Below are 57,671 nucleotides of genomic sequence, written 5' to 3'. Positions count from 1 at the left end.
GATCAACCCCGAGGCGTGGATGTGGTTCCGCGAGAACATCGGGGCGGGCTCGGCCCCGATCGTCGACACGTGGTGGCAGTCCGAGACGGGAGCGGCCGTGCTCGCCCCCCTCCCCGGCGCGAGCACCCTGAAACCCGGATCGGCGACTCGAGCCCTCCCCGGTCTTGGCGTCCGCATCGTCGACGAGGCCGGCGACACGGTGCCATACGGTTCCGGCGGGTACCTCGTGGTGGATCGCCCGGGTCCGTCGCTCGCCCGCACCGTGTGGGGCGACCCGGAGCGCTACCGCGACGCCTACTGGACGCGGTTCTGGGAGCAGGGCTTCTTCTTCTCGGGAGACGGGGCGAAGTGGGACGCCGACGGCGACATCTGGGTGCTGGGCCGAGTCGACGACGTGATGAACGTCTCGGGCCACCGCCTGTCGACGATCGAGATCGAGTCGGCGCTCGTCTCCCACCCCGACGTGGCCGAGGCCGGTGTCGTGGGCGTGGCCGACCCGGTGACCGGCCACGCGATCGCCGCCTTCGTCATCCCGTCGGGGCGCGACGTCGCGGAGTCCAGCGACCCGGCGGCCTGGCGGCGGCGCTCCACCGCACTCACCGAGACCCTCCGCGCTCACGTGGCCGAGGTCATCGGGCCGGTGGCGAAGCCGCGGTGGATCCTCGCCGTTCCCGACCTCCCGAAGACGCGTTCGGGCAAGATCATGCGCCGGCTCCTCGTCGACATCGCCGACGGCCGCCCCCTCGGAGACGTCACGAGCCTGCAGGACGATTCGGTGCCCGGCACCATCGAGACGATCTTCCATACTCAGGAATAGAAGCGTCGGAGAGCGATGTTGACGATGTCGAGGACGACGGGGTCCGGTCACCATGCACCTGACGGAAAGAAGCAGACCATGAGCATCACGACCCCCGATCGCCTCGCCCACACGAGCGTCCCCATCAGCGAGGTCATCGCCGGCCGATGGAGCCCGCGATCCTTCGACCCGACCGCAGCCTTCGAGGAGACGGCGCTCGTCGCCGCTCTCGAAGCCGCGCGATGGGCTCCCTCCGCGAGCAACACGCAGCCGTGGCGCTTCATCGTCGGACGTCGCGGCACGGACACGTTCCGGCGTATCGCCGACGCGCTCGTCCCCTTCAACGCCGCGTGGGCCGCGAGCTCGCACGCCCTCGTCGTCAACATCGCCGAGACCTCGACCGCCGACGGCACGCCGCTGCCGTGGGCGATCTACGACCTCGGTCAGGCCGCGGCCACGTTCAACCTGCAGGCGCACAAGAGCGGCCTGCACACGCACCCGGTCGGCGGCTTCGACGTGGACGCGATCCGCGCCTCGTTCGGTCTCGACGAGCGGCTCGTTCCCGTCACGGTCACAGCCGTCGGCGTGCTCGGCTCGCCCGACGCCCTCGAGTCGGACATGCTCCGCGAGCGCGAGACCGCACCCCGGTCGCGCAAGGACCTCGACGAGATCGTGCTCGTCAACGACTGACGACGACTGACCCCCGACCGACGACCCACGATCGATCCCCCGGTTTCCCGCAGCTGAAACCGGGGGATCGTCTGGTCCAGGGGCGTCGGTCACGCGATACTGGAGACGCGGTTCTGCGCGAATTCCACCCGTCCGGGAATGGCGGGACGCCTCTCGCGGTTCTGCTTCGATATGCGCTCGGGCCCCTGACCCGCCGCGACGACTCATCCGCACGACAGCCCTCGCGTGACACCCCTCCGACAGGTCGGAGGACACACGGCGGTCGTCGCCTGCCGGATCACACACCACGAACGACGCGAGGCGACAGATGACAGAACAGAAGACTCTCCCCGACCGATCGGCGCCCGCGTCCGACGCTCTCTCCCCGCGAGACCGCTCCGTCATCACGCTGCTTCTCGTCTCGGCGTTCGTCGTCATCCTCAACGAGACGGTCATGGGCGTCGCCCTCCCGAACCTCATGGCGGACTTCGGCATCGAAGCGCACGTCGGACAGTGGCTCACCACCGCCTTCCTTCTCACGATGGCCGTCATCATCCCCATCACGGGGTTCCTCATCCAACGCGTGAAGACGCGGACGCTGTTCGGCGCCGCGATGACGCTCTTCAGCATCGGAACGCTCGCGGCCGCAATCGCGCCCACCTTCGAGATCCTCCTCGTCGGTCGGGTGATTCAGGCGAGCGGGACGGCCGTCATGATGCCTCTGCTCATGACCACCGTCATGACCCTCGTCTCACCCGCCAGCCGCGGACGCATGATGGGCAACATCTCCATCGTCATCTCCGTCGCGCCCGCCGTCGGACCGACCGTCTCCGGCCTCATCCTCGAGATCCTGAACTGGCGCTTCATCTTCTGGCTCGTCCTCCCCATCGCGGTCGCGTCGCTGATCCTCGGCCTCAGCCGGATGAAGAACGTCGGAGAGCACACAGACGCCCGCATCGACCCCGTGTCCGTCGTGCTGTCGGTGTTCGGCTTCGGCGGGATCGTCTACGGCCTCAGCTCACTCGGCGAGGGCGCGAGCGGTACGCCGATCGTTCCCGTGTGGGTGCCGTTCGTCGTCGGCGCCGCCGGCCTCGCTCTGTTCATCACGCGTCAGCTGCTCCTGCAGCGCACCGACCGCGCCCTGCTCGACCTGCGCACGTTCCGCTCCTCGACGTTCGCGGTCACGGTGGTGCTCATGGCCGCGATGATGATGGCCCTCTTCGGCACGATCATCCTGCTCCCCATCTACCTGCAGAACGTGCTGGGGCTCGAGCCGGTCGAGGCCGGCCTGCTCCTCCTGCCGGGCGGCCTGCTCATGGGCCTCGGCGCGCCGTTCGTCGGACGCGCCTACGACCGTCTCGGGGCACGACCGCTCCTCGTACCCGGCACCATCATCGTCGCGGCGGCCCTGTGGGGCCTCGCCATGCTGGCCACCGAGTCGACGCCCGTCTGGACGATCCTCCTGCTGCACGTCGTCCTGAGCGCGGGTCTCTCCCTCACGTTCACCCCGCTCTTTACGGCGGGACTCGGCGCGGTCGAACCGCGTCTCTATTCGCACGGCAGCGCGATCATCGGGACGACCCAGCAGCTCGCCGGTGCGGCGGGCACCACCCTGTTCGTCTCGGTCATGACGGTGGGCACGGCATCACTCCTCGCGAGCGGCGCGAGCGAGGTGGCCGCAACGGCGGGCGGCGTGCACACCGCCTTCTTCTACGGAGGCGCCATCTCCACCCTCGCGATCATCGCGGCGTTCTTCGTGCGTCCGTCGCCGGTGACGGCCGACACCCCGGCCGTCGCGCACCACTGATCCTGTCGAGAGGGTCGACTGCCTGGGCACGGTAGCGACCCTCCGACGATCGGTCCATCCCCCCACAGGCTGATGGCGCCATCGGTGGCTCTCGGTAACGTGGAGACCATGATGGACACACGACGGAACATCACGATCCTCGGCGGATCCGCTCTGGTTCTGGCTCTCGCCCTCACCGGGTGCGCCACCACCGAACCCGCCGCATCCACCCCGACGGCCAGCGAATCCGCCCCCGCGTCGGCGAGCGCGACTCCCGAGGAGAGCGCGTCAGAGACCCTCGTGCGCGACTACCTGTCGGCGATCGCCGCGGAGGACAGTGCGGCCGCCTGGGCGCTGTTGACGCCGGAGGCGCAGTCGTTCTATGGCGGCGACCCCGAGGTCTACGCATCCTGGTTCGGCCGAGACGGCGTGACCACGCCGGAGGAGGCCACGGCCTTCGCCGACGTCAACCTCACGGAGACCGAGGGTCCGGAAGGCGCCTTCACACTCGTGAGCGCCCAGACCGACGCCGCGGCCGATGCATGGATCGTCCGCGAGACCGACGTCGGGCCGCTCATCGACGACGCCGGCATCCCGACCACTGGCGGTTCCCTGTACGAGTGGCGGAACCCCGCGAGCGGGGCGGAGGACCAGGCCGAGGCCGGCGCCTTCGACGCGGCAGAACCGGCGAAGATCTTCTTCGCGAGCCCCGAGAGCTTCGACTCCGATACCCCCTCGACGATCGGCTACCCCGACACGGTGTGGGCGTACATCGACGGCACGGAGGTCCCGGCCGAGACCGGCGCCGCGTCGGACGCCGGGAAGGAGTTCACCGTCGCCACCGATACGACCGGGGCGGACACCGCGCAGGCTCTCACGGTGGTCTGGCAGGTCGGGGACGACTCGCTCGGGTGGCGCAGCAGCACCGTCCTCATCGCTTCCTGAGCCGCTCGGGCCCTGCGAAGAACGTCCTCCGTGCTCGACTCGGGCACGGAGGACGTTCTTCGCAGGGGACGTCGACTAGACGGCGTGAGGCACGAGCGGCTGCACCGTGAGGGCGTCCGTCGTCCCGTCGAGATCCACCCGCACCGTGTCGCCGTCGCGGATCGACCCGTCGAGGATCGCGATGGCGAGCTTGTCGTCGATCTGGCTCTGCATCAGACGACGCAGTGGCCTCGCTCCGTAGATCGGGTCGTAGCCGCGCTCGGCGAGCCACGCCCGCGCGTCGGGCGTCACCGCGAGCTCCAGGCGGCGTTCGGCCAGTCGCCGCTGCATCCGATCGATGTAGAGCTCGACGATCTGTCCGAGCTCTTCCTCGGAGAGCGTCTGGAACACCACGATGTCGTCGAGGCGGTTCACGAACTCCGGCTTGAACGACTGGCGGACGAGGGCCTGCACCGTGGCCTCCTTCTGCTCGTCCGGGATCGACGGGTCCACGAGCACGTGCGAGCCGAGGTTCGACGTGAGGATGAGGATCGTGTTGCGGAAGTCCACCGTGCGCCCTTGACCGTCGGTGAGCCGACCGTCGTCGAGCACCTGCAGGAGGATGTCGAACACCTCGGGGTGGGCCTTCTCCACCTCATCGAACAGCACGACGGAGTAGGGCCGGCGGCGCACAGCCTCGGTCAGCTGACCGCCCTGCTCGTACCCGACGTAGCCGGGGGGCGACCCGACGAGCCGCGACACGGAGTGCTTCTCCCCGTACTCCGACATGTCGATGCGGATCATCGCCTTCTCATCGTCGAAGAGCTGCTCCGCGAGTGCCTTCGCGAGCTCCGTCTTGCCGACGCCCGTCGGACCGAGGAAGAGGAACGACCCGGTCGGTCTGTTGGGGTCGGAGATGCCGGCCCTCGAGCGCCGCACGGCGTCGGCGACGGAACGCACGGCGCGCTTCTGACCGATGAGCCGCTTGCCGAGCTCCGCCTCGAGGTGCAGGAGCTTGTCGGTCTCACCCTGCAGGAGACGCCCGACGGGGATGCCCGTCCACGCCGCGACGACCTCGGCGATGTCCGCCTCGGTCACCTGGTCGCCCACCATGCGGTCGCCCTGCGGCTCCTGCTCTGCGCGCTCGGCCTCGACGATCGCCGCCTGCGTGGGGCGGACCTCCTCGTACTCGATGCGGGAGGCCTTCTGGTAGTCGCCGTCGCGCATGGCGCGGTCGAGCCGCATCTTCGCCTCGTCGAGCCGCGTCTTGAGGTCGCCGAGACGGTTGAGGGACGCCCGCTCCTGCTCCCAGCGCGCCTGCAGCCCGGCGAGTTCCGCCTCGCGCGCCTTCAAGTCCTCGCGCAGCTTGGCGAGCCGATCGCGCGACGCGTCGTCCTTCTCCCGCTTGAGCGCGAGCTCCTCGAGCTTCAGACGATCGACGCTGCGTCGCAGCTGGTCGATCTCGACGGGGGCCGAGTCGATCTCCATCCGGAGCCTCGACGCGGCCTCGTCGATGAGGTCGATGGCCTTATCGGGAAGCTGACGCGCGGGGATGTAGCGGTTCGAGAGCGCGGCGGCGGCCACGAGCGCGGAGTCCGCGATCGCGACCTTATGGTGCGCCTCGTAGCGCTCCTTCAGTCCGCGTAGGATGGCGATGCTGTCCTCGACGCTCGGCTCCCCCACGAAGACCTGCTGGAACCGCCGCTCCATGGCGGCGTCCTTCTCCACGTACTCGCGGTACTCGTCGAGAGTCGTGGCGCCGATGAGCCGCAGCTCACCGCGGGCGAGCATGGGCTTCAGCATGTTCGAGGCGGCGACAGACCCTTCACCGCCGCCCGCCCCCATGAGGATGTGGAGCTCGTCGACGAAGGTGATGATGCGTCCCTCCGCCTCGTTGATCTCCTTGAGCACGGACTTCAGCCGCTCCTCGAACTGGCCGCGGTACATCGCTCCGGCCACGAGGGCCGCCATGTCGAGGGCGACGATCTCCTTGCCCTTGAGCGACTCGGCGACGTCTCCGGCGACGATGCGCTGCGCGAGACCCTCGACGACCGCGGTCTTTCCCACGCCGGGCTCACCGATGAGCACGGGGTTGTTCTTCGTGCGTCGCGTGAGCACCTGGCTGACACGGCGGATCTCCGCGTCACGGCCGATGACGGGGTCGAGCGTGCCGTTGCGGGCGACCTCGGTGAGATTCACGCCGTACTGTTCGAGGGCGCTCTTCTGGTCCTCCTGGGGAGGCTGCTGACCCGGTTGCATGAGTATGGTCTCCTTCATCACAGACTTGAGTCGGTGTGACTCAAGTTTATCGCTTCACTGAGGGAAACACCATGGGCGCGGGCGGGCATTCCCGGTGTGCGGATTCCTGCCGGCTCACGCAAGATGGGCTCATGCGGAGCATCGAACTCACTCTCGACGACGCCACGGATGCGGCGGTCCGCGCGGAATGGCGTACCCTCGCCGATCATGAGCTGCCGAGCCTCGCATCGCACACCGCCGCGAGCAATGCGCCGCACGTCACCCTCGTGGCGGGCGAGCGCCTCGACCGGGCTCAGATCCCGACGGACGCGTTCGACAGGCTCCCCCTGCCGCTGCACTTCGGCGCCGTCGCGGTGTTCCCTGCGGCGCGCGACCGCTTCGTCCTGATCCGCACCGTCGTCGTCACGACCGAGCTGCTCGCGCTCCACACCCACGTCGTCGGAGCGTCCACCGACCCCGTGCCGACGAGCCTTCCCGGCGCGTGGACGCCGCACGTCACGCTCGCCCGCCGCCTCACCGCCGACCAGGTCGCGCTCGCCCTCCCCCTCCTCCCCCCACTCTCGGACGGCACGCTCACGGCGGCCCGCTTCTGGGACGGCACCACCAAGACCCTCACCCCCCTCCCCCATTAAGATCGCGATACAGCACGAAAGCACGTGCCGTGTCGCGATCTTTTTGGGGTATGGGTAGCGGGGTCAGAGGTCGTCAGAGGTCGAAGAGGCTCCGGGGGACGGCGCGCGGGGGTGCGCCGTCGAAGCGGGCGAGGCTCAGGCTCGCGACGTCGGGGTCCGCGGGGGTACCCTCCGCGAGGTCGGCCAGGATCAGCCCCATTACGGCGGAGAACTTGAAGCCAGCCCCGGAATCGCCGCACGCGATCACCACGCCGCCATCGAGACGATCGACGACGAAGCGCCCGTCGGGCGACGCCGTCCACGAGCACACCGCGGCGTCGAGGGCGTGGGGGGCGATGCCCGGCATGTCCCGGCGGACGCGTTCCACCGTCTCGCGCGTGCGCTCGACACTCGGCGTGCGGTCGTGGTCGTCCTCCGCCCAGTCGCGGATCGCGTCATCGATGCCGATCTTGTAGCCGACGCCGGGCGTCGGCATCGCGTAAATGCCGAACTCGTCGCCGGACGGTGCGTCGATGAAGCCGGGGAAGTCGTCGGTGAGATGCGGTGCAGCGGGGTCGCCCACGTGCACGACCTGTTCGAGCACCGGCAGGAGGGGCACGTCGATGTCGAGCCCCGCGAGGAGCGGTGACGAACCGGGACCGGCCGCGAGCACGACGACGTCCGCGTCGAGCATCGCGCCGTCGGACAGATGGATGCGAGGGCCGGCGCCCGTCCGCTCGACACGGGTGACCGTTCGCCCGAACTCCGTGTGACCGCCGTCCGCGGCGAAGAGGCGCGCCTGAGCGGCGAGAGAGTCCGCGGCGAGCACGGAGCCGCCGTCCGGCGCCCACACCGCGTCGCGTCCGTCGGAGCGGAGCCCGGGGAAGAAACGCCCGACGTCCTCCGCGTCCACGGAGGTGTATTCGACACCCTCCGCATCCAATGTGCCGACGAGCCGATCGAGCCCCGCGTCGTCGCGCCAGAGGAGTCCGCGGCGGATGAAGGCGGGTGTGCCCGAGCGGGCCGTAAGCCGCTCCATGGCCTCGAGCCCGCGCCGCGCGAGCCGCACCTTCACGGGGTCAGGATCGGCGAATCGCCATAACCGGGTCGGGCCGGACGAGGACGACAGCGCGTTCCCCACCCCGTAGCGGTCGACGAGCACGACTTCGTGCCCGCGAGCCTGCAACTCGGCTGCAGCGGGCAGCCCCCACGCTCCCGCACCGACGACGACGATCCTCATACGTCCATCCTGCCGCCCCGGACGCCATCCGTCGTGCGGCGCTGCTGCGAGCGGTGATACCGTGCGAATCGGACCGAACGATCCATCCGCACACGACATCTCACCCGGAGGCGACCGTGAGACCCTGGCTGCTGCTCGCCGGCGCGATCGCCGTCGAGGTCACCGCGTCGCTGTCCCTCAAGGCGGCGCTCGATGTCCCCGGCTGGTACGTCGCAGTCGTGATCGGCTACGTCGCGTCGTTCGTCCTCCTCGGCCTCGTGCTCCGCGCCGGTATGCCGCTCGGCGTCGCCTATGGCGTGTGGGGCGCGACGGGAGTCGCGGCCACAGCACTCCTCGCCGCGGTCCTCTTCGGCGAACCGCTCACCCCGATCATGCTCGGCGGCCTCGTCCTCATCATCGGCGGCGTGCTGTGCGTCGAGCTCGGCTCCCAACGGGCTGCTGCGCGCCGCGCCGGGAGCGCCACGAGCACCGGAGCGAGCGCCTGATGGACTGGGTCTTCCTGATCGGCGCAATCCTCACCGAGGTGACGGCGACGCTCGCGCTGCGCGCGGCCGTCGGCGGTCGCCGTCTGCTCTACATCGTCGTCGCGGTCGGCTACGTGGCCGCGTTCTCCCTGCTGTCACTCTCGCTCGGGGCCGGTATGCCGCTCGGCATCGCCTATGGCATCTGGGCCGCCGCGGGTGTCGCCCTCACCGCGGTCGCGAGCACGCTCATCTTCAAGGAGCCGTTCTCGGTGCTCATGGCGATCGGCATCGCCCTCATCATGGGCGGCGTCCTCCTCGTCGAAGTCGGCTCGGCCCCCTAACCAAAGGACTACTCCCGAGCGAGGGCGCCACCTACGCCTGCCGCCCTCGACATGGAACTGGCGCCCTCGCGCCCACGACACTCCGCGCCCGGCAGGCCATATCCCCTTCAGAGGCATGAGCGACACGTCGAGTGGGAGGATCGTTTGTGTGCGATTCGTCCTGACTGCCGATCATGAGACCCCAGAGCGTGCGCCGTTGGTCATCAGGCCAGGCGACATCGTTCAGGTCGGCGATCGAGATACGGAGTGGCCGACATTCGTGTTCGTCACGACCCCGCAGGGAGCAGGATGGGTCCCCTCGCGTCATCTGGACATCGACGGCTTCGTTGGCATCGTTCGCGTCGGATATCACACCACCGAACTCCCCGCGTCTTCCGGCGAGACGGTCGATGTCCTCGCAGATGATCCGGAAAGCGACTGGTCCTGGTGCCGGGACACCGACGGTCGCGAGGGATGGATACCTCACCGCGTGCTCTCGACGTGAGTCGCACTCATCCGAGTGGCCGGCGAGGGGGAATCGCTTCCTCGATCCCTGTCGAGGGCGCCAGATACGCCTCGAGGGCGCCAGGTGCAACTGGCGCCCTCGCTCGGGAGTAGCCCCTTCGGGTCAGGTGCGGCGGGTGCGCTTCTCGCGCACGCGCATGTTGACCTGGATCGGCGTTCCCTCGAAGCCGTAGATCTCTCGCAGACGGCGCTGGATGTAGCGGCGGTAGCCGGGGTCCAGGAAGCCCGTCGTGAAGAGCACGAATGTGGGCGGGCGGCTCGACGCCTGCGTGCCGAACAGGATGCGCGGCTGCTTCCCGCCGCGCAGCGGGTGCGGGTGCGACTGGGCGAGCTCGGCGAGGAACGCGTTGAACTTGCCCGTAGGCAGGCGCGTGTCCCACGACTCGAGGGCCAGTTCGAGCGCCGGCACGAGCTTCTCCATGTGACGACCGGTGCGCGCGGAGATGTTGACGCGCGGAGCCCACGACACGTGCGCGAGGTCCTGCTCGATCTCCCGCTCCAGGTAACGGCGGCGCTCGTCGTCGAGAAGATCCCACTTGTTGAACGCGAGCACGAGCGCGCGGCCCGACTCGAGCACGAGGTCGATGATGCGCACGTCCTGCTCGCTGATCGGCTCGCTGACGTCGATCATGACGACGGCGACCTCCGCCTTCTCGAGCGCTGCCGACGTGCGGAGCGACGCGTAGAAGTCGGCGCCCTGCTGCAGATGAACACGGCGGCGGATGCCGGCGGTGTCGACGAAGCGCCAGAACTTGCCGGCGATCTCCACCTGCTCGTCCACGGGGTCGCGAGTGGTACCCGAGAGCTCGTTGACGACGACGCGCTCCTCGCCCGCCGCCTTGTTGAGCAGACTCGACTTGCCGACGTTCGGGCGACCGAGGATCGCGACACGGCGGGGTCCGCCGACCTCCTCCTTCGCGACCGCCGACACCTGCGGCAGCTTCGTCATGATGAGGTCGAGGAGGTCGGCGACGCCGCGACCGTGCAGGGCCGAGACGGGGTGCGGCTCGTCCAGTCCGAGGGACCACAGCTCGGCGATGTTCGGCTCCTGCCGCACGTCGTCGACCTTGTTCGCCACGAGGAAGGTCGGCTTGCCCGAGCGACGGAGGAGCTTCACGACCTGCTCGTCGGTGCTCGTCGCACCCACGTTGCCGTCGACGACGAAGAGCACGAGGTCGCAGAGGTCGATGGCGACCTCGGCCTGAGCGGCGACGGACGCGTCGATGCCCTTCGCGTCGGGCTCCCATCCACCGGTGTCGACGAGGGTGAAGAAGCGCGAGTTCCACTCGGCGCGGTACGAGACGCGGTCACGTGTGACGCCGGGGGTGTCCTCCACGACCGCCTCGCGACGACCGAGGATGCGGTTCACGAGAGCGGACTTGCCCACGTTCGGGCGTCCGACGATCGCGACGACGGGGAGCGCCGGCAGGTACCTGATGGCGTCCGGGTCGTCCGTGACGGTCTCGAGGACGGCGAGGTCCTCGTCGTCCAGGTCGTAGTCGTCGAGGCCGCTGCGCAGGGCGGCGGTGCGCTGCGCGGCGAGGTCGTCGTCGAGGGACTCGAGCGCGGTCGCCAGACCGTCGTCGGTCGTGTCGGGCTCGTCGTAGTCGTCAGCCATGGGAGGTCCTTGTCGTTTCGCGCGCGATCACCTCGAGCACGGCATCGACGGTCTGGTCGAAGTCGAGGTGGGTGGAATCGACCGTCACGACGCCATCCGCAGCGGTGAGGAAGTCCACCACGCGGGAGTCGGCCCGGTCACGGGAGCGGAGCTGCTCCCCGACGTCAGCCGCCGATTCGCTCGTGAGCTCGGCGGAGCGTCTCGCCATTCTAACCTCTTCGTCCGCCGTGAGGAGGATCCGGGCCTCTGCATCGGGCGCGACGACGGTCGTGATGTCGCGTCCCTCCACCACGATCCCGTCGTGCGGGGCGGCGTCCATCGTGGAGCGGAAGATCGACGTGACGAAGGATCGCACCTCGGGCACGCGCGCGACGGCGCTCACGGCGGCCGAGACGCGCGGCTCCCGGATGGCGTCCGTCACGTCGGTCTCCCCGACCATGACGACGGGTTCGCTCGGGTCGATCGAGATCGAGTAGTCGAAGGCGCCGAGAGAGGAGAGCACGGTCTCGGTGTCCTCCGGCGCGATGTCCCGATCGAGGACGAACCAGGCCAGGGCGCGGTACGCCGCCCCGGTGTCGAGATAGTCGAAGCCGAGGCGACGGGCCGCCGCCTTGGACACGCTCGACTTCCCGCTGCCCGCCGGTCCGTCGATCGCCACGATGATGTCGGCCATGGTTCTACACGCTCGCAATCCGCCAGCCGCGCGCCTCGAGTTCGTCGACGGCGCGTCGCTGCACTTCGGGGAGGACACCGATCTCGGCGAGACCGATCTGCGCGCCGGGCGAATGCTCGAGCCGCAGGTCCTCCATGTTGATCCCGATCTCGCCGAGCTCCGTGAGGAGTCGTCCCAGCTGACCGGGGGTGTCGTCCACCATGACGACGATCTGGGCGAACCGGCGGTCCTGCCCGTGTTTTCCGGGGAGCCTCGCGACTCCGGCGTTGCCCGCCGCGATCACGTCGGCGATCTCGCGTCGTGAGCCCGGGGCGTCGGGGGCGCGCAGGGCGTCGGCGACGACGGAGAGGTCGGCGACGAGGCGATCGAGCACCTCGACGACGGGCTCACCGTTCGCGGAGAGGATCTGCACCCACAGCTCCGGTTGGCTCGACGCGATGCGCACCGTGTCACGCAGCCCCTGTCCGGTGAGCCGCACGGCCGAGTCCGGGGCGTCGACGAGCTGCTTCGCGAGCGTGCTCGCGACGATCTGGGGCACGTGCGAGACGAGCCCGACGCTCGCGTCGTGCTCCTCCGGCGTCATCTCGATGGGCAGCGCGCCGAGGTCGAGCGCGAGGTCCTCCACGAGCGCGAGCGCGTCGCGCGGGGTCTCGTGGTCGCGGCAGATCACCCACGGCCGGCCGAAGAAGAGGTCGCCGCGCGCCGAGATGGCCCCGCCGCGCTCGCGTCCCGCCATGGGGTGCGAGCCGATGTAGCGGACGAGGTCCACGCCGCGGCGCTGCAGTTCGTGGAAGGGTGCGAGCTTCACGCTCGCCACGTCGGTCACGACGGCGCGCGGGAAGCGCGCGAGCTCCGCCTCGATCACGTCGGCGACGACGTCCGGCGGGACGCAGACGATCACGATCGACGGGTCGTCGTCCTCGCGCTCGGCGCGGCCCGCCCCGTAGTCGATCGCGAGTCGCAGCTGGCTCGGAGAGGCGTCGGCGAGGATCGCGTCGACCCCGTTCTCCCGGGCGGCGAGCCCGATGCTCGCGCCGAGGAGACCGGCGCCGACGACGCGGATCTGGCCCGCCAGTCGCGCGGCCTTCGCTTCGTTCACTCGTTCTCCCGTGCGGAGCCGCCGTCGCGCGAGATCGTCAGGAGCTCCCCGAGCTCCACCTTAGTGAGGTCGCGATACGCGCCCGATCGGAGCGTGCCGAGGTGCAGCGGGCCGAACTGGCGGCGTACGAGATCGATGACGGGGTGGCCGACGGCCGCCATCATCCGTCGCACGATCCGGTTCTTGCCCGAGTGGAGCGTGATCTCGACGAGGGACGTTCCCTCTGCCTTGCCCGAGCCGGCCGCGAGGATGCGCACGGCGTCCGCGGCGATCGGACCGTCGTCGAGCTCGATCCCCGTCTTGAGCTTCTGCACCGTCTGCGCCGACACGGCGCCGTCGACCTTCGCGACGTACGTCTTGGCCACCCCGAACGACGGGTGCGCGAGCACGTGCGCGAGGTCGCCGTCGTTCGTGAGGACGAGGAGCCCTGACGTTTCCGCGTCGAGGCGACCGACGTTGAAGAGCCGCTCCTCGAAGTCGTCCGTGAACCGACGGAGGTCGGGACGGCCGTTCTCGTCCTTGAGCGAGCTGACGATGCCGCGCGGCTTGTTCAGCATGATGTAGCGCTTCGACGTGTCGAGCTGGACCGCCTGCCCGTTGACCGCCACGAGATCCGTCTCGGGGTCGATGCGACGACCGGGTTCGGTCACGAGCTCGCCGTTGACCGTCACACGGCCCTCGGCGATGAGCTGCTCGGACACGCGGCGCGAGGCCACGCCGGCGGCGGCCATCACCTTCTGCAGGCGGATGCCCTCGGGCTCCTCGCCCCAACTCTCAACGGACATCGACGTCGAATCCTTCCTGGCCGTCGGCGAGCAGCGGCGAGATGAGCGGCAGTTCGTCGAGCGAGTTGATCCCGAGCTGGTCGAGGAGCACATCGGTCGTGCCGTAGTTGATCGCACCGGTCTCGCTGTCGGTGAAGAGCTCGGTGATGAGGCCGCGACCCAGCAGGGTGCGCACCACCGAGTCGACGTTGACGGCTCGGATCGACGCGATCGCGCTTCGGGAGATGGGCTGCTTGTAGGCGACCACCGCGAGGGTCTCGAGCGCGGCCTGCGACAGGCGCGACGGGTTCTGCTGGTTGACGTAGTCGGAGACGAGGGTGTCGTACTCGGCGCGCACGTAGAAGCGCCAGCCGCCGCCGACCTCGCGCAGCTCGAAGCCGCGACGCACCGTGCCGTCCGACCCGTCGTAGTCCGCGACGAGGCGATCGATCGCCTCGTGCACGACCGGAACCGGCTTGCCGAGCGCGGCCGCGAGACCCACCACGCTCTGCGGTTCGTCCGCCACCATGAGGAGCGCCTCGATCGCACGCTCCACGTCGACGTCCGGCGGCGCGATCGGTCCGGCGGGGACGTCGGTCGCGTCGGACGTCGGCGTCTCGTCCGTCACGGCGTCGTCCGGCGCTGCGTCATCCGGCGTTGCGACATCCGGCACTGCGTCATCCGTCATAGTCGGCCCCCAGGTTGGCGAGATTCTCTTCCGTCCAATTCTCCGCGGTCCAGCGGACCGTCAGCTCCCCGAGCGGCTCGAGCTGCTCGAACGAGATGGACGCGTGCCGGTAGAGCTCGAGGACCGCGAGGAAGCGGGCGATCACGACGCCCTTCTGCTCGGCGCCCGCGACGAGCTGCCGGAACGTCATCGACTCCCCGTGTCTCAAGAGGGCCACGACCTGCGCCGCCTGCTCCCGGATGCTCACGAGCGGAGCGTGCAGGTGGTCGAGCCCCACGACGGGGATCTCGCGCGGAGTGAGGGCGAGGGTCGCGATCGCGGCGAAGTCCTCGAGGGTGAGGGTCCACACGAGCTCGGCCGTGCGCTGGCGGAACTTCTCCTCGAGCCGCACGGATCGCGCGTGACGCGTGCCCTCGGCGTCGAACCGCGACTGGAACCACGCCGACGACTCCTTGAACGCGCGGTACTGCAGCAACCGCGCGAAGAGCAGGTCGCGGGCCTCCAGAAGCGCCACGTCCTCGGCGTCCACGAGCTCTCCCTGCGGCAGGAGGCCGGCGATCTTGAGGTCGAGGAGGGTGGCCGCGACCACGAGGAACTCCGACGTCTGGTCGAGGTCGGCGTCGTCGCCGAGACCGCGGATGTGGGCGAGGAACTCGTCCGTCACGACGGAGAGGGCGATGTCGGTGATGTCGAGTTCGTGCTTCGAGATCAGCGAGAGCAGCAGGTCGAACGGTCCCTCGAAGTTGGACAGTTCGACGCGGAAGCCGTCCGATTCGGTGCGCTCAGGCGACCGCGCCACGAGCCACCAGTTCCCTCGCGAGCTGGCGGTACGCCTTCGCGGCCGGGTGCTCTGGAGCGAACGACGTGATCGGGGTGCCCGCGACGGACGCGTCGGGGAACTTGACCGTGCGACCGATGACCGTCTCGAGGACGTCGTCGCCGAACGCCTCGACGACCCGCTCGAGCACCTCGCGCGAGTGCAGGGTGCGCGAGTCGAACATCGTGGCGAGGATGCCGTCGAGCTCGATGGCGGGGTTGAGCCGGTCGCGCACCTTCTCGATCGTTTCGATGAGCAGCGCGACGCCGCGCAGGGCGAAGAACTCGCACTCGAGCGGGATGAGGACCCCGTGGCTCGCCGTGAGCGCGTTGACCGTGAGGAGGCCGAGTGACGGCTGGCAGTCGATGAGGACGACGTCGTAGTCACTCGTGACCTGTCGGAGGACACGCGCCAGGATCTGCTCGCGCGCGACCTCGTTCACGAGGTGCACTTCCGCGGCGGAGAGGTCGATGTTCGCCGGGATGATGTCGAGACCGGGGATCCGTGTCTCCTGGATCGCCTCGGCGGCCGGGCGCTTCGGGTTGAGGAGCAGGTCGTAGATCGTGAGGCCCTCGTGCGTGCCGATGCCGAGTCCGGCGGAGAGCGCACCCTGGGGATCGAAGTCGATGACGAGGACGCGCCTGCCGTACTCCGCCAGGGAGGCGGCGAGGCTGATGGTGGTCGTCGTCTTGCCGACGCCGCCCTTCTGGTTGCACAACGACACGATGCGCGCCGGGCCGTGACCCGAGAGGGGTGCGGGGGTGGGGAAGTCGCTCAGTGGCCGCCCGGTCGGCCCCATCTTCGGCACCGCCGCGACGTCGGGCGATGCAGAATCCGGCGAGGGGAAGAGGGCGGAGTCATCGCTCACGTCGCTTCTGCTCTTCACGTCGCTCCCTCCGCACTCGCCGCCGTCGGGGACGGCGACCCACCGGTGGACACCGGTGCTTGAGTCTCGATTGTAGCCGCCGGGCGGCGGGCAGCTCAGCGGGCGCGCGGGTGTGCGGTGGTGTAGACGTCGCGTAGGGAATCCGCCGTCACGAGGGTGTAGATCTGCGTCGTGGCCACGGAGGAGTGTCCCAGCAGCTCCTGCACCACACGCACGTCGGCTCCGCCCTGGAGGAGGTGGGTGGCGAAGGAGTGGCGGAGCGTGTGCGGCGACACCTCCTCGGTCAGTCCGGCGCGTTCGGCGGCGGCGCGGATGACGAGCCACGCGCTCTGCCGGGACATGCGTGCGCCGCGCATCCCGAGGAACAGGGCCGGCGTCGACGGGCCGACGGCGGACAGGGTCGGCCTCCCCCTCACGAGGTAGGCATCGATCGCCGCGCGAGCGTATCGCCCGAGAGGCACGATGCGCTGCTTGTCTCCCTTGCCGGTCAGACGCACGATGTCCGGCTCGACGACGTCGTCCACGTTGAGCCCCACCGCCTCGGAGACGCGCGCGCCGGTCGCGTACAGCAGCTCGAGCAGTGCGTGGTCGCGCAGGGACGCCACGTCCTCTCCCTCCGTGGCACCGAGCAGCGCCTCGATCTGGGAGATCGTGAGGGCCTTGGGGAGGCGCCGGCCGAGCTTCGGAGGCCGCACGTCGCGCGAGACGTCGCCGTCGACCTCGCGCTCCTCGAGCAGGAATCGGTGGAACCCCCGGACGGAGGACAGCGTGCGTGCGATGGACGAGGCCCCGAGGGGCTTCTCCTCGCGCGTCGCGAGTGCTCGCGAGAAACCCGTGACGTGCGCCGGGAGGATGTCCCCGGCCCCCTCGACGCCTTCCGAGGTCAGCCAGTCGACGTAGGCGGAGAGGTCGCGCCGATACGCGGCGATGGTGTTCGCCGAGAGTCCGCGTTCGATCTGCACGTGCCGCACGTACTCGTCGACGGCCCGCGCGAGCGTCATGGCGCCGGGCGGAGCTTCGGGTGACGGTCCCACGGGCTGTCCGCGGGCGCGAGTGTCGACCAGCCACGAGCGCGCGACGCGTGGGCGGCGAGCGCCCCGATCGCGAGGGACGGGTTCTGCACGCGCCGTGCGAGCACGGCGTCGACGGCCTCGTCGAGGGGCACCCATGCCACCTCGATGTCGGCCTCCTCCTCTGTGCGCTCGAAGACCCGTTCCGTGGCCGACAGCCCGCGTGCGAGGTAGACGCGGATGACCTCGTTGTTTCCGCCGGGACTCGTGGCGAACTCCGCGAGGACGTCCCAGTCGGTGGCGCGGAGGTCGGCCTCCTCCTCGAGTTCGCGCTGCACGGCGACGAGGGGGTCCTCCCCCTCCACGTCGAGGAGCCCTGCCGGGATCTCCCACTCGCGGAGGCCGACGGGGTGCCGGTACTGGCGGATGAGCAGGACGCGGTCCTCTTCGTCGAGAGCGAGGACCGCGACGGCGCCGGTGTGGTCCGTGTATTCGCGCACGATCGACGAGCCGTTGTAGTCGAACGTGTCGCGACGGATGTCCCAGACGCGCCCCTCGAAAACACGCTCGCTCTCCGCGACCTCGACGGCGAAGGGGACGTCTTCCAGCGGGGACGATGTCATGACGTTCCTCTCAGCGGCCTGCGGGCCTCAGGGCGAACAGGACGGACGACGCCGCTCAGGCGTCGACGTCCTCGTCGAAGAGCTGGCTGGCCTGGTGACGCTCGAGCGACGCGGCGACGAGGCCGGCGAAGAGCGGATGGGCGTGGTTCGGGCGCGAGCGCAGTTCGGGGTGCGCCTGCGTGCCCACGTAGAACGGGTGCACCTCGCGGTCGAGCTCCACGTACTCCACGAGCCGCCCGTCGGGAGACGTGCCGGAGAAGCGCAGGCCGGCGTCCGCGATGCGGTCGCGGTACTCGTTGTTGACCTCGTAGCGGTGGCGGTGGCGCTCCGAGATCTCGTTGGAGCCGTAGAGGTCGGCCACCACGGAGCCTTCGGCGAGCGCCGCCGGGTAGAGTCCGAGTCGCATCGTGCCGCCGAGGTCGCCGCCGGCGATGATCTCGACCTGCTCGGCCATCGTCGCGATCACGGGGAACGCCGTGTCGGGGTCGAACTCGGTCGAGCTCGCTCCCTCGAGTCCGGCCTCGGTGCGCGCGTACTCGATCACCATGCACTGGAGGCCGAGGCACAGACCGAGCGCGGGGATGCCGTTCTTGCGAGCGAACGTGAGCGCGCCGAGCTTGCCCTCGATGCCGCGGATTCCGAAACCGCCGGGCACGCAGATGCCGTCGACCTGACTGAGCACGCGCGCGGCGCCCTCCGGCGTCTCGCACTCGTCCGACGGCACCCAGACGATCTTGACCTTCGTGTCGTGGGCGAAGCCGCCGGCCTTAAGGGCCTCGGTGACCGAGAGGTACGCGTCGGGCAGGTCGATGTACTTGCCGACGAGGCCGATGGTGATCTCGTGCTTGGGCTCGTGGACGGCGCGGAGGAGCCCGGCCCAACCGGACCAGTCCACGTCCGATGCGTTCAGGCCGAGGGCGTCGATGATGTACGCGTCGAGGCCCTGGTCGTGCAGCATCGTGGGGATGTCATAGATGGAGGGGACGTCGACGGCGTTGACGACCGCGTCCTCGTCGACGTCGCACATGAGCGCGATCTTGCGCTTGTTCGACTCGGTCACGGGGCGGTCGCTGCGGAGCACGAGGGCGTCCGGCTGGATGCCGATCGAGCGGAGAGTCGCGACGGAGTGCTGCGTCGGCTTCGTCTTCTGCTCGCCTGACGCGCCCATGAACGGCACGAGGGACACGTGCACGAAGAAGACGTTCTTCCGTCCGAGCTCGTGACGCACCTGGCGGGCCGACTCGATGAAGGGCTGCGACTCGATGTCGCCGACCGTGCCGCCGATCTCGGTGATGATGACGTCGGGCTGCGGGTCCTCGGAGGCCTGCAGACGCATGCGGCGCTTGATCTCGTCGGTGATGTGGGGGATGACCTGGACGGTGTCGCCGAGGTACTCGCCACGCCGCTCCTTCGCGATGACGCTCGAGTAGATCTGCCCCGTCGTGACGTTCGCCGCCTGGCTGAGGTCGATGTCGAGGAAGCGCTCGTAGTGGCCGATGTCGAGGTCCGTCTCGGCTCCGTCGTCGGTCACGAACACCTCGCCGTGCTGGAACGGGTTCATCGTTCCCGGGTCCACGTTGAGGTACGGGTCGAGCTTCTGCATCACGACGTGCAGGCCGCGCGCGGTGAGCAGATTACCGAGGCTGGCGGCGGTGAGGCCCTTGCCGAGCGAGGAGACGACACCACCCGTGACGAAGATGTGCTTCGTCGTGCCGCTCGGGTTTCGAGCAGCCCGAGCATTCTCAGAGGAGAGAGATGAGGGGGTCTCGGAAGAGGGAAGGGGGTCCGTGCTGTAAATGTCCGCCACGGGCTTCTATCCTAACAGTCGGGAATCGTCAGCGGACAGCGCGAGGAGTTCCTTCGCGTGCGTCAGTCCGGACTCGGAGTCGGGCAGCCCCGACAGCAGGCGCGCCATCTCGGAGACGCGTTCGTCCCCGTCCAGCCGCACCACGCTCGACGACGTGACCGATCCGTCGCTCTGCTTCCGCACGCTGAGGTGGTTCGTGGCGAAGGCCGCCACCTGGGCGAGGTGGGTGACCGCGATCACCTGCGACGATTCGGCGAGTCGGGCGAGTCGCCGCCCGATCTCGATCGCGGCCGCGCCGCCCACGCCCGAGTCGACCTCGTCGAAGACGAAGGTGGGAACCGGGTCGGTGCTGGCGATGACGACCTCGATCGCGAGCATGACCCGGGAGAGCTCGCCGCCGGATGCCCCCTTCGCGAGCGAGCGCGGCTCAGCCCCGCTGTGCGGCTGGAGCAGGAACCGGACATCGTCGCGACCGCTCGCCGTGAGGTCGCCCGTCGAGTCCACGACGATCGAGAGCTGCGCGTCCGGCATGGCGAGGGCCGTGAGTTCCGCGCTCACACGCTCCCCGAGCTGGGCGGCGGCCGCCGAACGCAAGGCGCTCACCTCGTCGGCGAGTCGGGTGACGAGCTCCTCGTCCTCGCCCACCTGGCGGGTGAGCTCCTCGATCCGCTCGTCGTCCGAGTCGAGTTCGACGAGGCGGGCGCTGCCGGTGTCGAGCACCGCGATCACGTCGTCGAGCGTGGGACCGTACGCGCGCATGAGACCCGTGAGCACGGCCCGCCGCTCGTTCACGATCTCGAGCTCGCGTGCTCCGTCTGCGTCGACTTCGGCGAGGTACGTCGACAGGTCGGCCGCGACGTCGGCCGCGAGGTAGCCGATGTTGGCGAGCTGCTCGCCGATCGCCGCGAGGGTCGGGTCTGCGTCGCTCGCGTCGTCGACGAGGCGTCTGGCGCTGCCGATGAGGCCGACCACGTCGATGCCGTCGGGCTCCTCAGCCGACAGCGCCTCACGCGCGCCTGCCGCGGCGAGCCGGAGGGCCTCGAGGTTGCCGAGCCGGACGGCGCGGACAGCGAGCTCCTCGTCCTCCCCCGGCTGCGGTGCGGCCACCTCGATGGCCGCGATCGTCTCCCGGAGGGTCGCCGCCTCCGCGGCTCGGGCGTCGCGTTCGTCTCGGATCGTGTCGAGTTCCGCCCGATTGGACCGCCACCGCGTGAAAGCGTGCGTGTAGTCCGCCAGGAGGTCGGCGAGCCCCGTGCCGGCGAAACGGTCGAGGGCCTCGCGCTGTGCGGTCGCCGACTTGAGCCGGAGCTGCTCCGACTGGCCGTGCACGACAACGAGCTTCTCGCCGAGCTCCGAGAGGATCCCGACGGGGGCCGCCCGCCCACCCACCGCTGCGCGGCTGCGGCCTTCCGAGGACACACTGCGTCCGAGGGTGAGCTCCGCGCGCCCCTCGCCGAACGGGTCGACATCACCGCCGGCCTCGCGCACGCGCTCGGTGACCGGCCCGTCCTCCGGCACGACCCAGCGACCGTCGACGCTCGCCCGTTCCTGACCGGAACGTACCGTGCCGCTGTCGGCACGCCCGCCGAGCAGGAGACCGAGCGCCGTCACGACCATGGTCTTTCCCGCGCCCGTCTCACCCGTGATCGCGGTGAAACCCGCGCCGAGCGGGAGCGTCGCCTCGGCGATCACGCCGAGGTCGCGGATCTCGATCTCCTCAATCACGACCGGCCGGCCCCCTCCAGCCCTCGACGGGCAGATGGAACTTGTGCACGAGGCGGTCCGTGAATGGGCCCTGATGCAGTCGCGCGAGACGCACGGGCACGCTCGAACGCCGTACGACGACGCGCGCGCCTGGTGGGAGCTCGTGCGCTCGCCTGCCGTCGGCCCACAGCACACCGGACCCCTGGTTGCGCGCGATGATCTCGATGGCGAGCGACGACTCGGGTCCGACGACGAGCGGGCGCGCGAAGAGCGCGTGCGCGCTCAGCGGCACGAGGGTGATCGCCTCGACGGTGGGCCACACGATGGGCCCGCCTGCCGAGAAGTTGTACGCGGTCGAGCCGGTGGGCGTGGAGACGACGACGCCGTCGCACCCGAAGGCCGACAGGGGCCGTCCGTCCACCTCGATGACCACCTCGAGCATGCGCTCACGGCTCGCCTTCTCCACCGTGGCCTCGTTGAGCGCCCACGTCTCGTAGACGACCTCGTGGTCGACCTTCACCCGGACGGAGAGCGTCATGCGCTCCTCGACCTGGTAGTCGCCGTCGATCGCACGGTGGACGGCCTCCGCCAGGTCGTCGCGCTCGCTCTCCGCGAGGAAGCCCACGTGCCCGAGGTTGACGCCGAGGAGGGGGGCGGTGCAGCCGCGCACGAGTTCCGCCGCCCGCAGGATCGTGCCGTCACCGCCGAGGACGATCACGAGTTCGAGGTCTGCCGCATCGACGTCCTCGTCGAGGATGAGGGTGTTCTGAGGGAGCACGCACGCGGCGGCGATGTCGTCCCACTCCTCGCGCCGCAGCACCGGGGTGGCGCCCCCGGCCGAGAGCTCCTCGATCACGGAGACGGCGGCGTCGATCGAATCGCGACGCCCCGTGTGCGACACCACGAGGATGGCGCGTTGTGCCCCGGTCATGCCCCTCCTGCTCCCGCGACCCGTCGGATCTCGTCGGTCCATTCTGACGGATCGCGACCCGTGCGCGGACTGAGATGCACGAGGTACTCGTGATTTCCGTGGAGACCGGTGATGGGGGACGACAGGACGCCGACGGTCGCGAGACCGCTCTCGGCCGCGACCGCGAGGACACGCGCGATGCTGTCGGCGCGCGCCTCGGGGTCGACGACGATGCCCTGCTTGATGAGGGTGCGTCCCACCTCGAACTGCGGCTTCACGAGCAGCACGAAATCGGCGTCGGGAGAGACGGCCGATCGCACGGGAGGGATGATGTGGGTGAGGGAGATGAAGGACAGGTCGCCGACGACGAGTTCGGGCGCCCAGTCGACCCCGCTCGCCGAGGCCAGGAGCTCGCTCGTGAGATCGCGCGCGTTGATCCCCTCCACCACGGCGACGCGTTCGTCCGAGCGCACCGGGTCGACGAGCTGGCCGTGGCCCACGTCGAGCGCGATGACGCCTCGGGCGCCCCGTCGCAGCAGCACCTCGGAGAACCCGCCCGTCGATGCGCCCACGTCGAGCGCACGCAGTCCGCGCGGATCCACACCGAACGCGTCGAGAGCATGGACGAGCTTCGCGGCAGCCCTGCTCACATAGTCGTCCGTCTGCTCGACGACGATGTGCTCGCCGTCCGAGACGGAGAGCGACGGCTTGGTGGCAACGGCGCCGCCGACCGTGACGAGACCATCGGCGATGAGCCGTGCCGCATGACTGCGTGATCGCGCGAGCCCGCGTTCGGCCAGGGCTGCGTCGAGGCGTGAGCCCGTCATCCGATGGCGCGGTCGGCGCCGGTCCGATCGGCGCTGATCCGATCGGCACTGATCCGATCGGCACTGATCCGATCGGCACTGTCGAGGACGGCCTTTAACTCGGCGTGCAGAGCGGTGTAGGCGTCGGCGCGTGTCTCGAGAGGCTGGTCCTCAATCACCCGGAGGCGCGAGACGAGGCCATCACCGTCGCCGATCACGTCGACCTCCTCGTCGGACGGTCGTGCGGCGCTCGGCTCGATGGACACGGTCCCAGGCTACCGCCCAACCTCTTCGTAGAGGCGTGGCGGAACGTTGAATCCGAAGATCGCACGCCCACTCGCCCAGATCACGGCCGATGCGGCGCGGAGACGGTCGATCGCGGAGTCGCCCTGGCGAGCGACGACGACCTTGGTTCCGTCGATGCGCACGACGGACCGTCCGACGGTCGCCGAGGTCTTGTCGTCGCTGAACGTCGTGACCGGGTAGGGCTCGTGCAATCCCCTGAGGTCTTGGAGGATGTAGGTGGGTCGTGACCCGGGGTCGGCCGCGAGAACGTGCTTCGCCCGGTCGATCCCCGTGAGAACGAGCACGGAGTCCATGCCGGCGGCGACCGCTCCCTTGATGTCCGTGTCGAGGCGGTCCCCGATGAAGAGCGGCTTCGTCGCGGAGAAGCGAGCGGTCGCCTCCTCGAAGATCGGGACCTCGGGCTTGCCTGCGACGATCGGCAGTCGGCCGACGGCCGTATGCACGGCGGACACGAGCGTGCCGTTGCCCGGAGCGATGCCCTGGGCTTGCGGGATCGTCCAGTCGGTGTTCGTCGCGATCCACGGCAGATCGTTCGGCTCGCGGTCCGTCTGGAGGACGAAGGCCGCCTCCGCGAGATCCGTCCAGGCCACGTCGGGCGCGAAGCCCTGCACGACGGCGGCCGGGTCGTCGGCTGCACTCCGCGTCACGACGTATCCGGCCTTCTCGAGTTCGGAGACGAGGCCGTCGCCACCCACGACGAGCACGGTCGATCCGGCCGGCGCGTGGTCCTTGAGCAGTCGCATCGCGGCCTGCGGGCTCGTCACGATGTCGTTCGCCGTGGGATGCAGTCCGAGTTCGCGCAGGTGCGCCGCAACGGTCTCGTCGGTGCGGGACGCGTTGTTCGTGATGAAGCCGAGCCGGCGGGATTCCGCTGCCCGGTTCAGGCTCTCGATGGCGTGTGGGATGGCGCCGGCCCCGGCGTACACGACACCGTCGAGGTCCGCGAGGACGACGTCGACGCCGTCGAGCGGGGTGGGATCAGTCTTCGTCCGGCCGAACAACGCCATTCGCATCCTCCTGAGTGTCGGTGTCGGAATCGGTGTCGATCTCGGACGCATCGTCATCGACGGACGAGCCCTCGATCGTGACGCTCTCGGACCCGAAACCGCCTGGGACGGTGTCTTCGGAGGCCGCGGCGTCTCCGTCGGCAGAGTCACGCTCCTCGGCGTGGAGCTCGTCACCCTCGAGTTCCTCGGCATCCAGTCCCCCGGCGTCGAGCTCCTCGGTGTGGACTTCGTCGACGTCGGGTCCTTCGGCATCGAGCTCGTCGACGTCGGGCAGATCGTCACCGACGGGACCCGACTCGTCAGCGGGCGTTTCGCCCTCGTCGCCGATCTCCTCGATGATCTCGATGGTCTCGTCCTCGTCCGGTCCGTCGCCGAAGAGCTCAGCGGCGACGGTCGCGCGGCGACGCCAGACGGCGGCCTCGTCGTCGCGACCGAGTTCCCCGAGCACCTCGGCGTACGCATCGTAGAGGGCAGCGCTGTAGCTGAAGGCGCGATCGGGGTCGAGCTGCGGAATCTCGAGCTCACCCAGCGCGAGCTCGGGCGAGCCGAGGTCGAGCCGCGCACCCGACATCGCGATCGCGAGGGAGACCTGGCTCGCCGGCGTGAGCGTGGATCTGTCGACGGAGCGACCGAGCTCGAGTGCCTTCTCCGGACGCCCCACGCCGCGCTCGCTGTCCACCATGAGCGGCAGCTGCTCGTCCGAGCCGCTGATGCGTCGGAAGGTGCGCAGCTCTCGGAGGGCGAGGGCGTAGTCGCCGGTCTCGTAAGCCGTGATCGCAAGTGACTCGCGGACGACGGCGATCCGTCCGGCACGCCGAGCAGCGCTCATCGCGTGGCGGTGGGCGAGCTCGGGGTCCTCATCGATGAGACGGGATGCCATCACGAGGTGCTTCGCGACCCAGTCGGCGTTCTCCTTGGAGAGCGTCTTGAGTTCGTTGCGCGCGACCTTGTCGAGATCACGGGGTTGCACGTCCTCCGGCACCTCCGGATCATCGTGACGCGGACGGACGGAACGCAGCTCCCGCTGGAGGATCTCCTCCTCCGTCAGTTCCCGCTCGAAACGGTCATCGCGCCCGAAACCGCCCGAACGACCGCGATCCGCCGATCCCCGATCGGGACGACCGCCGCGGTCGGAGTATCCCCCGCGCTCCGGCCGTCCGCCGCGGTCCGACGCGGACCGCGCGCCCCGGTCGGGCGAATTTCCCCGGTCGGGCCGTCCTCCCCGCTCGGGGTAGCTCCCGCGGCCGGCCGATGCCCCGCGGCTCGGGCGGTCCGAGGAACCGCCCCGATCGGAGCGTGCTCCGTAGGATCCACGATCGGACGTACCATCACGACGCGGCCGATCGCCATCGCGCTCGGGCCGGGCACCGCGGTCGAACGATCCACCCCTGTCGGGGCGGCGTTCCTGCGCGCCGCCGGAACGGTCGAAACGGTCCCCGGTCGGACGATCGCCGTTGCGCTGCGGTCGCCCGTCGCGTGGGGGACGCGGAGACCACTCACGGTTCGGTCGGTCAGGACGATCGCCCGACGGGCGTGTGTCACGCCCCGAGTCGGGTCGTCCGCCACCGCCGAAACGGGGACCCCGATCACCGTCGCCGCGAGCTCCGCGCTGGGGCCCACCGCTCGACGGTCGACGGTCACCGGTCGACGGTCGCTCGCCGTCTCGGGCACCGCGCCGGTCGTCCCCTCCGTACGAGCGATTGCCGCTCGAGGGGCGCCGGTCGTCCCCACGGGGCGGACGTGAATCGCCATCCCTCGATGGACGGCGGTCGTCGCCCCGGTACGGACGTGCGTCGTTCGATCGAGGCGGCCGGCGGTCGTCGTCGCCGTACGAACGCGCACCGCCACTCGGCGGGCGACGATCTTCGCCTCGGGGAGATCTGCGGTCATCGCCGGAAGAAGGCCGGCGGTCCTCGCGACCGCCTTGGCGGGCGCGAGGACCGCCGCCATCGCGGCGCGGGCCGCGGGCGCCATCGGCGCCGCGGTCCGGCCGCCGATCGCGTCCCGTGTTGCTGTCGCGACCTGCATTGCTGTCGCGCCCGGCTCCGTCGCCGCGCGCTCCCCTGGAGCGATCGTTGCGCTCGTCGTCTGTCTCGCTCATGAAAGTCTCCAGGGTCTTCTCGTCGGACGGGACATTCGAGTCCCGCTGTTCCGGCCCGTTAACGCAAAATGGCCACCCAGCAATGGGTGGCCATTTCAACGAAGAAGTCCGGCGGTGTCCTACTCTCCCACAGGGTCCCCCCTGCAGTACCATCGGCGCAGAGAGTCTTAGCTTCCGGGTTCGGAATGTAACCGGGCGTTTCCCTCTCGCTATGGCCGCCGAAACACTATTGATGTATCAAAGTGAACGTACTAGCTGTTAGCTAGATCAGTTCTCGACCGTACATCGAGAACCACTCAGTGGACGCGGGCATCAGGCCACTCATACCAGCCTTACAACAGTATGAGTGTAGTGATTATCAAATCATCGGCTTATTAGTACCGGTCAGCTCCGAGGGTCTTTAGTCCCCTCTTCCACATCCGGCCTATCAACCCAGTAGTCTGGCTGGGAGCCTCTCGCCCGAAGGCACGGAAATCTCATCTTAAGGCCGGCTTCCCGCTTAGATGCTTTCAGCGGTTATCCATCCCGAACGTAGCTAATCAGCGGTGCTCTTGGCAGAACAACTGACACACCAGAGGTTCGTCCAACCCGGTCCTCTCGTACTAGGGTCAGATCCTTTCAAATTTCCAACGCGCGCAGCGGATAGGGACCGAACTGTCTCACGACGTTCTAAACCCAGCTCGCGTACCGCTTTAATGGGCGAACAGCCCAACCCTTGGGACCTACTCCAGCCCCAGGATGCGACGAGCCGACATCGAGGTGCCAAACCATGCCGTCGATATGGACTCTTGGGCAAGATCAGCCTGTTATCCCCGAGGTACCTTTTATCCGTTGAGCGACAGCGCTTCCACAAGCCACTGCCGGATCACTAGTCCCGACTTTCGTCCCTGCTCGACTTGTCAGTCTCACAGTCAAGCTCCCTTGTGCACTTACACTCGACACCTGATTGCCAACCAGGTTGAGGGAACCTTTGGGCGCCTCCGTTACTTTTTGGGAGGCAACCGCCCCAGTTAAACTACCCATCAGGCACTGTCCCTGAACCGGATTACGGTTCTAAGTTAGACATCCAGAGTGACCAGAGTGGTATTTCAACAACGACTCCACCGACACTAGCGTGCCAGCTTCAAAGTCTCCCACCTATCCTACACAAGCCACACCGAACACCAATACCAAACTGTAGTAAAGGTCACGGGGTCTTTCCGTCCTGCTGCGCGTAACGAGCATCTTTACTCGTAGTGCAATTTCGCCGAGTTCGCGGTTGAGACAGCTGGGAAGTCGTTACGCCATTCGTGCAGGTCGGAACTTACCCGACAAGGAATTTCGCTACCTTAGGATGGTTATAGTTACCACCGCCGTTTACTGGGGCTTAAATTCTGAGCTTCGCCGAAGCTAACCCTTCCTCTTAACCTTCCAGCACCGGGCAGGCGTCAGTCCGTATACATCGTCTTGCGACTTGGCACGGACCTGTGTTTTTAGTAAACAGTCGCTTCCCACTGGTCTCTGCGGCCCTGCAGCGCTTCCCGGAGTAAATCCGTTGACGCCTTAGGCCCCCCTTCTCCCGAAGTTACGGGGGCATTTTGCCGAGTTCCTTAACCACGATTCTCTCGATCTCCTTGGTATTCTCTACCTGACCACCTGTGTCGGTTTGGGGTACGGGCAGCTGGAACCTCGCGTCGATGCTTTTCTTGGCAGCATAGGATCATCAGATCTTGCACTTGCGTGCTCCCCTTAAGTTCTCAGCCTTATATGAGAGACGGATTTGCCTATCTCTCGGCCTACAACCTTGGCCTGGGACAACCATCGCCCAGGACTGACTACCTTCCTGCGTCACACCTGTTAATACGCTAACCGCACCAGACGGGTTCGAGCGTTAGACCGGAAGCGTCATCCCCGAAGGGAATCAGTCGTCCGGGTTAGGACTCTTAGCACTACTGGATTGGCTTGGGCGGTTCTTCGCCGGTACGGGAATATCAACCCGTTGTCCATCGACTACGCCTGTCGGCCTCGCCTTAGGTCCCGACTTACCCAGGGCGGATTAGCCTGGCCCTGGAACCCTTGGTCTTTCGGAGGACGGGTTTCTCACCCGTCTTTCGCTACTCATGCCTGCATTCTCACTCGTGTGGCGTCCACGGCTGGTTCACACCGCCGCTTCACTCGCCACACGACGCTCTCCTACCCATCAACACGGCTGGACCACGAAGGCCTACCAATAATGTCAATGCCACAACTTCGGTGGCGTGCTTGAGCCCCGTTACATTGTCGGCGCGGAATCACTTGACCAGTGAGCTATTACGCACTCTTTCAAGGGTGGCTGCTTCTAAGCCAACCTCCTGGTTGTCTGTGCAACTCCACATCCTTTCCCACTTAGCACGCGCTTTGGGACCTTAGTTGGTGGTCTGGGTTGTTTCCCTCTCGACAATGAAGCTTATCCCCCACTGTCTCACTGCTGCGCTCTCACTTACCGGCATTCGGAGTTTGGCTGACGTCAGTAAGCTTTTGGGCCCCATCGGCCATCCAGTAGCTCTACCTCCGGCAAGAAACACGCAACGCTGCACCTAAATGCATTTCGGAGAGAACCAGCTATCACGAAGTTTGATTGGCCTTTCACCCCTATCCACAGCTCATCCCCTCAGTTTTCAACCTAAGTGGGTTCGGTCCTCCACGACGTCTTACCGTCGCTTCAACCTGGCCATGGATAGATCACTTCGCTTCGGGTCTAGGACATGCGACTGAATCGCCCTATTCAGACTCGCTTTCGCTACGGCTTCCCCTCACGGGTTAACCTCGCCACATATCGCTAACTCGCAGGCTCATTCTTCAAAAGGCACGCTGTCACCCCTACAAGGAGGCTCCAACGGTTTGTAAGCAAACGGTTTCAGGTACTATTTCACTCCCCTCCCGGGGTACTTTTCACCTTTCCCTCACGGTACTTGTCCGCTATCGGTCATCTGGGAGTATTTAGGCTTATCAGGTGGTCCTGACGGATTCACACGGGATTTCTCGGGCCCCGTGATACTTGGGATACTCTCCGCACGATTGCCGCATTTCGACTACGGGGTTTGCACCCTCTATGACTGGCCTTTCAATGCCATTCGTCTATACGACGTTCTAATGCTGACCGCTTATCAGCGCGGTCTGGAAAGTCCCACAACCCCGAACGTGCAACGCCTGATAGCTATCACACACGCTCGGTTTAGCCTGTTCCGATTTCGCTCGCCACTACTTTCGGAATCACTGTTGTTTTCTCTTCCTGTGGGTACTGAGATGTTTCACTTCCCCACGTTCCCTCTACCCGCCCTATATATTCAGGCGGGAGTCACTGGGTCACCTTGCGGGCCCAGCGGGGTTTCCCCATTCGGAAATCCTCGGATCAAAGCTTGTTTATCAGCTACCCGAGGCTTATCGCAGATTACTACGTCCTTCTTCGGCTCCAGATGCCAAGGCATCCACCGTTTGCTCTTAAAGATTTGAAATCACATGAGTTTGAATCGATTTCTCTAAAGAAATTGACCAATGATCTACGACCCTCCGAAGAGGGTCTTTGATCTTTGTGACTCAGACTCGAAAGTCTGAATCTAAGATGCTCGCGTCCACTGTGTAGTTCTCAAAGTACGGGCGGTGCCCTTCATGCCGGCAAGTGATGCCAACACAAAAGGCCCAGAGGTGCAGTCTGGATCTTACGATCCATCCCGGTCCCTCAGGACCCAACAGCGTGCATATGAAGCGGTTCCGAGGTCGATCGGTTCCAACCGGCAAGCCGGCGTACTGTGATCTCGCTCTTCAGCGCTTCATCAATGTCAATGTTCCACCCATGAGCTTCCAGTCGAGGACATTCGCCTCGAAGCTGGCTCTGGACTCGACCGCCGAAGCGAGCGAGTCAGATGCTCCTTAGAAAGGAGGTGATCCAGCCGCACCTTCCGGTACGGCTACCTTGTTACGACTTAGTCCTAATTACCGATCCCACCTTAGACAGCTCCTTCCACAAGGGTTAGGCCACTGGCTTCGGGTGTTACCGACTTTCATGACTTGACGGGCGGTGTGTACAAGGCCCGGGAACGTATTCACCGCAGCGTTGCTGATCTGCGATTACTAGCGACTCCGACTTCATGAGGTCGAGTTGCAGACCTCAATCCGAACTGAGACCGGCTTTTTGGGATTCGCTCCACCTTACGGTATTGCAGCCCTTTGTACCGGCCATTGTAGCATGCGTGAAGCCCAAGACATAAGGGGCATGATGATTTGACGTCATCCCCACCTTCCTCCGAGTTGACCCCGGCAGTCTTCCATGAGTTCCCACCATTACGTGCTGGCAACATAGAACGAGGGTTGCGCTCGTTGCGGGACTTAACCCAACATCTCACGACACGAGCTGACGACAACCATGCACCACCTGTATACCGACCTTGCGGGGCGACTGTTTCCAGACGTTTCCGGTATATGTCAAGCCTTGGTAAGGTTCTTCGCGTTGCATCGAATTAATCCGCATGCTCCGCCGCTTGTGCGGGCCCCCGTCAATTCCTTTGAGTTTTAGCCTTGCGGCCGTACTCCCCAGGCGGGGAACTTAATGCGTTAGCTGCGACACGGAGACCGTGGAATGGTCCCCACATCTAGTTCCCAACGTTTACGGCGTGGACTACCAGGGTATCTAATCCTGTTCGCTCCCCACGCTTTCGCTCCTCAGCGTCAGTTACGGCCCAGAGATCTGCCTTCGCCATCGGTGTTCCTCCTGATATCTGCGCATTCCACCGCTACACCAGGAATTCCAATCTCCCCTACCGCACTCTAGTCTGCCCGTACCCACTGCAGGCGCGAGGTTGAGCCTCGCGTTTTCACAGCAGACGCGACAAACCGCCTACGAGCTCTTTACGCCCAATAATTCCGGACAACGCTTGCACCCTACGTATTACCGCGGCTGCTGGCACGTAGTTAGCCGGTGCTTTTTCTGCAGGTACCGTCACTTTCGCTTCTTCCCTGCTAAAAGAGGTTTACAACCCGAAGGCCGTCGTCCCTCACGCGGCGTTGCTGCATCAGGCTTTCGCCCATTGTGCAATATTCCCCACTGCTGCCTCCCGTAGGAGTCTGGGCCGTGTCTCAGTCCCAGTGTGGCCGGTCACCCTCTCAGGCCGGCTACCCGTCGTCGCCTTGGTGGGCCGTTACCTCACCAACTAGCTGATAGGCCGCGAGTCCATCCTTGACCAAAATTCTTTCCAACCGCAGAAGATGCCTTCGCGGTTCATATCCGGTATTAGACGTCGTTTCCAACGCTTATCCCAGAGTCAAGGGCAGGTTACTCACGTGTTACTCACCCGTTCGCCACTGATCCAGAGGAGCAAGCTCCTCTTTCACCGTTCGACTTGCATGTGTTAAGCACGCCGCCAGCGTTCGTCCTGAGCCAGGATCAAACTCTCCGTAAATGTTTATTTGCACGGACGCAAGCGTCCGGCACATTTTGTGTACCGTCCCACCGGAATGGGTAGGAGCGATACGAGTTCGAAACTGACAGAACAAATCATTACTGACTTGCTTTGTTGTTCAATATTTTTCCAAAGGAATCTCACGACCCGCCGACCGAAGTCGGCGTCTGACTTGCGTCAGTGATGTTGACTAATGTCACCACAGTCACGAGGTTTTTGGCATTTGACATTGTGCACGCTGTTGAGTTCTCAAGGATCGGGCGCTCCCGCCGAACTACCTTCCGGCAGCCGTTCGGGGCAACTTTTCTACCTTACCACTTCGTTCTGCGGTGTCAAATTCGCTTCCGTTTGTCGGAGCTGTTGAAACAGCGGAGACAAACGAGTGGGGCATTTGACATGCTCCGGAGTGGATTTCTTACCCTAGCCAAGTGAGGCGATCACTACGAGAGGATCAGCGTATTAGGCTTTGGATTTTGTGGCTGCTACTTGGGGTTCGGAGCTGAGCTAGCTAGTGATTTTGACTCACTCGCTGCTTCCCGCTTTCCGTTCCGCTCGGGGCAACAAGGAAGACATTACGTGGGTCCTGGGGGTCTGGCAAATTGCGCTTGCATCCCGGGCGTGTCGCGGCCGACTTCCGCGGAATCACGCGGATCTTGCTCCCCGTACGCCGATCCGGCATCGAGGGTCGCGCCCTCATGGACGGTTGAGGACCCGCTCGTAGATGCCGATCATCCGCCGCGTCTGAGCGCTCTGGAGGAGCCCTTCCCCCGTGATCGCGGGGATCGGCGACACCTCCCCCGCGCGAACGGCTGCCGACACCTGCGCGATGATCTCTCCGAGGGCTTCGACCGAACCGTCGCGCGGCTGCCAATACGCACCGGCCGGAAGCTCACCGGCGATGGACGGATCACTGACGATGGACCGCGTCCCTACGACGGTCGCCTCGAAGACGGTCATCCCCTGCGTCTCGAAGCCGATGGAGGTCTGCACGAGAGCGTCCGCCCCCGCCATGGCGAGGAGCGACTCCCGGTACGGGACCCGACCGGCGAAGACGACGGTGTCCTGCAGACCATGTCGCGCGACGAAGGCCTTCGCCTTCGACAGGAGGAGGCCGGCCCCGTACAGACGGAACTCGGCGTCGGCACCCGACAGCCGGACGGCCTCGAGGAATTCCATGAGTCGCTTCTCCGCGCTCATCCGCCCGATCCACAGGAAGACGGGGCGGCGGCCCCCCGGCACCTTCGCCGTCCCGCGCGCTGTCGCCGCCTCGGCGAGCACGTCACCGACGAGGTCGTCGTCGACTCCCGTCGAGACGACCTCGATGTCCGAGCCCACACCCTTCCGCTCGAGCAGTGCCGCGAAGTGTCGGCTCGGTGCCACGAGAGCCGACGCGCGAACCGCGAGCTCGTCGAGGTAGCGCCAGGCGCTCGTAGGGAGGGTCGAACGACGCGGCTTCAAGACCAGGCCCTGCGCCCACACCATCGCGCGGACGGCGAGAGCGGGGAACGGCACGACCTGTTCGATCCCGAACTCCACGTGGTTGTGGAACGTGTGCACCACCGGAAGCCCGTGCCGCTCGGCGAAGCGGTACCCGATCGCCGCCTGCCAGAAGTCGGCCTGCACGTGCACCACGTCGACGGGCGGCCGGGTGGCCATCGCCCGATCCAGCGCGGCGTCCGACCGGCGTCCCGGCAGAGAAGCCGAGTACTCGCGATCGAGGGTGATCGGAATGGACCGTGTATCGACGTCGTGGGGATCCGATCGGTGGGGAGCATGCATGCGCGGTGCGCAGACCGTGACGGTGTGACCGAACCGCTCGAGGAACCTGGTCTGCAGCCGGATCGAGACCTGGACGCCTCCGGCCGACTCGGCGTGCTGGTCGCTCACGATCAGGATGTGCATGATGCCCTCAGGCTATGGGCGGGTGCTCACGCCGGAACGGAGGACGGGCCGTTCATGCCGTTCCCCGTTTCCACATCGGGGGAGGCGGCCTCCTCGAGCGCCGCGATGAGGAGCTCCTGCACGTAGCCGAGCCAATCGAAGACGCCGCGGGCGAGGACGTCCTCGTCCGAGAGCACGTCGGGGTCTGGCTCATCGGCGAACGCGTCGGGGTCGTCGACGACGCCGAGGCGCGCGGCGATCGTCAGGCGCAGATCGGTGAGATGACGCAGCCATGACCAGCCGGCCTCCACATCGAGGACGACGTCGCCGCCGCCGAGTGCGCTCTGGACGGCGGACGCGGCCGCGACCTTGGAGACCGCGAGGTCCGCTCGTGTGTACCGGCTGAACTCCGCCGAAGCCTCGTGGTCGTCACGATAGGCGTCGGGGAAGAGACGACGGATCGCCGGATCGCCGGCGAGCGAGGGATCGTCTGCGCCACCGACAAGCTCGGCGAACTGCTGCGACAAGGACAGGAGGATGTCCGTCTCCGCCTCGTCGAACCGCGCGAGGACGTGACCGTCCGCTGTCACTGCGAAGGCGCTCACGCGTCGGCCTTCGTCATGCTCGCCCAGAGCCCGTAGCCGTGCATCGCCTCGACGTGGCGCTCCATCTCCTCGCGGTTGCCGGTGGCCACGACCGCTCGTCCGTCGTTGTGGACGAGGAGCATGAGCCGTTCGGCCTCCTCGGTCGGGAAGCCGAAGTAGCTGCGGAACACGAACGAGACGTACGACATCAGGTTGACGGGGTCGTTCCACACGATCGTGACCCACGGCGACGCGAGGGCGGACTCGACCACGATCTCGGTATCCCGATCGAGGTCGGTGTCGGAGAGCGTCGGAGTCACGCATCAAGCCTGTCATGCCGGGCCGCCTCGCGCACGCGCGCGGCGCGCACGCACCCGAGCGCACGCCTCCGGGCGATCCTTCAGGTTCGGCCACTATGTTGATCGGCGCAAGGGGAGTAATCCACTGCGACGACTTCGTCAGTACGGGCCCGCCGTCGGGTTCCCGGAGCGTCGGCCTCAGCACCATCCACGACCAGGGTCAGTCCCCGTCGGACCGCGTCATATGACACAGGTCCGCGGCGGACCGCAACCGGTCGGGACGGCGCGGAGGCGGGTGAGACCTTGGTCTCATTCGCCGACCCCCCGGAGACCCTTGTGAACGTCACACCCACCATCTGGTTGATCACCATCGCGGTGACCATCGCCTTCTTCGTGTACGAATTCTTCGCGCACGTCCGCAAGCCCCACGAACCGAGCATCGGCGAGTCCGCTCGCTGGTCGGCCTTCTACATCGGCCTCGCCCTGCTCTTCGGCGTGGGGATCGGCGTCGTCTCGGGCTGGACCTTCGGCGGCGAGTACTTCGCCGGCTACCTCACGGAGAAGGCGCTGTCGATCGACAACCTGTTCGTGTTCCTCATCGTGATGAGCGGCTTCGCCGTGCCGAAGGCGTACCAGCAGAAGGTGCTGATGATCGGCATCATCATCGCGCTCATCCTGCGCGGCATCTTCATCGCCGTCGGCGCGACCCTGATCGACAACTTCTCCTGGATCTTCTACATCTTCGGCGCGCTCCTCCTCGTGCTCGCCTACCGCCAGGCGTTCAGCGACCACGAGAGCGACCCGGCCAACGGACGGTTCGTGAAGTTCGCCCGCCGCGTCCTGCCCATCACGGACGACTACCACGGCGACAAGATCTCGGTGAAGCTCGACGGCAAGCGGTTCTTCACCCCGATGCTGCTCGTGATCCTCGCCATCGGCGTGATCGACCTCGTCTTCGCGGTCGACTCGATCCCCGCCATCTACGGTCTCACCGAGCAGGCGTACATCGTGTTCACGGCGAACGCCTTCGCCCTCATGGGGCTGCGGCAGCTGTTCTTTCTCATCGGCGGACTGCTCGAGCGCCTCGTCTACCTGGCCCAGGGCCTCGCCGTCATCCTCGCCTTCATCGGCGTGAAGCTCGTGCTCCACGCGATGCACGTGAACGAGCTCCCGTTCATCAACGGCGGCGAGCCGATGCTGTGGGCTCCGGAGATCCCGATCTGGTTCTCGCTCGCCTTCATCGGTCTGACGATCGCGGTCGCGACGGTGCTGAGCCTCCGCAAGACCCGGGGCGACAAGATCGGCCCGCCCGACGACGACGCCACGCCTCCCGCCGGCGGTTCCGCCGTGAGCTCGGGCTCCACCGAGCGGTAACTGTCACTCCGGCCCACCGGTCGGCGATGTGCGGGCTTCGGTCCCCGAGACGCGTTTCTCGGGATCGAGGCCCGCACTTCTGTGTCAGGGGCTTCGCGTTTCGAGGGTTCCGGAGGCGGAGGGCGCCTTCGGCGGGTAGACGAACGTCACGAGCACCACCGAGATCATCATGAGGAGGAACCACGCGACGAGCTTCGTGAGCGGGACGAGCTCCCATCCCGCCTCCTGATGGGGATAGATCCACGCGCCGGCAGCCGTCCCGATGTTCTCGGCGATCCAGATGAAGAGCGCGACGAGCAGGAACGACAGCAGCACGGGCATGCGGAACGTCGACCGGAACACATGGAAGTGCATGACGCTCCGTGCATAGACGAGCACGATCGCGAGCACGAGGACCCACCGCACGTCGACGACGTAGTGGTGCGTGAAGAAGTTCACGTAGATGGCCGCCGCGACGACCGCGGTGATCCAGATGCGGGGATACCGCGCGAACCGCAGGTCGAACAGGCGGTACACCCGCACCATGTACGAACCGACGGCCGCGTACATGAAGCCGCTGAAGAGCGGGACGGCGCCGATGTGCAGGACGCCCCCGTCCTCGTAGCTCCACGAGCCGACGCTCGTCTTGAAGAGCTCCATCCCCGTCCCCACGATGTGGAAGATCACGATCACCCAGAGCTCTCGCCCGGATTCCAGCCGCCCCACGAGCATGCCGACCTGGATCGCGACGGCCGCGAGGACGAGGAGGTCGTTGCGTGCGAGCGCCGCGTCGTCCGGATACCAGAGCCGCGCAGCCACGATCACGAGGAGGAGCAGCGCCCCGAAGACGCACGCCCACGCCTGCTTCGCGCCGAAGACGAGGAACTCCACGAGCCGCGCCCGCGCTCCCCGTTCGGGAGCGTCGGCGAGCATGCGGTGCGCGAGGGCCTCGATGCGCTCCTCGACCGGCGTGTACCGCGCCACCGTGCTCCCCTCGTCCGGACTCGGCGTCCCCCGCCGCTCGCTCAGGATAACCAGGCGTTCCGAGCAGGGTGTCAGGACGAGCGCGACGTGGACACCGTCACGGTGAACTTCGCGTTGCGCGCCACCTGTCGCGTCGGGCCGACGTGACGCTCGAGCGCCGCGCGGTAGCCGAGCGGTGAGTTCCAGACCGTCCAGAGCTCGCCGCCGGGCGCGAGGACGCGGCCCGCTGCGGCAAAGAGCTTCTCGGCGATCCCCGCGTGCACGGTGTTGCCGATGTGGAACGGCGGATTGAGGACGACGAGATCGACGCTCGCGTCCGGCACTCCGGACGCGGCATCGTCGCGGGCGACGTGTACGCGGTCCGCTACCCCGTTCGCCTCAGCCGTCGCCCGGGCTGACGCGACGGCGGCCGCCGATTGGTCGCTCGCGAGCACCGTGAGATCCGGACGACGCCGCGCGAGCTGGGAGGCGATGACGCCGGTACCGCAGCCCAGGTCGAGGGCGGAGTGCGCGTTCGGCCGCATCGCGTCGACGTGTTCGAGCAGGAAGCGCGTGCCCACGTCCACGCGGGCACCGGCGAACGCGGCGCCGTGGGCGAGCACGTCGATGTCGAGCGCCGCGTCGTGGCGACGACGCGGCCAGGGCGCCTGCTCCTCGCCCACTCGCGGCGACCGAGCCACCAGGACGCGCGACTTCTGCCGGGCGAGCGTCGCCGTGACGTCGTCGAAATGACGGGAGAGCACCTCGTTCATGGCGAGGGTCATGTGCTTGATCCGACCGCCGGCGAGGACCACGACGGCCGGGTCCGCGTGGAGCGACACGATTCCGGCCATCTCGTCGAGCGCGTCGAGCGACCGCGGCAGCTGCAGGAGGACGACACGCGCTCCCGCGACGAGCGACGCGTCCAGTCCGCACACGACGACCTCGTCGTCGAGCCCGGCCCGCTCCGCATTGGCGCGCAGGGCGAGCTCGCCCGAGAGGGCGTCCTGGTGCACGCGGACGCGGCGAGCGCCGTGGAGGCTGATCGAACCGAGGGTCAGCGCACCGTAGTGATCGTCGATGACGACGACCTCACCGGGTGCGACATCAGCGAGGAGCGGCGCGGCCTCGTCGAGGAGGAGACGATCCGTCGCATCGAACGCGTGGAGGTTCGGCGCCTCGACGTCGGGGAAGCGCCGCAGGGCGGCGAAATCGAAGGCCATGTCGTAAGCGTACGGGCGTCACGCTCCCCCGAAGATGCGCGGCGGCTCCTCATCGAGGGAGGCTGCGAATCCCCGGGAGCTCGTCAGCAGCCGCTCGAGGTAGCCCGTCACGGCGCGGACGTCGTGCTCCGTCCAGTCGGCAAGCAGTTCGTCCATCATGTCGTCGCCGGCGTCGAACAGATCCTTCGCGACCCCCTCCCCCGTCTCGGTGAGGATCAGGTCGTGCGCACGTCCGTCGCCGTCGTCCTTCCGTCGCGTCAGCCATCGGCGGCCTTCGAGCTTCGCGACGGCCTTGCTCACGGTGGGCGCACCGGTGCCCAGGAGCTCCGCGAGGGTCGACCCGCGGAGCGGACCGCGCGCGCCGAGCGTCCAGAGCACGCGGACCTCCATCGACGAGAGGTCGTGCTCGCGCACGCCGGGGAGTCGTCGCCCGAAGGCGGGGTCCGACCAGATCCCCTGGAGGTCGGTGAGAAGGCCGACGAGTTCCGAGCGGTAGTGCATCTCCCCGGATCCGGCCATGGTCACCACGGTACTCGGTGGATATGCTTTCCAATGGAAACTATCCGCACGTCACCGACGACGAGCGGACCACCCCGATGTTCGAAGGAGAACACCATGCCCCGCACCCATGTCGTCACCGGAGCCGCATCCGGAATCGGTCGCGCCACCCGCGAACTCCTCGTCTCGCGGGGCGACACCGTCATCGGGGTCGACCTCCGGGACTCGGACGTCAATGTCGACCTCACGACGGACGAGGGACGCGCGACCCTCGTCACCGAGGTGGAGCGGCTGAGCACCGGCCGGATCGACGGGATCCTCGCTATCGCCGGCCTGTCCGCCCCCATCCCCGCGACGGTGGGCGTGAACTACTTCGGCATGGTCGCGACCCTCGAGGGCCTTCGCCCCCTCCTCGCAGGATCGGACGCGCCGCGCGCGGTCGGCGTGGCCTCGATGGCGAGCCTGCATCCAGCCGACGCCGAGCTCGTCGACCTCCTCCTCGCCGGCGACGAGCCGCGAGCGCTCGAACGGTGTTCCGTCCTGGCGGCCGATCCGGCGACCGGTCACCAAATCTACTCCTCGAGCAAGCAGGCGTTCGCGCGGTGGATCCGGCGGACAGCACCGACGGCCGACTGGGCCGGGGCGAACATCCCCCTCAACGCGATCGCACCGGGCGTCATCGTCACGCCCATGACGGAACCTCTTCTCGCGACGGAGGAGGGGCGGGAGCAGATCAGACAGAGTGTCCCCATGCCGCTCGGCGGCTTCGCCGACGCCAACGTGCCGGCCCGACTCCTCGCGTGGCTCGTGAGCGAGGAGAATTCGCACCTGTGCGGGCAGGTGGTCTTCGTCGACGGCGGCAGCGACGTCGTCATCCGCGGCGACTCGACCTGGTGATCGTCGCGACGCGACAGGACGATGGCCCCTCCCACCGGAGGGGCCATCGTCCTGTACGGGACCACACCGTCAGCTGCGCCGCTTCCTGCGCGACAGGGCGAAGGCGGCTGCTCCGGCTGCGAGGAGGGCGAGGGCGAGAGCAGCGATCCCGGCCGCCTCGGTCCCCGTGATCGCGAGCGGATCGTCGCCGCCGTCGGCGACGCCATCCCCTGCGGATCCGTTCCCGGGAGTCCCGTCGCCGGGTGACGGGGACGCGCCGTCGTCACCACCGCCGGGCTGGGATGGCCCGGGGCTGGGCTCCGGCTCCTCGGCATCGGCCGGAACGATCGGGAAGTACCAGGCGTTCACGCCGTCACCCTCGGCCGTGCCGGCGGCGAGCGCTGTGGGCCCGTCGCTCCCGGCCTCCGCGAAGGACAGCATCAGGGCGCTGTCCTCGGAGAGACGGGCGAACGCCTCGTCGGTCAGCTCGACGCTCACGGTCGCCGCGCCGACGCCGACCGGGACGCTCGCCGATCCGAGGAGTCGCCCGCCGAGGCTCTCTCCCCACGGCGGAGCGGCTCCGTCGCTCTCGGAACACGCGTCGAATCCGTACTCGTCATCGGCGCAGCTCGACGTCCAGACCGGTGTGTACCGGGCGTCGCCGTTCCACAGGAACGCCGACACCGACCCGGCCTCGGTCGACTCGACGTCGATCGTGACGGTGCCGTCCGCGATCGACACCTCGCCCACCGTGAGCGCCTCGCTCGGCTGCACCCCCGAGATGGTCCCACCCCTCACCGCCGACTGGTAGATCGTCTGCGGTGACTCGACCCCGCGGAGGGCGGTGTCCGGGATGATCGCGTCGGGAGCCTCCGTCGCCCGATCGGCCGGGGGCACGTAGTCCTCGAGGTAGGCGTGACCCCACCGCGACGGTTCGGACTGCTGCGACCCGAAGGCCGACCAGGCGGTGCGTGTCTGACCGATGAAGTCCTGCGTGTCCGAGTCGTACGGCGTGAGGTTGAGACCCAGGTACTCCGGGTCGACGTCGTTCGCCTCGGCCGAGCCGGTCGGGGCCACGCTCGTGGGTCCGACGGCGGACGGCAGGTCCCCTAGCGGGATCTCGATCTCGACCGCGTACCCGCCATCGACGTACGCCCCGGAGGAGTCACGCTCGACCGACACGGCCACCTGCACGCCGGGTGCGTTCGGCGCTCCCTCGATCGTGTCGGCGAGAGGCCCGGTCGCGAAACCCTGGTGGTTGTCGGCGTCCCGCGACCAGCACGGACCGTCCGCACCGTTGCCGTTCGCCCCGGTCGGGTCGTCCGTGAAGGGGAAGACGCCGAGCTTGAAGGTGGGCGACGTGTCGATGGAGTCGCCGCGCGGATCGATCAGCAGCTCGACGGAGTCGGTGAGCCAGTGCCCGAAGCAGCGCTCGGGAGTCGCGGCGGCTCCTGCGACGTCGTCGGACACACGGAGGAAGGCGAAGAGGGAGTCCCCCGACCAGCCGACCTTCGCGTAGCTCCCCTCGCCGCAGTCCACACCGGCCGGCTCGCACGCCGCGCCCTCCCACACAGCGGACAGGTCCAGCTGCGCGTCGCCGTAGCCGGTGTCGACGCCGTCGACCTCAGGGGAGTCTGCGAGCTCCGGGATCGACACAGTCGGCACGAGGTAGAGGTCCATCGATTCGCTCGACTCCCCGGCGGAGGATTCGGTCACCGCGGTGATCTTCTCGATGGAGCCTCCCGCCGCCGTGGGGTCCTCATGCGTGAGGACGAAGTCGACCCGAGCCGTCTCGCCGGCGGGAAGGTCGACGAATGGCTTCGAGGCCGCGTCGACGGCGAAGCCCGCCGGGACCGAGAGGTCGACGGTGCCCGAGGCGGTACCGCTCGAGCGGTTCGTCACGTCGACCGACGTGGTCATCGACTCCCCCGCACCGATCTCCCCGGTGGGCACGGACAGTCCCGCGACGTATGCACCGGTCTCGTCGGTCCACGCGTCGTACTCGGCGGCCGTGCCCGTGCGGACGAATCGACCGTCGATGGGCGACACGAGCTGGACGCGTGTGTCGTTGTACGCGGTGACGTCGCCGCCCGCGAACCGGGCGGCGATCTTGTACCGCGCCGCCTGCGCGTCAGCCGATGGCGTCACGGTGAAGTCGACGCTCGTCCCGACGGTGTCGATACCTCCGACCTCGATCGGGCCGGACACCTGCCACCCCTCGGGCACGTCGAGGGACAGCTGTCCCCCCGGCAGGGTGCCGGAACCCGATCGGCTCGTGACGGTCACCGTGAAGGGCTCGCCGGCCGCACCGAAGTAGTCCTCGGCCTCGAGATAGAACAGCGATCCGAGCGGCATGCCCCCGGGATCCGCGATCGTGGCACCGTAGAAGACCGCCTCGTCATCCGCGGCATCCGGAGATCCGTTCGGCTGCATGGGTACGAGCGATTCGGAGACCCCGTACCGCTGGCAGGTCGGATCCCATGGCGTCTTCTGCATGACGCGCGCCTGAGTGGGGTGAGCCCGGCCGCCCTCGCGACCGACCTGCGCCCACGTCTTGGACGCGCCCGCCGGTTGGCCGGCGGTGTTGCCCGCCGCCCAGGTGTACGGCGATTCGAACCCGGTCCAGGTGCCGACGACCGTGAAGGGATTATCGGCCGCCGGGACGAACCCGTCCATGCACCGAGGTGCGGTGAGGCCGCCCGAGCCGGTCGTCAGCCCTCCCGCGAGGATCTTCTTGACCTGCCAGGGTTCCACGGCGCCGACCCCCGAGAGCTGCTCGGGGAAACGCGTGGGGTCGGCCGCAGCGGCGGCGGCCTCCCACACCATGCGCCCCTGCGCGTACTGGTGGTTGCCGTGCCCGGCAGCGAGCGACGGCGTTCCACCGACGAGGATCTCGGGCTGGGTCTCACGGAGGATGCGGACGGTGCGTCGAAGGGTCTCCTCGGCGTCCCATACCTGGGCCGTGAGCGGGGCGGAGGTGTTGTAGTAGAAGTCGACCCTGTCGAGGTTGAAGATGTCGACGGTGCCCGAACGGATGTGGGAGGTGCGGTCCTCGTTCTCGCGGCGCAGGCCCAGGTCGGGCCCGGACTCGGGTCCGACGGAGTTCGAACCGCCCTCGCCCCGTGTGGCCATGATGATGCCGCACCGGATGCCGTAGAGGTCGTTCCACACACCGCACGGCGTCGTGAACCCGGCGTCGTCGTCGGGGTGCGCCCAGATGCCCATGACGTCGATCTTCTGTCGATCCGTCTCGGTGGCCACCGATGCGTCGCCCACGGTGAGAGCGGGCTCGGGGGCGGCGAGCGCTGCCTGAGGGGCGAGGAGTCCCGCCATGACGATGAGCGATGCCAGCAGTCCGGCGTTCGTGCGTTTCATTGCGCCTCCGAGGGAAGTCGAAGCCGTCCGTCGCGACACTGCGGCGGGGCCGTGGCGCCAGGTTACCCAGCATCCCGTGCAGGGACAAGCATTAATGCGCTTTTTTAATCATGTGTGCGCATGATCGCGCACTGAGCTCAGCTCGCCGGCGGCCGCGTGGTCGAGGACGAGCGCCACGTCGGCATGCCGGTGGAGCACGGACGCCGGCAGGTCCTCCGTCGGCTCGGAGGCGAGCAGACGGGCCACGATCGACGCCTTCGCCTCGCCCGTCGCCACCACCACGATCGAGCGGGCTCGGAGGATCGTCGCGATGCCCTGCGACACCGCCGACTCGGGCACGCGATCCGGGTCGCCGCCGAAGAAGCGCGCGTTGTCGCGACGGGTCGAACCGGAGAGTCGCGCGAGGTGGGTCCCCTCGTCGAACGGCGTTCCCGGCGCGTTGAACGCGATGTGTCCGTCGGTCCCGATGCCGAGGATCTGGATGCCGACCCCTCCGGCGGCGGCGATCGCCCGGTCGTAGTCCCGGCAGGCCGCCTCCAGGTCGGCCGCATCCGGGTCGGGGGAATGCACCCGCCCGGGGTCGATGCCCATCGCGTCCGTGAACTCGCGTCGGATCACCCGCGCGTACCGTTCGGGGTGGTCGGCCGCCAGCCCCACGTACTCATCGAGCAGGAACGCGCGCGCCGAACGGTATGGACTGGACGGGTTCCCCCCGTGGCGGCGGATGAGCTCGACGTAGGTCGGCCCGGGCGACGACCCCGTCGCGAGGCCGAGCACCCGCTCGCCGCGCCCGAGGACGGCCGCGTCCAGGAGGTCGGCGGCCTCGACACCGGCGGCCTCCGCGTCCGGCCGCACGCGCACGTCGATCATTCGCGGACGGCGCCCTCGATCACGCCCGAGATGAAGTGCCGCTGCAGGAAGATGTACACGACCACCACGGGCAGTGCGACGAGGACCGCTCCGGCGGCGAGGAGCGCTGTGCCCTGCGTGTACTGGCCTTGGAAGAACGCGAGACCGAGGGGGGCCGTCCGCACCGCACCGCTCGGCGACATCACGAGCGGGATGAGGAACTCGTTCCACGTCCACATGAAGGTCAGCAGGACGAGCGTCAGGATGGCGGGGCGCCCCATGGGCACGAGTATCTGGCAGAGGATGCGGAAGCTCCCGGCCCCGTCGAGGCGCGCGGCCTCGATGATCGCGAGGCTCGACGACCGGAAGTAGGCGCGCATCCAGTAGGTGCCGAACGCGATCGACATCGCGGCCTGCGGGAGCGCCACACCCCAGACGGTGTTCGTCAGTCCGACCGATCGCATGTCGAAGTAGAGCGGGACGATGAAGGCCTCGGTGGGCACCATGATCCCCAGGAGGAAGAGCGCGAAAAGGATCCCCGAGCCGCGGAACCTCATGACGCCGAAGGCGTAACCGGCCAGGACGGAACAGGTGACGGCGATGACGACGACGATCACCGCGACGATGACAGACGAGGCCATGTACTCGGAGAACCGTCCGATCACCCAGGCGTCGGCGAAGTTCTCCCAGTGGATGCCACCGCCCTCACGGGCGACGGACGCGCTCTGCGGCCCGAAGGCGAGCGACACGATGACCCCGATGGGCCCGAGGACCACGAGGGCGAAGAAGATGAGCACGACGTAGTTCGTGGCGCGCTCGAGCGCGGACACCTTCACGATCGGTCTCCGATGCGGTTGATGACGGTCGTGATGAGGAGCACCACGATGGTGAGCACGATGCCGACGGCCGCGGCCAGGCCGACGTCGCCGATCTCGAACGCGCGGCGGTAGATCTCGTAGCTCGGCACCGTCGTCGACGTCCCGGGGCCCCCGCGCGTCGTCACGTAGACGAGGTCGAAGGTCTTGAGGGCGGCGATGATCGTGAGCGTGAGCGCCACCGTGATCTCGCCGCGGACGGCGGGGAGCGTGACCGCGAAGAACTCGCGTACGGCGTTCGCACCGTCGAGCCGGGCGGCCTCGTACTGCTCGCGGGGGATCCGTCCCATCCCCGCGAGCATAAGGACGATGACGAGACCGGTGGCGACCCACGTGCCGACGAAGCCGACCGCCGGGAGGGTGAAGGTGTAGTCGCCGAGCCATGGCCGGGTGAGGTTGCCGAGACCGAACGCGCGCAGCGTCCCGTTGAGCACGCCGTCCGGCGCGTAGATCTGCCTCCAGGCCACGGCGACGACGACCATCGCGATCACCTGCGGCAGGAACAGGACCGTCCGGAAGAAGCCGAGCCCCTTCACGGTGGACCTGTTGAGCACAGCTGCCACCAGCAGGCCGATCGCGAGCGGGAGGATCGAGAAGAAGAAGATGAGGACGAAGGCGTGGCCGAACGCCTCGAGGAGCTGCCCGTCCTGGAACACCGTGACGTAGTTGTCGAGGCCGACGAACGTCGACTCGCCGAGCCCGTCCCAGTCGAAGAGCGAGAACTGTGCGGCCCGGACGATCGGGAACAGCAGGAACACGCCGTACACGAGGAGCGCCGGCGCGAGGTACGCGTACGGCACCCACGCCCGGCCGGAGAGCCGAGTGGCCCTCCGGCCGGACGCGATGCCGCTACTCATCGCCGGAGGTGAATCCCGCGTAGTCCGCTTCGAGCTGCTCGGTGAACGCCTCGGCATCGACGCGACCGTCGATGAGGTCCTGCAGGCTCTGGCCGAGCGTGTCGCCGAACGTGGGCGTCGCGTAGTCGAGGTACGGGAGCAGGTCGCCCGACTCCGTCACCTCGCCGAAGACCGTGTAGATGTCGGCGAGCACGCCGCTGTCCGGTGCGAGCTCCGCCGTGCGGTTGACGGGGAGGTTGCCCGTCTCGGCGAGGACGTCCATCGCCTCGTCGCTCGTGATGAAGTCGATGTACGCCGCCGCGACGTCATTGTTCTCGGCAGCGGACGTGATCGTGAAGGGCAGACCGGTACCGCCGGTCGTCGCGATCGAGCCGTCGTCACGGGTGGGGGCGAAGAAGCCGACGTCGTCGCCCATGGCGTCCTCGATGTCCGGGGCGAGCCAGGACCCCGCCATCAGGAAGGTCCCCTCCCCCGCACCGAACGCCTGCCAGGCCGCGTCGTAGTCGGTTCCGTTGATGCCGTCGTTGAAGTACCCGGCGTCGACCCACTCCTGCAGCTCGTTCGCCGCATCGACGTTCTCCGCCGTGGTCCAGCTGGCGCCGGCGTTGCCGAGCCCGAGGGCCGTGATGTCCGCCGCGACGACGAACTGGCCCTGGATCGGGCCGAAGACGTGCCCGGCCGGCCACTGGTCGATGTTGCCGAGCTGGAGCGCCGGGCCGTCGGCCGAGGCCGCGTCGACGGCGTCCGTGAAGTCCGACCAGGTCTCCGGCACGTCGAGGCCGAGGGCCTCGAGCTTGCTCTTCGAGTAGTAGACGCCCACGACCTCTCCGACCTGGGGGAGCCCGTAGAGATCGCCCTCACCGAACGTGGTCGCGTCGTCGCTGTAGGTCGAGTACTGGAGGACGTTCTCGGAGAACCGGTCGGACCAGCCGTACGCGTCGGCGTACGCGTCCAGCGGGATGAGCTGACCGGCCTCGACGAACGCGCCCATCGAGTTGCGACCGTTGTTCGCCTGGACGACGTCGGGAGCGTCCGTGTCCGTGAGGGCGAGGCGGAGGGTCGTACCGAGGTCCTCGAAGGACTGCGAGTTCCGTTCGATGGTGATGTTCGGGTACTTCTCCTCGAACGCGGCGTTGAGCTGCTCCATCTGCTCGTTCTGGCCGCCCCTGACCTCCTGGTCCCACACCGTGAGCGTCATGTCCTCGACGTCGCTGATGTCGGTCGAGACGTCACCGGTGTCCTCATCGTTCGATGACGAGCCGCCGGCACCCGGGGCGCATGCGGCCAGGGAGAGCACGAGCAGGCCGGCGCCCGCTCCCGACAACAGGGTCCGAGATCGTTTATTCATGGCTGTGGTTCCCTTCCAAGCGGGTCGGTGATGCAGCAGGGGTCGGTGCGGAGAAGCCGGTGGGCTCGACGACGACGTCGTCTGGCCAACGGAACGTCGCGTCGGCGCGGCGCACGACGGCGGCGGGATCCGAGGGGAGGACGTCGTCGAGGAAACGGTACCGGGACACGAGGTCCCGATCTCCGGCGCCACGGGTTCGCGACCACCAGTCGGCGATGTCGCCCCACCCGGGGGACGCGAGGGAGCCGCCGAACTGCTGCACGGCGAGCGCCGAACAGAGCGCGGAGAACGACAGCCGCTGGGCGAGCGGCCACTCGCGGAGCGTGCCGAGGACGAACGAGGCGGCGAAGACGTCGCCGGCGCCGGTCGCGTCGAGGAGGGTGACGGGGACGCGAGGCACGCTCGCCTCCTCGCCCGAGGCCGAGTCGATCGCGATGGCACCGTCCTCCCCGCACGTGACGACAACGAGGGGCACGCGCGCGGAGAGCGATCGGGCGGCGGCCAGCGGGGAGTCGGTGCGGGTGTACGCCATCGCCTCGACCATGTTGGGGGTGAAGGCGTAGCACGCGCTCAAGGGATCGAGGGTCGCGGTGTCCCACACGCCCGTCGCGTCCCACCCGACGTCGGCGAACACCCGCGTGCCGGACGCTGCGGCGACTCGCCACCACTCCTCCCGCGGCCCGTCGGATGACATGCCGCTGAGCTCGGCGAAAGCGGCCCCGGCGGGAAGGGGCTCGGCGAGCAGCTCGTCGGCCGACACGGGACTGTCGTGGCCGTGGGTGATCATGCTGCGGTCGCCGTGTTCCGCGATCGACACGGTGACGGCCGTGTGCCGGTCCCGCAGCGAGCGCGAGCGTCGGAGGTCGATCCCCTCGTTCTCCTCCAGGACCTTCCAGCACCAGCGTCCGTAGGCGTCGTCGCCGAAGGTGGAGGCGAGGGCGGTGCGGAGACCGAGACGGCTCGCGGCCACCGCGAGGTTCGCGATCCCGCCGGGGCTCGAACCCATCCCGTCCGCGTAGACCTCGGTGCCGGGCGACGGCGGTGAGCTGAGGCCGGTCAGGACCATGTCGAAGAAGAGCGAGCCCGCGAGCACGACGTCGACCTCGGGGCCAGCGGTGCTCGCATTCATGGGAGATCCTTCGACATCGAGTGGAACCGTATGAGTGATCATCATGGTTAATGATCGGAGTTGCGTCAAATCATGCGCGAAAGTGACTGATATGCTCGGCGCCATGCTCACAGCGACGCGCCAGGCCAAGATCCTGGATTCCCTGCGGACCGACGGGGAGGTCTCGGTCGAACTGCTCGCCGGCCGGTTCGGCGTCTCGGCGTCGACGATCCGCCGCGATCTGAACGCCCTGAGCTCCGACGGGCTCCTGCGTCGTGTCCGCGGCGGCGGAAGCGTCGAACAGGACCGGGTCCCGTTCAGCGAGATCCAGCGTGTGCGCAGTGCGGAGAAGGAGAGTGTCGCCCTTCGCGGTGCCGACCTCGTCTCCGACGGCGACGTCGTCCTCATCGACATCGGAACCACGACGGCTCTCCTCGCGCGCCATCTACGCGGCCGCCACATCACTGTGGCCACGTCGAGCCTCGCGGTCATCGACCAGCTACGGGACGACGACGACGTCGAGCTCATCGTGCTCGGCGGAGCCGTGCGCAAGAACTACAACTCGATGGTCGGTGTGCTCACCGAGCAGGCCCTCGCGCAGATCCGCGCGTCGATCTGCTTCCTCGGAACGAGCGGGGTCCGCCCCGACGGGACGATCCTCGACACGACCGGCATGGAGGTGCCCGTGAAGAAGGCCATGATCGAATCGTCGAACCGCACGATCGTGCTCGCCGACTCCTCGAAGTTCCCGGGCGTCGGGCTCCTCAACGTCTGCGGGCCAGACCGCCTGTCCGGCGTCGTCACGAACGCCGACGCTGACGCCGACACGCTCGACGTGCTGCGCGGTGCCGGCGTGGAGGTGCTCGTCGCATGAAGCTCACCATCATCGGGGGCGGTGGATTCCGCGTCCCCCAGGTGTTCGAAGCCGTCGCCGCCGCCGGCGCACCCGTCGAGATCGACGAGCTGTGCCTCTACGACACGTCCACGTCACGGCTCACCACGATCGGGTCCGTGATCGACCGGCTCGCCGAGGACTCGGCGCGACACCCGCGCATCACGACGACCGACGACCTCGACGAGGCGCTCACGGGCGCGGACTTCGTGTTCAGCGCCGTGCGCATCGGTGGCACCGAGGGGCGGATCATCGACGAGCGGACCGCGCTCGAGCTCGGGGTCCTCGGGCAGGAGACGGTCGGACCGGGTGGTCTCGCCTACGCCCTCCGGACGGTGCCGTTCATGACGCGGCTCGCCGAGCGCATCAAGGCCGTCGCTCCGGACGCGTGGGTCATCAACTTCACCAACCCGGCCGGCATCGTCACCGAGGCGATGCGGGCGGTCCTCGGCGAGCGGGTCGTAGGGATCTGCGACACCCCGATCGGGCTCATGCGGCGCGCAGCCGCCGCAGCGGCCCCGCTCGCGGCGCCCGGGGCCGGCGATGTCACGTTCGACTACGTGGGGCTCAACCACCTCGGCTGGCTGCGGTCGCTCGCGATCGACGGCGTCGATGTGCTCCCCCGACTCCTGGCCTCCGACGACGCTCTCGCCGACATCGAGGAGGCCCGGCTCATGGGCTTCGACTGGGTGCGCGCGATCGGAGCGCTCCCCAACGAATACCTGTACTACTACTCCTTCACGCGCGAGGCCGTCGGCCGCATCTCGGCATCGGACGAGACGCGCGGGGAGTTCCTCGACGCCCAGCAGCGACGCTTCTTCGACTCCCCCGGCGCCGACCCGCTGGAAGGGTGGCTGCGCACGCGCCACGAACGCGAGTCGAGTTACATGGCCGAGAGCCGCCCGGAAGGCGAGGAGGGCGAGCGCCACGCGTCCGACGTGGACGGAGGCGGATACCAGCAGGTGGCCCTCGACCTCATGGCCGCGCTCGCGACGGGCCGGCGCTCGACGATGATCCTCAACGTCGCCAACGCGGGGCTCGTGCCCGTGCTCCCCGACGACGCGGTCGTCGAGGTCGGCTGCACGGTCGACGCCGACGGGGTCCACCCCTGGCCGATCGCCCCGGTGACTGGCGAGATGCTCGGCCTCATGACGCAGGTGAAGTCGTCGGAGCGGCTCGTGATCGAGGCCACCCGCAGCGGATCGCGTGACCTCGCGTGGCGCGCCTTCGCGGCTCATCCTCTCGTGGACTCGGTCTCCGTCGCGAAGACCCTCGTCCAGCACTACGGGGAGCGCTTCGACTCCATCGGTCGGTTGCTCGACGGGCGCTGACCCGTCAGCAGTCGGCGGCCGAGTTGACGAACATCGGCGCGCCGATCACCGAGACGATCGACCCGTCGGCGACCGCCGCGAGGCCCCACACGCCCCCCGACGGGTCCTCGATGCGGTCATCGCGCTCGAGGATGATCGTGTTCGTCGCGACTCCGTCCACCTCGAAGCCCTCCTTGTCCGAGGGCGGCGTGTCCTCGATGAGCGTCGCGATGTCGTCGCCGACGGCGTTGCCGCCGACGCCCTCGAGGCGCACGGCGGCGCCGGAAGCCGACGGCACGGTGGCCGCGAGGAGGCGGATCGTCGCGGTGTCGAAGTCGGGGTCGGCGGCCGTGTAATCGACGATCCGGAGCGCCTCCCCCCACGAGTAGGTGATGTTCGCCTGCGCGCACTGCGCCGGGTCGTCCTCCGCGAGCGTCTCCGTCTCCGGGGCGCCGAGCGCCTCGGTGAGGGCATCGATCGTCGTGTCGATCGTGGCGTCGTCGGTCGAGAGCGCCGCGACCTGGGTCTCGCCGGCGTAGAGCGTGAAGGCGGACACGCTCAATGAGATGCGGTCGACGTCCGCGAGCGACGGTTCGGCGGAGGATGCGCTCGGCGTCGGGGACGCGGCCTCCGGCGGGGCTGCGGCGGACGACGACGGAGTCGGCTCGGGCGCGCAGCCGGCGAGGACGAGTGCAGCGACGGCGAGCGCCGAGGCGACGACGACGACGCGGGTGGATCGGATGCTCATAGGCGAATGCTAGAGCCGAGTCGCGGTGGCGCGGCAGTCCCCCGTCCGGAGCGGGTGGCGTGCGACGGGTCCGGGCCGAAGCGACCTCGGGATCGGCACGCTTCCGAAGCGTCAGTCCTCGTCGTCGTCCGGGCGCTGCGAGAGGGGGCGCCAGACGACGACCTCGGTGCGGCGCTGCGCGCGGGCGCCGTGGCGCAGCGGCACGACGTCGCCCTGGGCCCCCGCAGCGAAGACGAGACGGCCGGAGGCGCGCAGCATCTGATCGGCGAGCGCGTGCTCGAGGTCGCGGACGCGCTTCGACAGCGTCGTCACCTGATTCTCGAGCGCGAGGATGCGCGAGATTCCCTCGAGGCTCACACCCTCGGAGCTCAGCCGCGCGACCTCCCGGAGCTGCACGACGTCGCGCATCGAGTACCTGCGCGACTTCCCGGCCGTGCGGGTGGGGCTCACGAGCCCGATGCGGTCGTACTGCCGGAGCGTCTGCGGGTGCATGCCTGCGAGCTCGGCCGCGACGGCGATCGCGAAGACCGGGGTCTCCTCATCCATCGAAGCCACCGTCCTTTCGCGGCCGCCGCGGCCGTCTCGATCGTTGAAAGCGGGTCAGCCCCTGGCGCGGGCGATGAGGTCCACGCGCGGGTTCTCCTGCGGACCCACCTCGGCGAACCGCTTGAGGGCCTCGAGGGCCTCCGGGCTGAGGTGGGACGGTACGGCCACCTGGACGACCGCGAGGAGATCACCCGTGCCCTTGGGCGTCGACACGCCCTTGCCCTTCACCCGCAGGACGCGTCCGGACGGCGTGCCCGGGGCGACCCGCAGCTTGACGGGGTCGCCACCGAGCGTCGGCACCTCGATCGTGGCGCCGAGGGTGGCCTCCACGAAGGTGACGGGGACGGACACGCGGAGGTTGAGCCCGTCGCGCTCGAACACGGGGTGCTTGCGCACCGTGACCGTGAGCACGATGTCTCCGGCCTCGCCGCCGTCCGGGGACGGCTGGCCCTTCCCGCGCAGGCGGATCTTCTGGCCGTCCGACACCCCGGCGGGGATCTTCACCTTGATGGTGCGACCCTCCGACGTCTGAAGACTCACCGTGTCGCCTTGCGTCGCGGTGATGAAGTCGACGGTCGTCGTCGCCGTGACGTCGCGGCCCTTGGTCGGACCGCCGAAGCCGCGGAAGCCGCCGCTCGGCGTGCCGAAGCCCGCCGAACGACCGCCGGCGCCGCCACCGAACATGCCGCCGAAGATGTCCTCGAAGCCGGACTGCTGGTAGCTCGTCTGCTGGCCGCGAGCACCGCCGCCGAACATCCCTCCGAAGACGTCCTCGAAACCGCCGTTGCCGCCGCCGCTCCCCGGAGCCGTGAAGCGCGCGCCGGAGCCCATCGCCCTGACGGCGTCGTACTCCTTGCGCTGCTCGGCGTCGTTCAACACCGTGTACGCCTCGCTGATCTCTTTGAAGCGGGCCTCGGCGGCCGCGTCATCCGGGTTCGAATCCGGGTGGTACTTCCGCGCCAGCTTGCGGTACGTCTTCTTGAGGTCGGCAGCCGAGACGTCCTTCGACACTCCCAGGACCTTGTAGAAGTCCTTGTCGAACCAATCCTGACTCGCCATGTGTTCGTCCTCGTTCAGTTAGCGGGCACCTGCACGACGACTTTCGCCGCTCGCAGCAGAGTGCCTCCCACGAAGTATCCCGTCTCCACCACGTCGAGGATCGTCTCCGACGTCGCGTCGGGGCTCGGCTGCTGGAAGATCGCCTCGTGGATGTTCGGGTCGAACGCCTCGCCCTTCGCCGCGAACGGACGGAGCCCGAGCCGCTCCACCGACGAGCGGAGCTTCGTGGCGATCTGCGCGAACGGTGCGTCGCCCTGCAGGTCGCCGTGCTTCTCGGCGCGGTCGAGATCGTCGAGCACCGGGAGCAGGAGCTTCACGACGTCGCCCGTCGTGCGCTCTCGCTCCACCTCGCGGTTGGCCTCCGTGCGCTTGCGGTAGTTCGCGTACTCCGCCGTCACACGCTTGAGGTCGACGAGATGCTCGGACTCGGGCTCCGCGTCGAGGCCGGTCGGCGCCTCCGCGCCCTCCGCCTCGGCGGCATCCAGGATGTCCTGGACCGTGAGCTCCTCGTCCTGTGTCGTCGCGCCGGTCTCGTCCGCGTGCGGCTCGGGGCCGGAGGCGTCTGCCTCCGGCCCCTCGCCGGCGGAGAGACCGTCGCCCTGGTCCTCCGGACGGATGTCCTCGGGCTCCTCGGGGTTCCGGTTCTCAGTCATTACTTCTTGGCGTCCTTGTCGTCTTCGTCATCCACTACTTCGGCGTCCACGACGTCCTCGTCGTTCGACGAGTCCGCGGGCTGCTCAGCACCCTCGGCGGGAGCGGCCTGCTCCTGCTGAGCCTGCGCGTAGATGGCCTCGCCGAGCTTCGTCTGGCTCGCGGCGAGCTTGTCGAAGGCCGTCTTCACGGCATCCTCGTCCTCGCCCGCGAGGGCCGACTTGAGCGCGTCGACGTCACCCTGGACCTCGGACTTGACGTCCTCGGGGAGCTTGTCCTCGTTGTCCTTGATGAGCTTGTCGGTGCTGTACGCGAGCTGCTCGGCGTTGTTGCGCACCTCGGCCTGCTCTCGGCGCTTCTTGTCCTCTGCGGCGTGCTCCTCGCCCTCACGGACCATGCGCTCGATGTCCTCCTTGGAGAGGGCCGAGCCGCCCGTGATCGTCATCGACTGCTCCTTGCCGGTGCCCTTGTCCTTCGCGGACACGTGCACGATGCCGTTGGCGTCGATGTCGAACGTGACCTCGACCTGCGGGATACCGCGCGGCGCCGGCGCGATGCCGGTGAGCTCGAACGTTCCGAGGTTCTTGTTGTCACGCGTGAACTCGCGCTCGCCCTGGAAGACCTGGATCGCGACGGACGGCTGGTTGTCGTCCGCCGTGGTGAAGGTCTCGGAGCGCTTCGTGGGGATGGCGGTGTTACGCTCGATGAGCTTCGTCATGATGCCGCCCTTGGTCTCGATGCCGAGAGCCAGCGGGGTGACGTCGATGAGGAGGACGTCCTTGCGCTCGCCCTTGAGGACACCGGCCTGGAGGGCTGCGCCCACGGCGACGACCTCGTCGGGGTTCACGCTCTTGTTGGGCTCCTGCCCACCGGTCTCCTGCTTCACGAGCTCAGAGACGGCCGGCATACGCGTGGAACCACCGACGAGCACGACGTGGGCGATGTCGCCCACCTTGATGCCCGCCTCGCGGATGACGTCCTGGAACGGCTTCTTGGTGCGCTCGAGCAGGTCCTTCGTGAGGTCCTCGAACTTGGCGCGGCTGAGCGTCTCGTCGAGGTTCGCCGGGCCGGACTCGGTGAGGGAGAGGTACGGCAGCGTGATGTTGGTCGACGTCTGCGAGCTCAGCTCCTTCTTCGCCTGCTCGGCGGCCTCCTTGAGGCGCTGCTTCGCGATCTTGTCGTTCGAGACGTCGACACCGGTCGACTCCTTGAAGCGCGTGGCGAGCCAGTCGACGATCCGCTGGTCCCAGTCGTCTCCACCGAGGCGGTTGTCACCGGCGGTGGAGCGGACCTGGATCGTGGAGAAGTCGTCATCCTTGCCCACCTCGAGGAGGGAGACGTCGAAGGTTCCACCACCGAGGTCGAAGACGAGGATGAGCTCGTCCTCCTTGCCCTTGTCGAGGCCGTACGCGAGGGCCGCGGCGGTGGGCTCGTTGATGATGCGGAGCACGTTGAGGCCCGCGATCTCGCCGGCCTCCTTCGTGGCCTGACGCTCGGCGTCGTTGAAGTAGGCCGGGACCGTGATGACGGCGTCGGTGACCGTGTCGCCGAGGTACTGCTCGGCGTCGCGCTTGAGCTTCGCGAGGATGCGGGCGGACACCTCCTGCGGCGTGTACTTCTTGCCGTCGACGTCGAACGTCCAGTCGGTGCCCATGTGGCGCTTGACGGACGCGATCGTGCGGTCGACGTTCGTGACGGCCTGGCGCTTCGCGGTCTCACCGACGAGCACCTCCCCGTCCTTCGTGAACGCGACGACCGACGGGGTGGTGCGCAGACCCTCGGCGTTCGCGATGACGGTGGGCTCGCCACCCTCGAGGACGCTGACCACCGAGTTGGTGGTTCCGAGGTCGATACCTACTGCTCGTGCCATGGTGTGTTTCTCCTTCTCAGGGCTCGTCGCCCGTACCGGGTGCCGCCCCTGGAGGAGCGGTCCGAAGTTCGTTGCGGCGCCCGCACTTGACCGTGTGTCGAGACTTGAGCGCCGATGGCTCAAGTTTATCGGAGAGTGACACGACGTCAAGTCGTGAGGCTGAAAGTTGAGTGGGAGTGACTCAAGTCCAGAGAAGCACTGCCCTGTGCGGCGGACGGCGCCCTGGGTAGGATGTGGGCCATGTCCGACAACAATCAGCCGCCCCTCCCGCCGCAAGGACCACCCGTGCCTCCGCCGCACGACGACGCCGCGGCACAGCCGCAGCAGCAGGACACCGGGGCCCCCGCCTCGCCTCCCGCCTACGACCCCAACGGATACCAGCAGCAGGCACCGCAGCCGCCGTACGGCCAGCAGCCCGCTCCGCAGCCGTCGTACGAGCAGGCTCCGCCGCAGCCGTCGTACGAGCAGGCTCCGCCGCAGGCCGCCTTCGACCCGAACGCGTACCAGCAGGCTCCTCCGCCGGCACCGCACGGACAGGGCGCATACCAGCAGGCGCCCCCGTTCGACCCCAACGCGCAGTACGACCCCAACGCGTACGCGCAGCAGCAGCCCGGCTACGCAGCCGGACCCGGCTACGCAGGCGGACCCGGCTACGCCCCCGGCGGGTACAACCCGAACTACGACCCGCAGGCGAAGAGCCGCGTCGTCGCCGGTATCCTCGGGATCCTCCTCGGAGGCTTCGGCGTGCACCGGTTCTACCTCGGTTACACGGGCATGGGCATCCTCATGCTGGGTCTCTACCTCCTCGGCCTCCTCACGTCGTGGCTCGGAGTCGGGCTGCTCCTCATGGCCGGTGTGGGCATCTGGGCGCTCGTCGAGGGCATCCTCATCCTCACGAAGTCGCCGAGCTTCCAGAACGACGCGACAGGTCGACCCCTGCGCGACGGCTGACGCACGACCGGACCTCATCGAGAGCGCGGCATCCCCACCCGGGATGTCGCGCTCTTCGTCCGCTCGGACACCAGCGCCGTCGCCGTCGCCAGGGGTCCACCGACGAGACACCCCGGCGGGCTACGCTGAGCGCATGAGCGGCAGCCCCCAGCCCCAGACCCCGGCGACGCCGCTGGTGGAGTCCCCCGAACGAACCAACACCCGCCGCGTGATCGCGTGGGGGCTGTGGGACTGGGGTTCCGCCTCCTTCAACGCCGTCGTCACGACATTCGTCTTCACGGTCTACCTGACGACGGCCGACGGTTTCGGCGGCGAGACGTTCGTCTCGCAGTGGCTCGCCTGGACGTTGAGCGCCGCCGGTCTCGTGATCGCAGTGCTCGCTCCGGTGACGGGGCAGCGGTCCGACACCTCCGGCCGCCGCAAGTTCTGGCTCGGCGTCAACACGGCGCTCGTCGTGCTCGCGACGGCTCTCCTCTTCTTCGTCGCGCCGGAAGCGAGCCTCCTGCCGCTCGGACTCCTGCTCCTCGGCGCCGGGAACATCTTCTTCGAGTTCGCTGGTGTGAACTACAACGCGATGCTCTCCCAGGTGGCGACGCCCCGGACGATCGGTCGGGTCTCGGGCTTCGGGTGGGGAATGGGATACCTCGGCGGCATCGTGCTGCTCCTCGTCGTCTACTTCGGCTTCATCTCGCCCGACGTGGGCCTCTTCGGCGTGACGGGCGACGAGGGCATGGACGTGCGCGTCTCGATGCTCGTGTCGGCGGTGTGGTTCGGGCTCTTCGCCCTCCCGGTCTTCTTCGCCGTGCCGGAGTACTCCGGTCGGGGTGCGCGACGTCCTCGCGTCGGCATCGTCGCGTCGTACCGTCGACTCGGCGCGAGCATCGCACGCCTCTGGCGCACCGACCGACCGCTGCTCGGCTTCCTCGCGGCGAGCGCCGTGTTCCGCGACGGACTCGCCGGCGTGTTCACGTTCGGCGGCGTCCTCGCGGCCGGGTCGTTCGGATTCTCACCCGGCGAGGTCATCATCTTCGCGATCGTCGCGAACGTCGTCGCGGGGATCTCGACGATCACCGTCGGCCTGCTCGACGACCGGCTCGGCGCCCGCCCCGTGATCATCACGGCGCTCATCGGCCTCGTCGTCGCCGGGGTCGCGATCTTCGTCTTCCACGACGGCGGCCAGGGCGTCTTCTGGCTCTTCGGGCTCATCCTGTGCCTCTTCGTGGGACCGGCCCAGTCGGCCTCGCGCAGCTATCTCGCGCGCATCATCCCCGCCGGCGAGGAGGGCGAGATCTTCGGGCTCTACGCCACGACGGGACGAGCGGTCTCGTTCCTCGCCCCGCTCGCCTTCGGCATCTTCATCACGATCGGCGGAGCGCAGTACTGGGGAATCCTCGGGATCGTCTCGGTCCTCGCGATCGGCCTCGTCCTGCTCCTCCTCGTCCGGCCGGCCCGCACGCCTGCCGACGGGGCGACGGCACCCCGCCGATGACGACCGATACGATCTCACCCCCGACCGACCGATCGGGGGTGATCGTGGTCGGGAGCGCGACGGTGGACCTGACGACCTTCTCCCAGCGCCTCCCCGCCCGCGGCGAGACGGTGCTCGGGGACGACTTCTCGCTCGTGCTCGGCGGGAAGGGCGCGAATCAGGCGGTCGCAGCCGGACGAGCCGGCGCCCGCGCCTCGATGGTCGCGTGCATCGGGTCGGACCTCTTCCGAGACCTCGTG

At 68.1% G+C, this 57,671-nt stretch carries 50 protein-coding genes and 3 rRNA genes (2 of these 53 only partly in view); 15 read left to right on the top strand and 38 right to left on the bottom strand.

The window, feature by feature from the left end; all coding sequences use genetic code 11:
• The 4 genes from acs to CLV49_RS10420 form a co-directional block, all read left to right on the top strand.
• Window positions 1–817, top strand: partial view of an acetate--CoA ligase gene (gene acs, locus CLV49_RS10435; RefSeq protein ID WP_106563487.1) — the 3' portion only. It extends 1,226 nt beyond the left edge of the window; only the last 817 of its 2,043 coding nucleotides appear in the window; the start codon falls outside the window, past its left edge; the stop codon is at window positions 815–817.
• Between the two features lie 78 nt (window positions 818–895).
• Window positions 896–1,486, top strand: coding sequence for a nitroreductase family protein (locus CLV49_RS10430; RefSeq protein ID WP_106565019.1), 591 nt, complete (start codon window positions 896–898; stop codon window positions 1,484–1,486).
• A gap of 307 nt (window positions 1,487–1,793) precedes the next feature.
• Window positions 1,794–3,272 carry an MDR family MFS transporter gene (locus CLV49_RS10425; protein WP_106563486.1) on the top strand — a complete coding sequence of 493 codons (1,479 nt, stop codon included), beginning with the start codon at window positions 1,794–1,796 and terminating at the stop codon, window positions 3,270–3,272.
• Between the two features lie 108 nt (window positions 3,273–3,380).
• A complete protein-coding gene (locus tag CLV49_RS10420; RefSeq protein ID WP_127054339.1) occupies window positions 3,381–4,196 on the top strand; it encodes a hypothetical protein in 816 nt (271 codons plus the stop codon).
• A 75-nt stretch (window positions 4,197–4,271) separates the two neighbouring features.
• Here CLV49_RS10420 and CLV49_RS10415 read toward each other — a convergent pair whose 3' ends face one another.
• A complete protein-coding gene (locus CLV49_RS10415; protein ID WP_106565018.1) occupies window positions 4,272–6,434 on the bottom strand; it encodes an ATP-dependent Clp protease ATP-binding subunit in 2,163 nt (720 codons plus the stop codon).
• A gap of 131 nt (window positions 6,435–6,565) precedes the next feature.
• Between CLV49_RS10415 and CLV49_RS10410 the strand changes: the two genes are divergently transcribed.
• Complete coding sequence (locus CLV49_RS10410) at window positions 6,566–7,066, top strand: 2'-5' RNA ligase family protein (RefSeq protein WP_106563484.1); 501 nt, start codon at window positions 6,566–6,568, stop codon at window positions 7,064–7,066.
• 73 nt (window positions 7,067–7,139) lie between these two features.
• Here the strand turns inward: CLV49_RS10410 and CLV49_RS10405 are convergent, their stop codons facing one another.
• Window positions 7,140–8,285 (bottom strand): FAD-dependent oxidoreductase, encoded by a 1,146-nt coding sequence (locus tag CLV49_RS10405; protein WP_106563483.1) that lies wholly within the window; start codon window positions 8,283–8,285, stop codon window positions 7,140–7,142.
• Window positions 8,286–8,401: 116 nt separating this feature from the next.
• On the opposite strand from CLV49_RS10405, the gene CLV49_RS10400 reads away from it, so the two are divergent.
• The 3 genes from CLV49_RS10400 to CLV49_RS10390 all read left to right on the top strand — a co-directional run bounded on the left by CLV49_RS10400 (window position 8,402) and on the right by CLV49_RS10390 (window position 9,574).
• A complete protein-coding gene (locus CLV49_RS10400) occupies window positions 8,402–8,770 on the top strand; it encodes a DMT family transporter (RefSeq protein WP_106563482.1) in 369 nt (122 codons plus the stop codon).
• Entirely contained in the window at window positions 8,770–9,090 is a 321-nt protein-coding gene (locus CLV49_RS10395) for a DMT family transporter (protein ID WP_106563481.1), read from the top strand. Before CLV49_RS10400 ends, CLV49_RS10395 begins: the two co-directional genes overlap by 1 nt.
• Window positions 9,091–9,238: 148 nt before the next feature.
• Window positions 9,239–9,574 (top strand): SH3 domain-containing protein, encoded by a 336-nt coding sequence (locus CLV49_RS10390; RefSeq protein WP_106563480.1) that lies wholly within the window; start codon window positions 9,239–9,241, stop codon window positions 9,572–9,574.
• A 123-nt stretch (window positions 9,575–9,697) separates the two neighbouring features.
• Here the strand turns inward: CLV49_RS10390 and der are convergent, their stop codons facing one another.
• From der to clpS, 22 genes are all read right to left on the bottom strand, one after another.
• The gene (gene der, locus CLV49_RS10385; protein ID WP_106563479.1) at window positions 9,698–11,212 is read right to left on the bottom strand and encodes a ribosome biogenesis GTPase Der; all 1,515 of its coding nucleotides are present in this window, start codon (window positions 11,210–11,212) and stop codon (window positions 9,698–9,700) included.
• The gene (gene cmk / locus CLV49_RS10380) at window positions 11,205–11,885 is read right to left on the bottom strand and encodes a (d)CMP kinase (RefSeq protein WP_106563478.1); all 681 of its coding nucleotides are present in this window, start codon (window positions 11,883–11,885) and stop codon (window positions 11,205–11,207) included. The genes der and cmk overlap by 8 nt, the downstream gene beginning before the upstream one ends.
• A 4-nt stretch (window positions 11,886–11,889) precedes the next feature.
• On the bottom strand, window positions 11,890–12,984 hold the full coding sequence (locus tag CLV49_RS10375; RefSeq protein ID WP_106563477.1) for a prephenate dehydrogenase: 1,095 nt from the start codon (window positions 12,982–12,984) through the stop codon (window positions 11,890–11,892).
• Complete coding sequence (locus tag CLV49_RS10370; RefSeq protein WP_106563476.1) at window positions 12,981–13,769, bottom strand: pseudouridine synthase; 789 nt, start codon at window positions 13,767–13,769, stop codon at window positions 12,981–12,983. The genes CLV49_RS10375 and CLV49_RS10370 overlap by 4 nt, the downstream gene beginning before the upstream one ends.
• Window positions 13,759–14,436 carry an SMC-Scp complex subunit ScpB gene (gene scpB, locus CLV49_RS10365; protein WP_106563475.1) on the bottom strand — a complete coding sequence of 226 codons (678 nt, stop codon included), beginning with the start codon at window positions 14,434–14,436 and terminating at the stop codon, window positions 13,759–13,761. Before scpB ends, CLV49_RS10370 begins: the two co-directional genes overlap by 11 nt.
• Window positions 14,426–15,235 carry a segregation and condensation protein A gene (locus CLV49_RS10360; RefSeq protein ID WP_106563474.1) on the bottom strand — a complete coding sequence of 270 codons (810 nt, stop codon included), beginning with the start codon at window positions 15,233–15,235 and terminating at the stop codon, window positions 14,426–14,428. Before CLV49_RS10360 ends, scpB begins: the two co-directional genes overlap by 11 nt.
• The gene (locus tag CLV49_RS10355; protein WP_106565017.1) at window positions 15,219–16,052 is read right to left on the bottom strand and encodes a ParA family protein; all 834 of its coding nucleotides are present in this window, start codon (window positions 16,050–16,052) and stop codon (window positions 15,219–15,221) included. The genes CLV49_RS10360 and CLV49_RS10355 overlap by 17 nt, the downstream gene beginning before the upstream one ends.
• A gap of 182 nt (window positions 16,053–16,234) precedes the next feature.
• Complete coding sequence (gene xerD, locus CLV49_RS10350) at window positions 16,235–17,140, bottom strand: site-specific tyrosine recombinase XerD (RefSeq protein ID WP_106565016.1); 906 nt, start codon at window positions 17,138–17,140, stop codon at window positions 16,235–16,237.
• Entirely contained in the window at window positions 17,137–17,772 is a 636-nt protein-coding gene (locus CLV49_RS10345; protein ID WP_106563473.1) for an NUDIX domain-containing protein, read from the bottom strand. The genes xerD and CLV49_RS10345 overlap by 4 nt, the downstream gene beginning before the upstream one ends.
• A 55-nt stretch (window positions 17,773–17,827) precedes the next feature.
• Window positions 17,828–19,471 (bottom strand): CTP synthase, encoded by a 1,644-nt coding sequence (locus CLV49_RS10340; RefSeq protein WP_106565015.1) that lies wholly within the window; start codon window positions 19,469–19,471, stop codon window positions 17,828–17,830.
• A 114-nt stretch (window positions 19,472–19,585) separates the two neighbouring features.
• Entirely contained in the window at window positions 19,586–21,304 is a 1,719-nt protein-coding gene (recN, locus tag CLV49_RS10335) for a DNA repair protein RecN (protein WP_106563472.1), read from the bottom strand.
• A complete protein-coding gene (locus CLV49_RS10330) occupies window positions 21,297–22,214 on the bottom strand; it encodes an NAD kinase (RefSeq protein ID WP_106563471.1) in 918 nt (305 codons plus the stop codon). The genes recN and CLV49_RS10330 overlap by 8 nt, the downstream gene beginning before the upstream one ends.
• Window positions 22,211–23,020 carry a TlyA family RNA methyltransferase gene (locus CLV49_RS10325; RefSeq protein WP_106563470.1) on the bottom strand — a complete coding sequence of 270 codons (810 nt, stop codon included), beginning with the start codon at window positions 23,018–23,020 and terminating at the stop codon, window positions 22,211–22,213. Before CLV49_RS10325 ends, CLV49_RS10330 begins: the two co-directional genes overlap by 4 nt.
• Complete coding sequence (locus CLV49_RS10320) at window positions 23,017–23,265, bottom strand: hypothetical protein (RefSeq protein WP_106563469.1); 249 nt, start codon at window positions 23,263–23,265, stop codon at window positions 23,017–23,019. Before CLV49_RS10320 ends, CLV49_RS10325 begins: the two co-directional genes overlap by 4 nt.
• A gap of 9 nt (window positions 23,266–23,274) precedes the next feature.
• Complete coding sequence (locus tag CLV49_RS10315; protein ID WP_106563468.1) at window positions 23,275–24,312, bottom strand: HAD-IIA family hydrolase; 1,038 nt, start codon at window positions 24,310–24,312, stop codon at window positions 23,275–23,277.
• Window positions 24,284–25,282 carry a hypothetical protein gene (locus CLV49_RS10310; RefSeq protein ID WP_243696616.1) on the bottom strand — a complete coding sequence of 333 codons (999 nt, stop codon included), beginning with the start codon at window positions 25,280–25,282 and terminating at the stop codon, window positions 24,284–24,286. Before CLV49_RS10310 ends, CLV49_RS10315 begins: the two co-directional genes overlap by 29 nt.
• Window positions 25,283–26,519: 1,237 nt before the next feature.
• Window positions 26,520–26,636: ribosomal RNA gene (gene rrf / locus CLV49_RS10305) — 5S ribosomal RNA — on the bottom strand.
• A 131-nt stretch (window positions 26,637–26,767) separates the two neighbouring features.
• A 23S ribosomal RNA gene (locus tag CLV49_RS10300) occupies window positions 26,768–29,886 on the bottom strand.
• A 419-nt stretch (window positions 29,887–30,305) separates the two neighbouring features.
• Window positions 30,306–31,827: ribosomal RNA gene (locus tag CLV49_RS10295) — 16S ribosomal RNA — on the bottom strand.
• Together the 16S, 23S and 5S rRNA genes form the textbook arrangement of a ribosomal RNA operon.
• A gap of 693 nt (window positions 31,828–32,520) precedes the next feature.
• On the bottom strand, window positions 32,521–33,729 hold the full coding sequence (locus CLV49_RS10290) for a glycosyltransferase (protein WP_106563467.1): 1,209 nt from the start codon (window positions 33,727–33,729) through the stop codon (window positions 32,521–32,523).
• Between the two features lie 26 nt (window positions 33,730–33,755).
• A complete protein-coding gene (locus CLV49_RS10285) occupies window positions 33,756–34,313 on the bottom strand; it encodes a DUF2017 family protein (protein WP_106563466.1) in 558 nt (185 codons plus the stop codon).
• Window positions 34,310–34,567: an ATP-dependent Clp protease adapter ClpS gene (clpS, locus tag CLV49_RS10280; RefSeq protein ID WP_243696706.1), complete on the bottom strand. Its 258-nt coding sequence runs from the start codon at window positions 34,565–34,567 to the stop codon at window positions 34,310–34,312. The genes CLV49_RS10285 and clpS overlap by 4 nt, the downstream gene beginning before the upstream one ends.
• Before the next feature lie 360 nt (window positions 34,568–34,927).
• On the opposite strand from clpS, the gene CLV49_RS10275 reads away from it, so the two are divergent.
• Complete coding sequence (locus CLV49_RS10275; protein WP_106563464.1) at window positions 34,928–35,965, top strand: TerC family protein; 1,038 nt, start codon at window positions 34,928–34,930, stop codon at window positions 35,963–35,965.
• Between the two features lie 84 nt (window positions 35,966–36,049).
• Here CLV49_RS10275 and CLV49_RS10270 read toward each other — a convergent pair whose 3' ends face one another.
• From CLV49_RS10270 to CLV49_RS10260, 3 genes are all read right to left on the bottom strand, one after another.
• A complete protein-coding gene (locus tag CLV49_RS10270) occupies window positions 36,050–36,928 on the bottom strand; it encodes a DUF817 domain-containing protein (protein ID WP_243696617.1) in 879 nt (292 codons plus the stop codon).
• Between the two features lie 71 nt (window positions 36,929–36,999).
• Window positions 37,000–38,130 (bottom strand): class I SAM-dependent methyltransferase, encoded by a 1,131-nt coding sequence (locus tag CLV49_RS10265; RefSeq protein ID WP_106563463.1) that lies wholly within the window; start codon window positions 38,128–38,130, stop codon window positions 37,000–37,002.
• An 18-nt stretch (window positions 38,131–38,148) separates the two neighbouring features.
• Window positions 38,149–38,649 carry a MarR family winged helix-turn-helix transcriptional regulator gene (locus CLV49_RS10260; RefSeq protein WP_106563462.1) on the bottom strand — a complete coding sequence of 167 codons (501 nt, stop codon included), beginning with the start codon at window positions 38,647–38,649 and terminating at the stop codon, window positions 38,149–38,151.
• Window positions 38,650–38,745: 96 nt separating this feature from the next.
• On the opposite strand from CLV49_RS10260, the gene CLV49_RS10255 reads away from it, so the two are divergent.
• Entirely contained in the window at window positions 38,746–39,525 is a 780-nt protein-coding gene (locus tag CLV49_RS10255; protein WP_106563461.1) for an SDR family oxidoreductase, read from the top strand.
• Between the two features lie 69 nt (window positions 39,526–39,594).
• Here CLV49_RS10255 and CLV49_RS10250 read toward each other — a convergent pair whose 3' ends face one another.
• From CLV49_RS10250 to CLV49_RS10225, 6 genes are all read right to left on the bottom strand, one after another.
• The gene (locus tag CLV49_RS10250) at window positions 39,595–42,879 is read right to left on the bottom strand and encodes a PIG-L family deacetylase (RefSeq protein ID WP_106563460.1); all 3,285 of its coding nucleotides are present in this window, start codon (window positions 42,877–42,879) and stop codon (window positions 39,595–39,597) included.
• 108 nt (window positions 42,880–42,987) lie between these two features.
• Window positions 42,988–43,749, bottom strand: a complete 762-nt coding sequence (locus CLV49_RS10245) for a glucosamine-6-phosphate deaminase (RefSeq protein ID WP_106563459.1) — start codon at window positions 43,747–43,749, stop codon at window positions 42,988–42,990.
• Window positions 43,746–44,564 carry a carbohydrate ABC transporter permease gene (locus CLV49_RS10240; protein WP_106563458.1) on the bottom strand — a complete coding sequence of 273 codons (819 nt, stop codon included), beginning with the start codon at window positions 44,562–44,564 and terminating at the stop codon, window positions 43,746–43,748. The genes CLV49_RS10245 and CLV49_RS10240 overlap by 4 nt, the downstream gene beginning before the upstream one ends.
• The gene (locus CLV49_RS10235; protein ID WP_243696618.1) at window positions 44,561–45,460 is read right to left on the bottom strand and encodes a carbohydrate ABC transporter permease; all 900 of its coding nucleotides are present in this window, start codon (window positions 45,458–45,460) and stop codon (window positions 44,561–44,563) included. The genes CLV49_RS10240 and CLV49_RS10235 overlap by 4 nt, the downstream gene beginning before the upstream one ends.
• Entirely contained in the window at window positions 45,453–46,808 is a 1,356-nt protein-coding gene (locus CLV49_RS10230) for an ABC transporter substrate-binding protein (RefSeq protein ID WP_106563456.1), read from the bottom strand. The genes CLV49_RS10235 and CLV49_RS10230 overlap by 8 nt, the downstream gene beginning before the upstream one ends.
• A complete protein-coding gene (locus tag CLV49_RS10225; protein ID WP_243696619.1) occupies window positions 46,801–47,937 on the bottom strand; it encodes a carbohydrate kinase family protein in 1,137 nt (378 codons plus the stop codon). Before CLV49_RS10225 ends, CLV49_RS10230 begins: the two co-directional genes overlap by 8 nt.
• Window positions 47,938–48,040: 103 nt before the next feature.
• On the opposite strand from CLV49_RS10225, the gene CLV49_RS10220 reads away from it, so the two are divergent.
• Both CLV49_RS10220 and CLV49_RS10215 read left to right on the top strand, forming a co-directional pair.
• A complete protein-coding gene (locus tag CLV49_RS10220; RefSeq protein ID WP_106565012.1) occupies window positions 48,041–48,790 on the top strand; it encodes a DeoR/GlpR family DNA-binding transcription regulator in 750 nt (249 codons plus the stop codon).
• Window positions 48,787–50,139 carry a 6-phospho-beta-glucosidase gene (locus CLV49_RS10215; RefSeq protein WP_106563454.1) on the top strand — a complete coding sequence of 451 codons (1,353 nt, stop codon included), beginning with the start codon at window positions 48,787–48,789 and terminating at the stop codon, window positions 50,137–50,139. The genes CLV49_RS10220 and CLV49_RS10215 overlap by 4 nt, the downstream gene beginning before the upstream one ends.
• Window positions 50,140–50,143: 4 nt before the next feature.
• On the opposite strand, the gene CLV49_RS10210 is transcribed toward CLV49_RS10215, so the two are convergent.
• The 5 genes from CLV49_RS10210 to dnaK form a co-directional block, all read right to left on the bottom strand.
• Window positions 50,144–50,866, bottom strand: a complete 723-nt coding sequence (locus CLV49_RS10210; RefSeq protein WP_106563453.1) for a hypothetical protein — start codon at window positions 50,864–50,866, stop codon at window positions 50,144–50,146.
• Between the two features lie 111 nt (window positions 50,867–50,977).
• Entirely contained in the window at window positions 50,978–51,412 is a 435-nt protein-coding gene (locus CLV49_RS10205) for a heat shock protein transcriptional repressor HspR (protein ID WP_106563452.1), read from the bottom strand.
• Window positions 51,413–51,466: 54 nt separating this feature from the next.
• On the bottom strand, window positions 51,467–52,471 hold the full coding sequence (locus CLV49_RS10200; RefSeq protein ID WP_106563451.1) for a DnaJ C-terminal domain-containing protein: 1,005 nt from the start codon (window positions 52,469–52,471) through the stop codon (window positions 51,467–51,469).
• Between the two features lie 14 nt (window positions 52,472–52,485).
• The gene (locus CLV49_RS10195; RefSeq protein ID WP_106563450.1) at window positions 52,486–53,124 is read right to left on the bottom strand and encodes a nucleotide exchange factor GrpE; all 639 of its coding nucleotides are present in this window, start codon (window positions 53,122–53,124) and stop codon (window positions 52,486–52,488) included.
• A complete protein-coding gene (gene dnaK / locus CLV49_RS10190) occupies window positions 53,124–54,992 on the bottom strand; it encodes a molecular chaperone DnaK (protein WP_106563449.1) in 1,869 nt (622 codons plus the stop codon). The genes CLV49_RS10195 and dnaK overlap by 1 nt, the downstream gene beginning before the upstream one ends.
• Before the next feature lie 240 nt (window positions 54,993–55,232).
• Here dnaK and CLV49_RS10185 point away from each other — a divergent pair, with 240 nt between their 5' ends.
• The 3 genes from CLV49_RS10185 to rbsK all read left to right on the top strand — a co-directional run.
• Window positions 55,233–55,943 (top strand): TM2 domain-containing protein, encoded by a 711-nt coding sequence (locus tag CLV49_RS10185; protein WP_127054341.1) that lies wholly within the window; start codon window positions 55,233–55,235, stop codon window positions 55,941–55,943.
• 133 nt (window positions 55,944–56,076) lie between these two features.
• Window positions 56,077–57,432 (top strand): MFS transporter, encoded by a 1,356-nt coding sequence (locus tag CLV49_RS10180; protein ID WP_106563447.1) that lies wholly within the window; start codon window positions 56,077–56,079, stop codon window positions 57,430–57,432.
• A protein-coding gene (gene rbsK, locus CLV49_RS10175; RefSeq protein ID WP_106563446.1) for a ribokinase crosses the window boundary here: on the top strand, window positions 57,429–57,671 show its 5' portion. Its footprint extends 714 nt past the window's final position; only the first 243 of its 957 coding nucleotides appear in the window; the start codon lies at window positions 57,429–57,431; the stop codon falls past the right edge of the window. Before CLV49_RS10180 ends, rbsK begins: the two co-directional genes overlap by 4 nt.

This window comes from Labedella gwakjiensis (assembly GCF_003014675.1).
Lineage (GTDB): Bacteria > Actinomycetota > Actinomycetes > Actinomycetales > Microbacteriaceae > Labedella > Labedella gwakjiensis.
This window is presented reverse-complemented; position numbering and strand designations above follow the sequence as displayed.

Excerpts from the sequence above, each read along its gene's own strand:
- CLV49_RS10430 (WP_106565019.1), top strand. The coding sequence starts at position 896 with ATGAGCATCACGACCCCCGATCGCCTCGCCCACACGAGCGTCCCCATC.
- CLV49_RS10425 (WP_106563486.1), top strand. The coding sequence starts at position 1,794 with ATGACAGAACAGAAGACTCTCCCCGACCGATCGGCGCCCGCGTCCGAC.
- CLV49_RS10420 (WP_127054339.1), top strand. The coding sequence starts at position 3,381 with ATGATGGACACACGACGGAACATCACGATCCTCGGCGGATCCGCTCTG.
- CLV49_RS10415 (WP_106565018.1), bottom strand. The coding sequence starts at position 6,434 with ATGCAACCGGGTCAGCAGCCTCCCCAGGAGGACCAGAAGAGCGCCCTC.
- CLV49_RS10410 (WP_106563484.1), top strand. The coding sequence starts at position 6,566 with ATGCGGAGCATCGAACTCACTCTCGACGACGCCACGGATGCGGCGGTC.
- CLV49_RS10405 (WP_106563483.1), bottom strand. The coding sequence starts at position 8,285 with ATGAGGATCGTCGTCGTCGGTGCGGGAGCGTGGGGGCTGCCCGCTGCA.
- CLV49_RS10395 (WP_106563481.1), top strand. The coding sequence starts at position 8,770 with ATGGACTGGGTCTTCCTGATCGGCGCAATCCTCACCGAGGTGACGGCG.
- der (WP_106563479.1), bottom strand. The coding sequence starts at position 11,212 with ATGGCTGACGACTACGACGAGCCCGACACGACCGACGACGGTCTGGCG.
- cmk (WP_106563478.1), bottom strand. The coding sequence starts at position 11,885 with ATGGCCGACATCATCGTGGCGATCGACGGACCGGCGGGCAGCGGGAAG.
- CLV49_RS10370 (WP_106563476.1), bottom strand. The coding sequence starts at position 13,769 with ATGTCCGTTGAGAGTTGGGGCGAGGAGCCCGAGGGCATCCGCCTGCAG.
- scpB (WP_106563475.1), bottom strand. The coding sequence starts at position 14,436 with ATGACGGATGACGCAGTGCCGGATGTCGCAACGCCGGATGACGCAGCG.
- CLV49_RS10355 (WP_106565017.1), bottom strand. The coding sequence starts at position 16,052 with ATGGGGCCGACCGGGCGGCCACTGAGCGACTTCCCCACCCCCGCACCC.
- xerD (WP_106565016.1), bottom strand. The coding sequence starts at position 17,140 with ATGACGCTCGCGCGGGCCGTCGACGAGTACGTGCGGCACGTGCAGATC.
- CLV49_RS10345 (WP_106563473.1), bottom strand. The coding sequence starts at position 17,772 with ATGACATCGTCCCCGCTGGAAGACGTCCCCTTCGCCGTCGAGGTCGCG.
- CLV49_RS10330 (WP_106563471.1), bottom strand. The coding sequence starts at position 22,214 with ATGACCGGGGCACAACGCGCCATCCTCGTGGTGTCGCACACGGGGCGT.
- CLV49_RS10325 (WP_106563470.1), bottom strand. The coding sequence starts at position 23,020 with ATGACGGGCTCACGCCTCGACGCAGCCCTGGCCGAACGCGGGCTCGCG.
- CLV49_RS10315 (WP_106563468.1), bottom strand. The coding sequence starts at position 24,312 with ATGGCGTTGTTCGGCCGGACGAAGACTGATCCCACCCCGCTCGACGGC.
- CLV49_RS10290 (WP_106563467.1), bottom strand. The coding sequence starts at position 33,729 with ATGCACATCCTGATCGTGAGCGACCAGCACGCCGAGTCGGCCGGAGGC.
- CLV49_RS10265 (WP_106563463.1), bottom strand. The coding sequence starts at position 38,130 with ATGGCCTTCGATTTCGCCGCCCTGCGGCGCTTCCCCGACGTCGAGGCG.
- CLV49_RS10260 (WP_106563462.1), bottom strand. The coding sequence starts at position 38,649 with ATGGCCGGATCCGGGGAGATGCACTACCGCTCGGAACTCGTCGGCCTT.
- CLV49_RS10255 (WP_106563461.1), top strand. The coding sequence starts at position 38,746 with ATGCCCCGCACCCATGTCGTCACCGGAGCCGCATCCGGAATCGGTCGC.
- CLV49_RS10250 (WP_106563460.1), bottom strand. The coding sequence starts at position 42,879 with ATGAAACGCACGAACGCCGGACTGCTGGCATCGCTCATCGTCATGGCG.
- CLV49_RS10245 (WP_106563459.1), bottom strand. The coding sequence starts at position 43,749 with ATGATCGACGTGCGCGTGCGGCCGGACGCGGAGGCCGCCGGTGTCGAG.
- CLV49_RS10235 (WP_243696618.1), bottom strand. The coding sequence starts at position 45,460 with ATGAGTAGCGGCATCGCGTCCGGCCGGAGGGCCACTCGGCTCTCCGGC.
- CLV49_RS10230 (WP_106563456.1), bottom strand. The coding sequence starts at position 46,808 with ATGAATAAACGATCTCGGACCCTGTTGTCGGGAGCGGGCGCCGGCCTG.
- CLV49_RS10225 (WP_243696619.1), bottom strand. The coding sequence starts at position 47,937 with ATGAATGCGAGCACCGCTGGCCCCGAGGTCGACGTCGTGCTCGCGGGC.
- CLV49_RS10220 (WP_106565012.1), top strand. The coding sequence starts at position 48,041 with ATGCTCACAGCGACGCGCCAGGCCAAGATCCTGGATTCCCTGCGGACC.
- CLV49_RS10215 (WP_106563454.1), top strand. The coding sequence starts at position 48,787 with ATGAAGCTCACCATCATCGGGGGCGGTGGATTCCGCGTCCCCCAGGTG.
- CLV49_RS10210 (WP_106563453.1), bottom strand. The coding sequence starts at position 50,866 with ATGAGCATCCGATCCACCCGCGTCGTCGTCGTCGCCTCGGCGCTCGCC.
- CLV49_RS10205 (WP_106563452.1), bottom strand. The coding sequence starts at position 51,412 with ATGGATGAGGAGACCCCGGTCTTCGCGATCGCCGTCGCGGCCGAGCTC.
- CLV49_RS10200 (WP_106563451.1), bottom strand. The coding sequence starts at position 52,471 with ATGGCGAGTCAGGATTGGTTCGACAAGGACTTCTACAAGGTCCTGGGA.
- CLV49_RS10195 (WP_106563450.1), bottom strand. The coding sequence starts at position 53,124 with ATGACTGAGAACCGGAACCCCGAGGAGCCCGAGGACATCCGTCCGGAG.
- dnaK (WP_106563449.1), bottom strand. The coding sequence starts at position 54,992 with ATGGCACGAGCAGTAGGTATCGACCTCGGAACCACCAACTCGGTGGTC.
- CLV49_RS10185 (WP_127054341.1), top strand. The coding sequence starts at position 55,233 with ATGTCCGACAACAATCAGCCGCCCCTCCCGCCGCAAGGACCACCCGTG.
- CLV49_RS10180 (WP_106563447.1), top strand. The coding sequence starts at position 56,077 with ATGAGCGGCAGCCCCCAGCCCCAGACCCCGGCGACGCCGCTGGTGGAG.